This window comes from Frankia sp. EI5c (genome assembly GCF_001636565.1).
Classification (GTDB): Bacteria; Actinomycetota; Actinomycetes; order Frankiales; family Frankiaceae; genus Parafrankia.
This window is the reverse complement of the sequence record NZ_LRTK01000016.1, coordinates 114674-170978: the sequence shown is the minus strand read 5'-3', so window position 1 is coordinate 170978 and position 56305 is coordinate 114674. Positions and strand designations below refer to the sequence as shown.

The 56305-nt window shown below is 71.3% G+C and carries 39 protein-coding genes, 4 tRNA genes and 40 pseudogenes (1 of these 83 only partly in view); 14 read left to right on the top strand and 69 right to left on the bottom strand.

The window, feature by feature from the left end:
- Window positions 1-867 precede the first annotated feature (867 nt).
- The 11 genes and pseudogenes from rplL to UG55_RS10275 form a co-directional block, all read right to left on the bottom strand.
- A complete protein-coding gene (gene rplL, locus UG55_RS10305) occupies window positions 868-1260 on the bottom strand; it encodes a 50S ribosomal protein L7/L12 (protein ID WP_066066319.1) in 393 nt (130 codons plus the stop codon).
- 97 nt (window positions 1261-1357) lie between these two features.
- Window positions 1358-1933 carry a 50S ribosomal protein L10 gene (gene rplJ, locus UG55_RS10300; protein WP_066066316.1) on the bottom strand — a complete coding sequence of 192 codons (576 nt, stop codon included), beginning with the start codon at window positions 1931-1933 and terminating at the stop codon, window positions 1358-1360.
- A 519-nt stretch (window positions 1934-2452) separates the two neighbouring features.
- Window positions 2453-2678: pseudogene (locus UG55_RS35045) on the bottom strand (50S ribosomal protein L1); the annotation flags it as partial.
- 1 nt (window position 2679) lies between these two features.
- Window positions 2680-3166 (bottom strand): 50S ribosomal protein L1 (rplA, locus tag UG55_RS10295; protein WP_242424108.1); only part of this gene is annotated, 487 nt, incomplete at its 3' end.
- A gap of 161 nt (window positions 3167-3327) precedes the next feature.
- Window positions 3328-3534, bottom strand: a pseudogene (locus UG55_RS35040) (50S ribosomal protein L11); the annotation flags it as partial.
- A gap of 1 nt (window position 3535) precedes the next feature.
- Window positions 3536-3695: pseudogene (locus UG55_RS35035) on the bottom strand (50S ribosomal protein L11); the annotation flags it as partial.
- A gap of 1 nt (window position 3696) precedes the next feature.
- Window positions 3697-3762: pseudogene (locus UG55_RS35030) on the bottom strand (50S ribosomal protein L11); the annotation flags it as partial.
- Window positions 3763-3797: 35 nt separating this feature from the next.
- Window positions 3798-4298: pseudogene (nusG, locus tag UG55_RS35025) on the bottom strand (transcription termination/antitermination protein NusG); the annotation flags it as partial.
- Between the two features lies 1 nt (window position 4299).
- Window positions 4300-4577 (bottom strand): annotated as a pseudogene (locus tag UG55_RS35020) (transcription termination/antitermination factor NusG); the annotation flags it as partial.
- A 221-nt stretch (window positions 4578-4798) separates the two neighbouring features.
- Window positions 4799-5062, bottom strand: coding sequence for a preprotein translocase subunit SecE (gene secE / locus UG55_RS10280; protein WP_066066306.1), 264 nt, complete (start codon window positions 5060-5062; stop codon window positions 4799-4801).
- 32 nt (window positions 5063-5094) lie between these two features.
- Window positions 5095-5167: transfer RNA gene (locus UG55_RS10275), tRNA-Trp, on the bottom strand.
- Between the two features lie 361 nt (window positions 5168-5528).
- On the opposite strand from UG55_RS10275, the gene UG55_RS10270 reads away from it, so the two are divergent.
- Window positions 5529-6642, top strand: a 1114-nt coding sequence (locus UG55_RS10270) for a pyridoxal phosphate-dependent aminotransferase (RefSeq protein ID WP_242424107.1), incomplete at its 5' end; no start/stop codon positions are given.
- A gap of 189 nt (window positions 6643-6831) precedes the next feature.
- Here UG55_RS10270 and UG55_RS10265 read toward each other — a convergent pair.
- From UG55_RS10265 to UG55_RS10245, 5 genes and pseudogenes are all read right to left on the bottom strand, one after another.
- Entirely contained in the window at window positions 6832-7260 is a 429-nt protein-coding gene (locus UG55_RS10265) for a MaoC/PaaZ C-terminal domain-containing protein (RefSeq protein WP_066066300.1), read from the bottom strand.
- Between the two features lie 20 nt (window positions 7261-7280).
- A pseudogene (locus tag UG55_RS10260) lies at window positions 7281-7713 on the bottom strand (MaoC family dehydratase N-terminal domain-containing protein); the annotation flags it as partial.
- A 303-nt stretch (window positions 7714-8016) separates the two neighbouring features.
- Window positions 8017-8181: a 50S ribosomal protein L33 gene (gene rpmG / locus UG55_RS10255; protein ID WP_006539112.1), complete on the bottom strand. Its 165-nt coding sequence runs from the start codon at window positions 8179-8181 to the stop codon at window positions 8017-8019.
- A 92-nt stretch (window positions 8182-8273) separates the two neighbouring features.
- A tRNA-Met gene (locus UG55_RS10250) sits at window positions 8274-8350 on the bottom strand.
- Window positions 8351-8444: 94 nt separating this feature from the next.
- Window positions 8445-8517, bottom strand: a tRNA-Thr gene (locus UG55_RS10245).
- A 736-nt stretch (window positions 8518-9253) separates the two neighbouring features.
- Here UG55_RS10245 and UG55_RS46940 point away from each other — a divergent pair.
- The 3 genes and pseudogenes from UG55_RS46940 to UG55_RS35005 all read left to right on the top strand — a co-directional run.
- Window positions 9254-10049 (top strand): annotated as a pseudogene (locus UG55_RS46940) (glycoside hydrolase family 25 protein); the annotation flags it as partial.
- A 1-nt stretch (window position 10050) separates the two neighbouring features.
- Window positions 10051-10804, top strand: a 754-nt coding sequence (locus UG55_RS35010; RefSeq protein ID WP_304440397.1) for a GH25 family lysozyme, incomplete at its 5' end; no start/stop codon positions are given.
- A gap of 178 nt (window positions 10805-10982) precedes the next feature.
- Window positions 10983-11789 carry a hypothetical protein gene (locus UG55_RS35005; protein WP_066066294.1) on the top strand — a complete coding sequence of 269 codons (807 nt, stop codon included), beginning with the start codon at window positions 10983-10985 and terminating at the stop codon, window positions 11787-11789.
- Between the two features lie 31 nt (window positions 11790-11820).
- Here UG55_RS35005 and UG55_RS10230 read toward each other — a convergent pair whose 3' ends face one another.
- The gene (locus tag UG55_RS10230) at window positions 11821-12330 is read right to left on the bottom strand and encodes a gamma-glutamylcyclotransferase family protein (protein WP_083986627.1); all 510 of its coding nucleotides are present in this window, start codon (window positions 12328-12330) and stop codon (window positions 11821-11823) included.
- Entirely contained in the window at window positions 12314-12841 is a 528-nt protein-coding gene (gene pyrE / locus UG55_RS10225) for an orotate phosphoribosyltransferase (RefSeq protein ID WP_066066291.1), read from the bottom strand. Before pyrE ends, UG55_RS10230 begins: the two co-directional genes overlap by 17 nt.
- Before the next feature lie 157 nt (window positions 12842-12998).
- On the opposite strand from pyrE, the gene UG55_RS10220 reads away from it, so the two are divergent.
- The 3 genes from UG55_RS10220 to UG55_RS10210 all read left to right on the top strand — a co-directional run bounded on the left by UG55_RS10220 (window position 12999) and on the right by UG55_RS10210 (window position 14537).
- Window positions 12999-13367, top strand: coding sequence for a hypothetical protein (locus UG55_RS10220; RefSeq protein ID WP_242424106.1), 369 nt, complete (start codon window positions 12999-13001; stop codon window positions 13365-13367).
- Between the two features lie 555 nt (window positions 13368-13922).
- On the top strand, window positions 13923-14123 hold the full coding sequence (locus UG55_RS10215) for a hypothetical protein (RefSeq protein WP_066066284.1): 201 nt from the start codon (window positions 13923-13925) through the stop codon (window positions 14121-14123).
- Between the two features lie 9 nt (window positions 14124-14132).
- Window positions 14133-14537 (top strand): type II toxin-antitoxin system VapC family toxin, encoded by a 405-nt coding sequence (locus tag UG55_RS10210; protein ID WP_066066282.1) that lies wholly within the window; start codon window positions 14133-14135, stop codon window positions 14535-14537.
- A gap of 478 nt (window positions 14538-15015) precedes the next feature.
- On the opposite strand, the gene UG55_RS10205 is transcribed toward UG55_RS10210, so the two are convergent.
- Both UG55_RS10205 and UG55_RS10195 read right to left on the bottom strand, forming a co-directional pair.
- Window positions 15016-15318 carry a UTRA domain-containing protein gene (locus UG55_RS10205; protein WP_242424105.1) on the bottom strand — a complete coding sequence of 101 codons (303 nt, stop codon included), beginning with the start codon at window positions 15316-15318 and terminating at the stop codon, window positions 15016-15018.
- Window positions 15319-16273: 955 nt separating this feature from the next.
- A tRNA-Tyr gene (locus UG55_RS10195) sits at window positions 16274-16358 on the bottom strand.
- 133 nt (window positions 16359-16491) lie between these two features.
- Between UG55_RS10195 and UG55_RS10190 the strand changes: the two are divergent.
- A pseudogene (locus UG55_RS10190) lies at window positions 16492-16946 on the top strand (YajQ family cyclic di-GMP-binding protein); the annotation flags it as partial.
- 483 nt (window positions 16947-17429) lie between these two features.
- Here the strand turns inward: UG55_RS10190 and htpX are convergent.
- The 3 genes from htpX to UG55_RS34995 form a co-directional block, all read right to left on the bottom strand.
- Window positions 17430-18302, bottom strand: a complete 873-nt coding sequence (htpX, locus tag UG55_RS10185) for a zinc metalloprotease HtpX (protein ID WP_066066271.1) — start codon at window positions 18300-18302, stop codon at window positions 17430-17432.
- 153 nt (window positions 18303-18455) lie between these two features.
- Window positions 18456-18968, bottom strand: a complete 513-nt coding sequence (locus tag UG55_RS35000) for a DUF2520 domain-containing protein (RefSeq protein WP_242424121.1) — start codon at window positions 18966-18968, stop codon at window positions 18456-18458.
- Between the two features lie 19 nt (window positions 18969-18987).
- A partial coding sequence (locus tag UG55_RS34995; RefSeq protein WP_255360458.1) for an NAD(P)-binding domain-containing protein occupies window positions 18988-19352 on the bottom strand: 365 nt, incomplete at its 3' end.
- 1062 nt (window positions 19353-20414) lie between these two features.
- Between UG55_RS34995 and UG55_RS34990 the strand changes: the two are divergent.
- The 3 genes and pseudogenes from UG55_RS34990 to UG55_RS10170 all read left to right on the top strand — a co-directional run.
- Window positions 20415-21231, top strand: a pseudogene (locus UG55_RS34990) (2-oxoacid:acceptor oxidoreductase family protein); the annotation flags it as partial.
- A gap of 1 nt (window position 21232) precedes the next feature.
- A pseudogene (locus UG55_RS34985) lies at window positions 21233-22301 on the top strand (2-oxoglutarate ferredoxin oxidoreductase subunit alpha); the annotation flags it as partial.
- Complete coding sequence (locus tag UG55_RS10170) at window positions 22298-23359, top strand: 2-oxoacid:ferredoxin oxidoreductase subunit beta (RefSeq protein ID WP_066066262.1); 1062 nt, start codon at window positions 22298-22300, stop codon at window positions 23357-23359. The pseudogene UG55_RS34985 and the gene UG55_RS10170, both read left to right, overlap by 4 nt.
- A 561-nt stretch (window positions 23360-23920) precedes the next feature.
- Here the strand turns inward: UG55_RS10170 and UG55_RS10165 are convergent.
- From UG55_RS10165 to UG55_RS10080, 33 genes and pseudogenes are all read right to left on the bottom strand, one after another.
- A complete protein-coding gene (locus tag UG55_RS10165; RefSeq protein ID WP_066066259.1) occupies window positions 23921-24742 on the bottom strand; it encodes a hypothetical protein in 822 nt (273 codons plus the stop codon).
- Window positions 24743-25054: 312 nt separating this feature from the next.
- On the bottom strand, window positions 25055-25243 hold a 189-nt coding region (locus UG55_RS29895), incomplete at its 3' end, for a hypothetical protein (protein WP_206779355.1).
- Window positions 25244-25370: 127 nt separating this feature from the next.
- A pseudogene (locus UG55_RS34980) lies at window positions 25371-25747 on the bottom strand (polyprenyl synthetase family protein); the annotation flags it as partial.
- Window position 25748: 1 nt separating this feature from the next.
- A pseudogene (locus UG55_RS34975) lies at window positions 25749-26171 on the bottom strand (polyprenyl synthetase family protein); the annotation flags it as partial.
- Between the two features lies 1 nt (window position 26172).
- A pseudogene (locus UG55_RS34970) lies at window positions 26173-26387 on the bottom strand (polyprenyl synthetase family protein); the annotation flags it as partial.
- A gap of 7 nt (window positions 26388-26394) precedes the next feature.
- A pseudogene (gene nuoN, locus UG55_RS10150) lies at window positions 26395-27586 on the bottom strand (NADH-quinone oxidoreductase subunit NuoN); the annotation flags it as partial.
- Window position 27587: 1 nt separating this feature from the next.
- A pseudogene (locus tag UG55_RS34965) lies at window positions 27588-27972 on the bottom strand (NADH-quinone oxidoreductase subunit N); the annotation flags it as partial.
- Window positions 27969-28102 (bottom strand): annotated as a pseudogene (locus tag UG55_RS34960) (hypothetical protein); the annotation flags it as partial. The pseudogenes UG55_RS34965 and UG55_RS34960, both read right to left, overlap by 4 nt.
- Before the next feature lies 1 nt (window position 28103).
- Window positions 28104-29038: pseudogene (locus tag UG55_RS34955) on the bottom strand (NADH-quinone oxidoreductase subunit M); the annotation flags it as partial.
- 1 nt (window position 29039) lies between these two features.
- Window positions 29040-29528, bottom strand: a pseudogene (locus tag UG55_RS34950) (NADH-quinone oxidoreductase subunit M); the annotation flags it as partial.
- 1 nt (window position 29529) lies between these two features.
- Window positions 29530-31515, bottom strand: coding sequence for an NADH-quinone oxidoreductase subunit L (gene nuoL / locus UG55_RS10140; protein ID WP_066066245.1), 1986 nt, complete (start codon window positions 31513-31515; stop codon window positions 29530-29532).
- A 189-nt stretch (window positions 31516-31704) separates the two neighbouring features.
- On the bottom strand, window positions 31705-32004 hold the full coding sequence (gene nuoK / locus UG55_RS10135) for an NADH-quinone oxidoreductase subunit NuoK (protein ID WP_066066242.1): 300 nt from the start codon (window positions 32002-32004) through the stop codon (window positions 31705-31707).
- A pseudogene (locus tag UG55_RS10130) lies at window positions 32001-32940 on the bottom strand (NADH-quinone oxidoreductase subunit J); the annotation flags it as partial. The pseudogene UG55_RS10130 and the gene nuoK, both read right to left, overlap by 4 nt.
- A gap of 1 nt (window position 32941) precedes the next feature.
- Window positions 32942-32999 (bottom strand): hypothetical protein (locus UG55_RS45275; protein ID WP_255360461.1); only part of this gene is annotated, 58 nt, incomplete at its 3' end.
- A pseudogene (locus UG55_RS34945) lies at window positions 32996-33339 on the bottom strand (NADH-quinone oxidoreductase subunit I); the annotation flags it as partial. The pseudogene UG55_RS34945 and the gene UG55_RS45275, both read right to left, overlap by 4 nt.
- A gap of 1 nt (window position 33340) precedes the next feature.
- On the bottom strand, window positions 33341-33643 hold a 303-nt coding region (gene nuoI, locus UG55_RS34940), incomplete at its 3' end, for an NADH-quinone oxidoreductase subunit NuoI (protein WP_242424104.1).
- A gap of 3 nt (window positions 33644-33646) precedes the next feature.
- Complete coding sequence (gene nuoH / locus UG55_RS10120; protein WP_066066234.1) at window positions 33647-34981, bottom strand: NADH-quinone oxidoreductase subunit NuoH; 1335 nt, start codon at window positions 34979-34981, stop codon at window positions 33647-33649.
- Window positions 34978-37563, bottom strand: coding sequence for an NADH-quinone oxidoreductase subunit G (locus UG55_RS10115; protein WP_066066383.1), 2586 nt, complete (start codon window positions 37561-37563; stop codon window positions 34978-34980). Before UG55_RS10115 ends, nuoH begins: the two co-directional genes overlap by 4 nt.
- A gap of 4 nt (window positions 37564-37567) precedes the next feature.
- Window positions 37568-37874: pseudogene (locus tag UG55_RS34935) on the bottom strand (NADH-ubiquinone oxidoreductase-F iron-sulfur binding region domain-containing protein); the annotation flags it as partial.
- Between the two features lies 1 nt (window position 37875).
- Window positions 37876-38911: NADH-quinone oxidoreductase subunit NuoF (gene nuoF / locus UG55_RS10110; RefSeq protein ID WP_242424103.1), on the bottom strand; the 1036-nt coding region annotated here is incomplete at its 3' end.
- 2 nt (window positions 38912-38913) lie between these two features.
- Window positions 38914-39344, bottom strand: a pseudogene (locus tag UG55_RS34930) (NAD(P)H-dependent oxidoreductase subunit E); the annotation flags it as partial.
- A 1-nt stretch (window position 39345) separates the two neighbouring features.
- Window positions 39346-39699 (bottom strand): NAD(P)H-dependent oxidoreductase subunit E (locus tag UG55_RS34925; protein ID WP_242424102.1); only part of this gene is annotated, 354 nt, incomplete at its 3' end.
- Window positions 39699-39913 (bottom strand): annotated as a pseudogene (locus UG55_RS34920) (NADH dehydrogenase subunit D); the annotation flags it as partial. The gene UG55_RS34925 and the pseudogene UG55_RS34920, both read right to left, overlap by 1 nt.
- Before the next feature lies 1 nt (window position 39914).
- Window positions 39915-40467 (bottom strand): annotated as a pseudogene (locus tag UG55_RS34915) (NADH dehydrogenase subunit D); the annotation flags it as partial.
- A gap of 1 nt (window position 40468) precedes the next feature.
- Window positions 40469-40565 (bottom strand): annotated as a pseudogene (locus UG55_RS34910) (hypothetical protein); the annotation flags it as partial.
- Window position 40566: 1 nt separating this feature from the next.
- Window positions 40567-40660 (bottom strand): annotated as a pseudogene (locus tag UG55_RS34905) (hypothetical protein); the annotation flags it as partial.
- Window position 40661: 1 nt separating this feature from the next.
- Window positions 40662-40704: pseudogene (locus tag UG55_RS34900) on the bottom strand (hypothetical protein); the annotation flags it as partial.
- 1 nt (window position 40705) lies between these two features.
- A pseudogene (locus tag UG55_RS34895) lies at window positions 40706-41096 on the bottom strand (NADH dehydrogenase subunit D); the annotation flags it as partial.
- A 103-nt stretch (window positions 41097-41199) separates the two neighbouring features.
- Window positions 41200-41889 carry an NADH-quinone oxidoreductase subunit C gene (locus UG55_RS10095; RefSeq protein WP_066066220.1) on the bottom strand — a complete coding sequence of 230 codons (690 nt, stop codon included), beginning with the start codon at window positions 41887-41889 and terminating at the stop codon, window positions 41200-41202.
- Window positions 41882-42676, bottom strand: a complete 795-nt coding sequence (locus tag UG55_RS46935) for an NADH-quinone oxidoreductase subunit B family protein (protein ID WP_066066217.1) — start codon at window positions 42674-42676, stop codon at window positions 41882-41884. Before UG55_RS46935 ends, UG55_RS10095 begins: the two co-directional genes overlap by 8 nt.
- Window positions 42667-42888 (bottom strand): annotated as a pseudogene (gene ndhC, locus UG55_RS34885) (NADH-quinone oxidoreductase subunit A); the annotation flags it as partial. The pseudogene ndhC and the gene UG55_RS46935, both read right to left, overlap by 10 nt.
- A 1-nt stretch (window position 42889) precedes the next feature.
- A pseudogene (locus UG55_RS34880) lies at window positions 42890-43026 on the bottom strand (NADH-quinone oxidoreductase subunit A); the annotation flags it as partial.
- A 225-nt stretch (window positions 43027-43251) separates the two neighbouring features.
- Complete coding sequence (locus UG55_RS10080) at window positions 43252-44562, bottom strand: geranylgeranyl reductase family protein (protein ID WP_066066211.1); 1311 nt, start codon at window positions 44560-44562, stop codon at window positions 43252-43254.
- 394 nt (window positions 44563-44956) lie between these two features.
- Between UG55_RS10080 and UG55_RS10075 the strand changes: the two genes are divergently transcribed.
- The gene (locus UG55_RS10075; protein ID WP_066066209.1) at window positions 44957-45676 is read left to right on the top strand and encodes a dienelactone hydrolase family protein; all 720 of its coding nucleotides are present in this window, start codon (window positions 44957-44959) and stop codon (window positions 45674-45676) included.
- Window positions 45677-45751: 75 nt separating this feature from the next.
- Here UG55_RS10075 and UG55_RS10070 read toward each other — a convergent pair whose 3' ends face one another.
- From UG55_RS10070 to UG55_RS34865, 7 genes and pseudogenes are all read right to left on the bottom strand, one after another.
- Entirely contained in the window at window positions 45752-46540 is a 789-nt protein-coding gene (locus UG55_RS10070; protein ID WP_066066206.1) for a demethylmenaquinone methyltransferase, read from the bottom strand.
- Between the two features lie 4 nt (window positions 46541-46544).
- Window positions 46545-47248, bottom strand: a pseudogene (locus UG55_RS34875) (adenosine deaminase); the annotation flags it as partial.
- 1 nt (window position 47249) lies between these two features.
- Window positions 47250-47579 (bottom strand): annotated as a pseudogene (locus tag UG55_RS34870) (adenosine deaminase); the annotation flags it as partial.
- Window positions 47580-47671: 92 nt separating this feature from the next.
- Complete coding sequence (gene mqnC, locus UG55_RS10060; RefSeq protein WP_083986626.1) at window positions 47672-48877, bottom strand: cyclic dehypoxanthinyl futalosine synthase; 1206 nt, start codon at window positions 48875-48877, stop codon at window positions 47672-47674.
- A gap of 222 nt (window positions 48878-49099) precedes the next feature.
- Entirely contained in the window at window positions 49100-49402 is a 303-nt protein-coding gene (locus UG55_RS10055) for a hypothetical protein (RefSeq protein WP_066066203.1), read from the bottom strand.
- Window positions 49403-49472: 70 nt separating this feature from the next.
- Window positions 49473-51063 (bottom strand): annotated as a pseudogene (locus tag UG55_RS10050) (serine/threonine-protein kinase); the annotation flags it as partial.
- Window position 51064: 1 nt separating this feature from the next.
- Window positions 51065-51251, bottom strand: a pseudogene (locus UG55_RS34865) (serine/threonine protein kinase); the annotation flags it as partial.
- A 432-nt stretch (window positions 51252-51683) separates the two neighbouring features.
- On the opposite strand from UG55_RS34865, the pseudogene UG55_RS34860 reads away from it, so the two are divergent.
- Both UG55_RS34860 and UG55_RS34855 read left to right on the top strand, forming a co-directional pair.
- A pseudogene (locus UG55_RS34860) lies at window positions 51684-51987 on the top strand (sirohydrochlorin chelatase); the annotation flags it as partial.
- A gap of 1 nt (window position 51988) precedes the next feature.
- Window positions 51989-52178 (top strand): annotated as a pseudogene (locus UG55_RS34855) (cobalamin biosynthesis protein CbiX); the annotation flags it as partial.
- Here UG55_RS34855 and cobA read toward each other — a convergent pair.
- The 6 genes and pseudogenes from cobA to UG55_RS34845 all read right to left on the bottom strand — a co-directional run.
- Window positions 52118-53941 carry a uroporphyrinogen-III C-methyltransferase gene (cobA, locus tag UG55_RS10040; protein WP_066066191.1) on the bottom strand — a complete coding sequence of 608 codons (1824 nt, stop codon included), beginning with the start codon at window positions 53939-53941 and terminating at the stop codon, window positions 52118-52120. The pseudogene UG55_RS34855 and the gene cobA overlap by 61 nt on opposite strands.
- Window positions 53942-53983: 42 nt before the next feature.
- Window positions 53984-54056: pseudogene (locus UG55_RS45270) on the bottom strand (phosphoadenylyl-sulfate reductase); the annotation flags it as partial.
- Between the two features lies 1 nt (window position 54057).
- The coding region (locus tag UG55_RS10035) for a phosphoadenylyl-sulfate reductase (protein WP_242424101.1) at window positions 54058-54655 on the bottom strand (598 nt) is incomplete at its 3' end.
- Entirely contained in the window at window positions 54655-54936 is a 282-nt protein-coding gene (locus UG55_RS10030; RefSeq protein WP_066066186.1) for a hypothetical protein, read from the bottom strand. The genes UG55_RS10030 and UG55_RS10035, both read right to left, overlap by 1 nt.
- Window positions 54933-55965 (bottom strand): annotated as a pseudogene (locus tag UG55_RS34850) (nitrite/sulfite reductase); the annotation flags it as partial. The gene UG55_RS10030 and the pseudogene UG55_RS34850, both read right to left, overlap by 4 nt.
- A 1-nt stretch (window position 55966) precedes the next feature.
- Window positions 55967-56305: pseudogene (locus tag UG55_RS34845) on the bottom strand (nitrite/sulfite reductase); its annotated part runs 66 nt beyond the window's last position; the annotation flags it as partial.

Here is a 56305-nt window from a genome sequence, read left to right as displayed (position 1 = left end):
TCGGGTACGAGACACGGCCACGCCGCTCCCGCGTCACCCCGAACCCACGAAGGCGGCAGGTGCCCGGCCGGTTGGCCTGGGGACCGCGGACCGCCCCGCGGCGCGAACCCGATCACCCCGAAGGGCCGGATTCCGATGTCGAACGTGTGACCGACGAGCCCGATGTAACGAGAAAGACAGCGCAAACTAGCAGTGTAGCCGAAGGCTTCACTGCTGGCAAGGACGAGACCGTGGGACGTCTCGCGCCGCTTCCCGACCAAGGTTCGCGAAATGATGGAACTCCGTTGCCGGGGAGCTCGTCAAGGTCCCAAAGGCAACACCGTCACGAGCGCGGGCCCGTGGCTACGGGCAGTCCCGGCCGCGCGCGGCCCTGACGGGGCCGCGCAGCCACGCTCCCCGGCCGGCCGGCCAACCCCGAACATGCGCCGCGAAAAGGCCATTCATGCATGAGACGGGCGATAAGGTCACCCGAATCGGACCGGCCGGCGGCCGCCGACGAGCCGCTGGTGGCCCAGGGGCTCGTCACCCGGCGCAGCGTACCCGCCGGGCCGCCGCCACCTAGGTCTTACCACCCATGGCGCTCCGTGCCGAGCGGAGCAAAGCCCGCCCGGCGACGGGGCCTCCCGGCCACCACCGCAATACCGGGTAGCCGCCCGGTGTCCCCTGCCCCGGCGCCGCCAGCCGGCGCCGCCCGCCGGCGCCGCCAGCCGAGGCCGCCGCGCCCGTGCCGTCGCGCCCGTGCCGTCGCGCCCGTGCGGACGTGCCCCTGCCATCGTGCCCGGGTGCGTCGTGCCGGTACCGCGTGGCCGGCGGGGGACGACGAAGCCCCCGCCCGAGAAGATCCGGGCGGGGGCTTCGAGGCGTGAACTACTTGACGGTCACCGTCGCGCCGGCGCCCTCGAGGGCCGCCTTGGCCTTGTCGGCGGCCTCCTTGGCAACCTTCTCCAGGACGGGCTTGGGTGCCCCGTCGACGAGGTCCTTGGCCTCCTTCAGGCCCAGGCTCGTCAGCGCGCGGACCTCCTTGATGACCTGGATCTTCTTGTCACCGACGGACTCCAGGATCACGTCGAACTCGTCCTGCTCCTCGGCGGCGGCAGCCTCGCCGCCGGCGCCACCGGCAGCCGGCGCGGCCGCGACGGCCACCGGAGCGGCGGCGGTCACGCCGAAGGTGTCCTCGAACTCCTTCACGAACTCGGAGAGCTCCAGGAGAGTCATCTCCTTGAAAGCGTCGAGAAGCTCGGTGGTCGAAAGCTTCGCCATGGTGGCGGTTCCTTCCTGGTAATGCCGATCAGATGATCCGGCACCCGGTCAGACCGGGCATTCGTCAGATGTGTGATCCGTGGTGAGCGGGAATCGCTCAGGCGTCGGCGGTAACCGCCTCGGCCGCGGCCGGCTCGGCGGTGGCCTCGGCGCCGGCGGTGGCCTCGCGCTGTGCGCGCAGGGCCTCCGTGAGCCGGGCCACCTGCGACAGCGGAGCCGCGAACAGGCCGACGGCCTTCGCCAGCGAGCCGTTCATCGCCCCGGCCATCTTGGCGAGCAGAACCTCGCGGGACTCCAGATCGGCGAGCCTGCGGATCTCGTCCGCGGTCATCGCCTTGCCCTCGACGAACCCGCCCTTGACCACCAGGGCCGGGTTGGCGCGGGCGAAGTCCCGCAGCCCCTTCGCCGCCTCGACCGGGTCGCCGCCGACGAAGGCGACGGCGGTCGGGCCGACAAGCAGCTCGTCGATTCCGGAGACCCCGGCCTGCGCCGCCGCGATCTTGGTAAGCGTGTTCTTGACCACCGAGTAGCGGGTGGTCTCGCCGAGGGTGCGACGCAGCTCGGTGAGCTGGCTCACCGTGAGGCCGCGATACTCGGTCAGCACCGCGGCGGACGAACCACGGAACTCCTCGGCGATCTCCGCCACGGCGGCGGTCTTCTCCGAGTTCGCCATCGGGCTCCTTCAGGGGTCGGCCGGCCATGCCGACAGGCCCTGGAAACGACGAACGCCCCGGCGCAGAGGCGCGGGGCGTCACAAGAACCGATTATGTTCTGACGGCTGGCGGCCATCCTGGATGGCCGGCAACGATCTCGACAGTCTCCGGAGCAACTTCCCGTCCGCCACCTGCACGGGCCGCTCGGGAAACCCGAGCCTTCGGCCTCCAGTGCCTGGACCCCGTAACACCCGGAGCCCTGACGGCTGGAGAACGACCAGCGGTCTTCGGTGTGGAACTGTTCATGATATTAGCAGGTCGCGGCGAACCCGGCCGCGGCGGCCCGCCGCGGCGTCACCGGCCTCCGCGGCGAGGCCCGCCGCTTCGCTCCGGGGCCGGAACCGGCGCGGCGGACGCGGTGAGGGGCACGCCCGCGAACGGTGCGTGCCCCTCATACGTCTGCTGGCCTGCGGCCGTACGTGCTGGTACCGGCTGACCCACCGAGCAGGGCGACCAGGCGGTCGGTGTGCGGCGACCGGTCAGGCCGACGCTTCCTCCAGCAGGTTGCGGGTCCGGTTCGGGTCGACCGGGATGCCGGGGCCCATCGTGGTGGCGAAGGTGATCTTCTTGAGGTAGCGCCCCTTCGCCGCGGACGGCTTGACCCGGACGATCTCGTCGAGCGCGACGCCGTAGTTCTCGATGAGCTGGGTCTCGGTGAAGCTGACCTTGCCGATGACGATGTGCAGGTTCCCCTGCTTGTCGACCNGGAAGTTGATCTTACCACCCTTGATGTCCCCGACGACCTTCGCGACGTCGAGCGTGACCGTGCCGGTCTTCGGGTTGGGCATCAGGCCGCGGGGGCCGAGGATGCGGGCGATCCGACCGACCTTCGCCATCTGGTCCGGCGTGGCGACGGTGGCGTCGAAGTCCAGGAAGCCCTCCTGGATGCGCGCGACGAGGTCGTCGCTGCCGACGATGTCCGCGCCGGCGGCAGTCGCCTCGGCGGCCTTCTCACCGGCGGCGAAGACGGCGACCCGCGGCGACTTGCCGGTGCCGTGCGGCAGGTTCACCGTGCCGCGCACCATCTGGTCGGCCTTGCGGGGGTCCACACCGAGGCGGATCGCGACCTCGACGGTGGCGTCGTACTTCGTGGACGACGTCTCACGGGCCAGCCGGGCGGCGTCCAGCGGACTGTAAAGAGCGGCCGGATCGATCTTCTCGGCGGCCGCGCGGTACGCCTTGCTGCGCTTCATGTGCTCTCCCTGTGGTGTTGGCGGGTCCTGGTCCGACGCCGGCTCCGGGGTCCCCCGGCCCGGGCCCGGTGACAGGCCCTCCCACATACCTGGCCGCGGCTGTCTCGCCGCGGCCACCATGCCCACGGTGTGCCGTGGGCGGCCTTGATCCTTGGACGGACCTACTCGCCGACGGTGATACCCATCGACCGGGCCGTGCCCGCGATGATCTTCTCCGCGGCCTCGATGCTGTTCGCGTTGAGGTCCGGGAGCTTCGTCTGAGCGATCTCGCGCACCTGCGCCTGGGTCAGCTTCGCCACCTTGATGCGGTGCGGGGTGCCGCTGCCCTTGTCGACCCCGGCGGCCTTGAGGATCAGCCGCGCGGCCGGNGGTGTCTTGGTGACGAAGGTGAACGAGCGGTCGTCGTACACCGTGATCTCGACCGGCACGACGTTGCCGGCCTGCGACTCGGTGGCCGCGTTGTACTGCTTGCAGAACTCCATGATGTTCACGCCGTGCTGGCCCAGCGCGGGGCCGACCGGCGGCGCCGNGGTCGCCTTACCGGCGTTGATCTGGAGCTTGATCAGCGCAGTGATCTTCTTCTTCTTGGGAGGCATCTGCTCGTCTTCCTACCGGGGTTCTACGGAGCGGATCAGATCTTCGCGACCTGGTTGAACTGGAGCTCGACCGGGGTCTCCCGACCGAAGATGGAGACCAGCACCTTCAGGCGCTGCGCGTCGAGGTTGATCTCGCTGATGGTGGCCGGCAGCGTGGCGAACGGGCCGTCCATCACGGTGACGGACTCCCCGACCTCGAACTCCTGGGCCTTGACCGTCTCGACCTTCTTCTCCTTCGGCGCGGCCGGCGCGAGGATGGCGACCACCTCTTCGCGGCGCAGCGGCGACGGGCGGTTCGTGAGGCCGACGAACCCGGTCACTCCCGGCGTGTTCCGGACTGCCGACCAGGACTGGTCCGTGAGGTCCATCCGGACGTAGATGTAGCCGGGATACTTCTTCTGCTGGACGAGCTGGCGCTTGCCGTTCTTGACGACCGGGACCTCCTCGGTGGGCACCTCGATCTGGAAGATGTAGTCCTCCATGTTGAGGCTGGAGATCCGGGTCTCGAGGTTGGCCTTCACCTTGTTCTCGTAACCNGCGTAGGAGTGCACGACGTACCACTCGCCGGGGGCCTCCTCCAACGCGCGGAGCAGGTCGTCCGCGTCGTCGTCCGCCTCCGGCTCGGCGGCCGCGGGCGGCTCGGCCGGCGGCGGCGTGGCGGCGTCCGCCTGGTTCACGGACTCGGCGTCGTCGAGCTCAGGTGCTGCCGCGGCATCCGTGCTCGCGACCTCGTCACGCTCGAACGCCGCGACGGGGTCGAGACGGCCGAGGGCCTCCCCCTGCTCGGAAGAGGCGTGATCGGGAGACTGGGACACGCGGCCGAACCTTCTCTCGTGGAGGTGCACTGTGGGTGGTTTTCTCGCTGGCGGCCGTCGCCCGCCGAGCGGGCCCGCGGGTAACCGGACCCACCCGCGGCTCGCGCCCCTGGGAGGCATCGTCCCGCGCGCGGGACGACCGGACGAACCGGGACCCGGACCAGGCGCCTGACCGCGCCGACAGTCAGCCGGCTCGGCCTCAGCCCGCGGCGGCTCCGGCGTCAGCCGAAGACCGCGATGACCGCTTTCGTCAGGCCGAAGTCGAGGGTAGCCACGAAGGCCGTCATCACCGTGACGAAGACGAGCACGACGATCACGTAGGTGATCAGCTCGCTCCTGCCCGGGTAGACGACCTTGCGAAGCTCCGCGATGACCTCGCGGACGAACTGACGAATCCTGCGGACAATCGAGAACGGCGACCGACGGCGATCGGCCCGGGCGGACCGGCCGGCCCGCGGTGCCGCGTCACGCGTATCGGTCGCCACTCAGCTCCACCCNCTCGTTCGTCGGTCCAACGCAGGGGCGACAGGACTCGAACCTGCAACCGCCGGTTTTGGAGACCGGTGCTCTACCAATTGAGCCACGCCCCTTAGACGTACTCGGACTTCCGACAGAATCCGCCGCCGAGATTCCCTCCGGGCCGACTCCCCCCGGAGGTCTCCGCGCGTCCTGCGCGTCGATCCTCTCAGAAGGCTCGTTTCCCTGGAGGTAGGCCGGCAAGCGGGGCCGACAGACCGAGCGGATCGAGCATACCCCTTCATCGCCGGGAAGCTGGCCGCACGGTGCTCCCCGACGTCCGCAGGTCGCCCCAGGAGGGGCCGGACNGGCCAGCCCGAGACCGCGCTCCCGTGGCAGCATGGCTGCCATGAGCAGGATCTCCCACCGCATCGCGGGCATCGCGCCATCCGCGACTCTAGCCGTCGACGCGACCGCCAAGGCGATGCGCGCCGNGGGCAGGGACGTGATCGGCTTCGGTGCAGGCGAGCCCGATTTCCCCACGCCCGAGCACATCGTCGCCGCCGCGGAGAAGGCGTGCCGCGAGCCGAGCATGCACCGCTACACCCCGGCCGCGGGCCTGCCGGACCTGCGGGAGGCCGTCGCGGAGAAGACGAGGCGGGACTCCGGCCTGGTCGTCGAACCGAGCCAGGTCCTCATCACCAACGGCGGCAAGCAGGCCGTCTACCAGGCGTTCGCGACCCTGCTCGACCCGGGCGACGAGGTTCTGCTGCCGGCGCCGTACTGGACGACCTACCCCGAGGCGATCCGCCTCGCCGGCGGCGTTCCCGTCGACGTCGTCACCGGGCCCGAGGCCGGATACCGCGTGACCGTCGAGCAGCTCGAGGCCGCCCGGACCCCCCGTACCAAGGTTCTCCTCTTCTGCTCCCCCTCCAACCCGACCGGCGCGGTGCACACCCCGGACGAGGTGCGCGCCATCGGCCGCTGGGCCGCCGAGGCCGGCGTCTGGGTCATCAGCGACGAGATCTACGAGCACCTGGTCTACGGCGACGCCCGGTTCTCCTCGATGCCCGTCGAGGCCCCGGAGCTGGCCGACCGGTGGATCGTCGTCAACGGCGTGGCGAAGACCTACGCCATGACGGGCTGGCGGGTCGGCTGGCTGATCGCCCCGCTCGATGTCATCAAGGCGGCCACCAACCTGCAGTCCCACGCGACCTCGAACGTCTGCAACGTGGCCCAGGCCGCGGCGCTCGCGGCCGTCGCGGGCCCGCTCGACGCCGTCTACGAGATGCGCTCCGCCTTCGACCGCCGGCGCAGGACCATGCACGAGATGCTCGTCCAGATCCCCGGGGTGCAGTGCCCGCTGCCGGACGGCGCCTTCTACGCCTACCCATCGCTCGAGGGCGTGATCGGTCGCACCCTGCGCGGACGCACGCCCGCCACATCCGCTGACCTCTGCCAGCTGATCCTGGAGGAGGCCGGGGTCGCGATCGTCCCCGGCGAGGCGTTCGGGACCCCGCGGTTCGCACGCCTGTCGTACGCGCTCGGCGACACCGACCTCGTCGAGGGCGTCCGCCGGCTCGCCGCCCTGCTGGCCGAAGCCGCCTGAGAACCGAAGCCGCCTGAGAACCCAGGCTGCACGAGAACCCAGGTTGCACGAGTAACAGCACCTGCTAACCACCACGTCTAACCACCACGTCGACCCGGGCCCCGCGGCCGTCCGCCGCGGGGCCCGTCCGCGTTCGTGGGACCCGCGGGACCGGCGGTCAGGCGACCGGCGGTCAGGCGGGCGCCGGCCTCAGGCGAGCTGCACGGTCGCGCGGGCGGCCATGAGTGCCTTCGCTCCCTCATGGCGCACCGTGAGGTTCACCACGACCCGGCCGCCGTCCAGCTTCTTCTCCACCACGCCGCGGACGGAGACTTCGGCACCTTCGTCCCCATCGGGCACCACAACCGGTGAGGAAAACTTCACACCGTATTCGAGGACCGCGGCCGGGTCACCGACCCAGTCGGTCACCAGGCGCCCGGCCGTCGCCATCGTGAGCATGCCGTGCGCGAGCACGCCGGGCAGCTCCGCCTCACGCGCGGCCCGCTCGCTCCAGTGGATCGGATTGAAATCGCCGGACGCGCCGGCATAACGCACCAGATCGGCCCGCCGCAGGGTGAAGACCCGGTCGCCGATCTCGGTGCCTACCTCGACCTCGTCGTAGGTGACGGCAGGGGGCATCTACAGCTCCGATCAGTCGGTCACCGGGGCGGCGCAGTGCCGCGGGACACCAGACTGCACGTGCCCTCGGCCACCAGCTCGCCACTCGTCGTCGTGAACTCGTAGGTCGTCACCAGCACCTCGTTGCGCCCGACGGAGCGGATGGAGGCCAGCGTCGACCGCACGACCAGCTCGTCGCCCGCCACGACCGGGCGGTGCAGGGTGAACCGCTGCTCGCCGTGGACGACGAGCGCGTAGTCCAGCCCCAGGGCCGGATCGTCCGTCGGCAGCCCAAGTTCACCCGGGATCGCCGTGACGAGGAAGGTCGGCGGTGCGAGCAGGTCCGGGTAGCCCGCGGCCTTCGCCGCCTCCTGGTCGAGATACAGGGGATTGCCGTCGCCGATCGCGCGCGCGAACTGGCGGATGTGCTCTCTGCCCACCTGGAACGGCGTGTCGGAGACGTAGCTACGTCCGNCGAAGTCCTGGTTCAGCGGCAACGCACGCTCCGATCTCGACAGGGTCCGATCTCGACGGCCTCGGATCCGGCTCCGCGGCCGGATCGGACCGGTTCAGGACCCTACCGGGATCGCGGTGGCGGTGGCCCGGTCTGCCCGATCAGATGATCGAAGAAACAACGAAACCGGGCGGGTCCGAGTGATTTCGGACCCGCCCGGCATACGTCGATCACCCCCTGGCCGGCGACGGCACCGCCCACCCGGACTGGAACAGCCCTGGGCAGCGTGCCTGCCTCCGCCGCGAGGAGGAGGGAACCGGAGCTCAGCGGGTCTCGCGGTGCTCCGTGTGCGTGCGGCAGTTCGGGCAGAACTTGCGCAGCTCAAGACGGTCGGGGTCGTTCCGCCGGTTCTTGCGCGTGATGTAGTTGCGGTGCTTGCACACCTGACACGCCATTGTGATCTTCGGACGAACGTCGGTGGCAGCCACGGCGAGATGCCTCTTCCTGTCTCGAATGCTTACAAGCCAAGGGGCCGCGACTCACCAGACCCCTGAGGGTGAAACGGTGCGCCACGACCCGATGGTAGCGGTGGCCGGACTTGAACCGGCGACACAGCGATTATGAGCCGCTTGCTCTGCCAGACNGAGCTACACCGCCATGACGGATCACCGGCGAGCGAGGATCCGAAGACAGTATAAGCGGACGTACCACCCACTGCCGATCACGATCCCGCCCGGCACCGGACCGCCTGAGCCCCTTTACGGAATCGAACCGTAGACCTTCTCCTTACCATGGAGACGCTCTGCCGACTGAGCTAAAGGGGCGCGTTCGCGGTGCTCACCATACACGACTCCGGCCACTCCGTGACGGGCACCCTCCATCAATTTGTCGTGTGACGCCGGCCGCCCCGCCTCCCCGGCGAGCCCCCCGCCGACGGCCGCGCGCCCCGGGGCCCGCCGNGGACAGATCGGTACGCGAGGTACCGCTGTCACCACGACGGACCAGACCGGATCGAAACTCACGAGACGGTTACGGACCCGGGCGCCCGCGACAGCGAACCCGACACGCCTCCCGCGTCGATAGCTGTAAGTAATCGCATGAGTGCCTAGCGTGTGGCGCGGCTCACCGGATGCGCGCCCTTAAGGACGCCACTGCAGCCGCCGCCGCGCCGCCCAGCATCGAGGTCTGCTCATGCCGCTCACCCACAGTCACTCCCGAGACCCTCTACCCACGGATGCGGCGTCCATCGTTGCCCGTGGACCGCGGCTGGGCCAGCCAGCGGCCCCGCAACCGCCCTCGCCGAACGGACTACCCGTCCCAGCCGGCACGTCGCTCCCGCCGGGAACCTCCTTCGCCACGCTGCTCGCGGCCTTCCAGAACGGCCCGGAGCACCGGGACCAGGCCGCGGGGACCCGGCCCCCGCAGGCCGCCCCTGACGGGGCATGCCTGCCGTACCGCCAGCAGGCGGAGGTCGACCGGACCGGGAGCGAACGGGCCGAGAAGCCCCCGACGGACATCGACCGGACGAACCTCGACCCGAGCGAGATCGACCCGAGCGAGATCGAGCGCTCGGGGGCGGCCTGGCGGCGGCGCAACGCAACCCGCTTCTCGACCCGCGTACTCGGAGCGGCGACAGTCGCCGTGACCGCGGTCGCCCTGTCCGCGACGACTGCGCAGGCTGTGCCCCTGCCAGCGGCGACGACCCTGCCCGCACCAACCGCCCCCGCGGTACCGACGGACTCGGCCGCGGCCACCCAACCGGCCGCGGCCTCCGGCGCTTCCGCGCAGCCTGCTCCGTCCGACCAGGCCACCCCGTCCGACCAGGCCACCCCGCCCGCGCTGGCCGACCCGGGGGCGCCGATCGCGGTGGTCGTCCCTCCCCCGGCCGCGGATGCCGGTGCGGCACCGGACTCCGGCCAGCCAGCGGAACCGGCGCCGGCACCCGTCCCGATGGCGCAGCCGTCCCCCGCCTGGCCGAAGGGCATCGACATCGCCTCCTGGCAACATCCGGGATCGGCCCCGATCGACTGGAACGCGGTCAAGGCCTCGGGGGTGAGTTTCGCGATCGTGAAGGCCACCGAGGGCACCAACTACACGAACCCGCATTTCGTCGCTGACCGCGACGCCGCCCAGAAGGCCGGCCTCACCGTGGGGGCCTACCACTACGCGCGCCCGGCGGCCCCGATCTCCACCGCTGTCGACCAGGCCCGGCACTTCCTCGCCGTCAGCGGCCTGACCCGCACGGCAGGGCATCTCGCGCCCGTCCTCGATCTCGAGACGACCGGCGGCCTCGACCCGGTGGCCCTCGCGGCCTGGGCCCGGGCGTTCCTGGAGGAGGTCGAGACCCAGACGGGCCNGGCGCCCATCCTTTACACCTACCGCTCCTTCTGGACGAACCAGATGGCGGACACGAAAGCCTTCGCCCGCTACCCCTTCTGGTTCGCGATCTACAACAAGGAGGCCACACCCGGCTGGCTGCCGGGCGGCTGGCCCGGCTGGGCGCTGTGGCAGTACACCTCGACGGGCGTGGTACCCGGCATCATCGGGAGCGTCGACATGAACGTCGTGTGCTGCTCGGCGTCCGCCCTCGTCGGCCTCGGCGACGGGTTGCAGTCCGAGATCGACAAGCGGTTCGCCACCGCCGGCCTCATGCAGCTCGCGCTGGGAACCCCGACCGGCCTGGAGGTCGCGGCCGGTGGCGGCGGGCGCTGGCGGCCGTTCAGCAACGGCCTGCTCTTCTGGTCCGTCGAGACCGGATCACGTGCGCTGCACGGTGAGGTGGCCAGGAAGTACCTGGCGCTGGGTGGCAGCAACAGCTTCCTGAAGCGGCCGCTGAGCGACGTGGAGTGGGCCTCGGCGCCCGGGGCCCATCAGGCGATGTTCCAGGGGGGCTGGATCTACTGGCACCCGACGACCGGCGCGCACGAGGTGCACGGCCAGATCCTGCGCCGATACCTGGAGCTGGGCGGTTCCGCGTCGCCCCTGGGGCTGCCCCTGACGGACGAGTACTCGGTGCCGGGCGGCCGGGAGAGCACCTTCCAGTTCGGCAGACTGCGCTGGACCGCGGCGACCAACTCCGTCGAGCAGCTTCCCCCGGCCCTGGTTCCCTGAGCCGGCGGGAACCGCCTCCCGGCCGCCGGCGCCGGGTGCCAGCGGCGGCGCGGCGCCGGCGGACAGCGCGGCTTCAGAAGACGGGAGTGACGAGCCCTGACGCTGGGTATCTGACCCCGAGTGCGGCGGAGTGTGTCCGCTTGGATACAGGCAGCAGCGCCGCAGCCGGGAGGATCAGATGGCAGACCTGCGGCAGGCACGCACCAGAAGCACCCCGGACGGCTGGCTGATCTTCGCGGCCGTCATCATGTTCATAGTCGGTTTCCACAACCTCATCTACGGCATCGCGGCCCTCCGCGACTACGTCGTGGTCGTCAACAACCTCACCACCACCACCAGCGGCGATGCGGTGATCTACGCCAACACCACCTTCTGGGGCTGGCTCTGGATCGCGGTCGGCATCATCGAGATGGGCATCGCGTTCGGGATCGCGGCCGGAAACGAACTGGCCCGGTGGGTCGGTATCGTCGTCGCCGCGCTGAACGCGATCGGCCAGCTGGCCTTCCTCGCGGCCTTCCCCGTCTGGTCCGTGATCATCATCGCGATCGACATCCTGGTGATCTACGCGCTGGCCACCTATCCGACCAGGGTCCGGGCGAGTGCCGGCGTCGAGCCCTACCCGAGCGACCGCCCCGGCGCGGCGCGTCCGGCCTCGGCCCGCGCCCGCACCGGCGCCCTCGCCGGCGGCGGCACCCGCGGCGGTGCGGATGCCGGCGGCCCCGACTTCTTCGAACCCACCGCGGGCTCGGGTTCGGCGGGCCAGGCACGCCAGACCGGCGCCGAAGGCGGGTACCGGGGCGACTCCGGCTACCGGGCCGGAGCGGACCGCGGTGGCGACCCCGGCTACCAGGAGAGCGGCCCCGGGGACGCCGGCTACCGGGACAGCGGCTACCGGGACAGCGCTCCGCCGAGCGCCGGCTACCGGGATCCCGGCGGGGACACCGGTTACCCGGGCGGCGAGGGCACTGCACCAACAGGACGATGACCCCATGACCGCCGGGGCCGCCGCGGACCTGTCACCGCGGCGGCCCCGGCACGACCTGAGCGCGCCATTCCCGGCATTGCCGAACGAAGTCGGCGAGATGCTCGGCCGCGAAGCGGGCCGGGTCCCAGTCCGCCGGGAGCACCTGCGGATCAGGGAGCCCTCGCCACAGGTAGGCGACCGCGTGACCGCCACCCACCAGTGGGATCTCCCGCGCCTCGTAGTGTGCGCCCTCGAACAGGTCGAGCAGCTCCCGTTCGGCCCCGGTGAGGTCGTGCAGGCAGCTACCCGCGCAGGCGACGTCACGCTGGGCGGGGACCAGCCCCGGGTAGCTGCGGCCCCGTAGGGCGGCCGCCCGCCAACCGGCGACCGCCGCCGAGGTCGTGGCCGGGCGCCGCGAGAGCAGGGTCTCCACAACCTCGGGGAACCGCAGGGTTCCGTAGACGAACAGCGGCGGCGCGCCCGCCCCACCGGCCCGGGATCCGCAGCCGGTGCCAGTGCCGGTGCCGGGTTCCCGGCCGGCCCCGTCAGCCCGCCGTGTCAAGGTCGGCCCGGGTGAGTACCGGACGCAGCGTCAGACCCAGCTCGGCCAGCCGCTCCCGGCCACCCTCCTGCCGATCGATCACGCACAGGACGTCCTCGACGACCGCACCCTGCGCGCGCAGGACCCGAGTCGCGTCCAGCACGGCGCCGCCGCTGGTCACGACGTCCTCGACCAGCACGATCCGCCGGCCCGCCACCTCCCCGCCCTCGGCCACGCGCCGGGTGCCGTACTCCTTGGCCTTCTTCCGGACGAATCGGGCCGGAAGCCCGGTGCGCGCGGAGAGCAGGGTCGCCAGCGGAACGCCGCCCAGCTCCAGCCCGGCGAGAAGGTCGGTGCCGGCGGGGAGCTGCTCGGCCATCGCGGCGACTATGTCGGCGAGCAGGGCGGGCTCCGCCTCGAACAGGTACTTGTCGAAGTACTCCGTACTCGTACGGCCCGACCGCAGGACGAAAGTACCGGTCAGATGGGACGCCGCCCGGACCCGGACGGCGAGTGCGTCGATGTCGGCCACATCGGCGACTCTACGGACCGCCCGAACGGGCCGGTGGCGGGTCGCGGCACCAGGAAGGCAGGCGGGTCCGCCCCGCGGACATGACGCAGGCCCCGGAGATCACTCCGGGGCCTGCGTCGCAGCATGTTCCCCGGCTTCGCCGGGGTGGTGGCAGGTGATGGATTCGAACCGCCATCATGGCGGCATGCACTTTTTTCACGTGACCTCGACTGCCAATCGCAAGTCGGTGTCGACGCACGGGCTTGATTGGTCGCGGATGGGCAGTGCCCGCGGCATCGCCGGCAGTCGCGGGCCAGAGGTTGCCGGGGTATTCCTCTGCCGGGACGAGTTTGAGGCGGACTGGTTCGTCCGCCTCAATAACACCGGTGGCCCTGTCGATGTGTGGGAGGTCGACGGCACCTCCTTCGACGATCTGGAAGAGTCGCCGAACGGATATGTCTACCTTCCCCATCCAATTCCGGCAGGCCGTCTGACGCTGACCCGGCGCGATCTCCTGCCCGGGACGCATCCCGAGACTCTGGGCTGAGCTGGTCTCCTCCGTCGGTCGGGCAGGCCCCGCCCCACCTCGGGTTCTCTCGGTCATGCAAGGGCATCGCTACCGAACAGATGTTCCCCACTCCTCCAGAGAGAGGGCCGGGGTCCGGGGCGTAGCTCTTCACACGAACGGCCGGTGTCTGCGAGAGGTGCCGGCCGTTTCGCGTTGCTGGCGCGGCCCGCAGGTTCGGCGACCAGTTCCGCCAGTAGCNCATCAAGAGCCTCGTCGGAGGCGCAGATCACCCACCGGCCAGCGGCGGCATCGGCCATGGCCTCGTCGAAGGCGCGTGCCGTCTCGGCGTCGGGGCGTCTGCCCACTCGTGCGGTTCCGGTACCGGATACGGGAGGTCAGCGGGATGCGTCATGGCCCGCCACCGTCCCTTGAACGTCGTTCTGCACGCAGGAGCGTCCGGCGGACGCAAACGCAGGGTTGTCCGACGGACGCCGGAACATGCCAGCAAGTGCCTGGGGATACGGGACGGCCCGGCGAGGCCATCGTTCGTCCGTACTCTGGACTCCAGCATCGCCCCTGCCTCGGGAGGTCTTCATGAGCGGCCCCTCCACCCCGGACCACGCCCCTTACCTGCTACCAAGGCCTCACCTGTCGGTCGAGGTGCTGCTTGCAGCGAAAAACACTCAGCCGATCCGCTCCCTGGATGACCTGGCTGCCGACACCTTCGAATCGGATGAGGAGCTGGAGGAGTTCCTGGCCTTCACTCGCGCCGAGCGGCACCGTGACGTCGCCTGAGTCGCCATCATGCAGCCCGTCATCCTCGACACCGATGTCGCCTCACTCTCCCACAAGCGCAGGCTTCCGGGGCCGCTGGCCACCCGGCTCATCGGCCGCCGGCCACTGATCACTTTCGTGACCTATGGCGAGTTGGCCAAGTGGACCGAGATCCGCCACTGGGGCACCCGCAGCCGCCAGGAACTCGCCGACTGGCTCTCCGGCATCGCAGTGCTGCCCGGTGATGAGGTCGTCGCCGGAACCTGGGGACGCCTGTCGGCTGCGGGTGTCCAGCGCGGGCGCCCGCGGCCGATCAACGACATGTGGATCGCGGCCTGCGCCCTCACCTACGATCTCCCGCTGGCCACCCTCAACATCAAGGACTACGAGGACTTCCAGGCTCACCATGGCCTTCGCCTCCTTGGTATCGATTAACTCTCCCGCGCTCTGCGGATGGTCGCGTGAACCAGTTTTGGTGCGACTCCACACGACGGGGAGTTCCACATATAGCCAGATAGTCACACCCTCATTTTCCTCGCTAGGGGTTGTAGCCCAGCCCTTTGGCAATTCCTTCAAGGTCTTCGATATTTGTCAAGCTTGATGCAATCGAAAGCATACTTAGAGCCAATCCATGCAGTATCTTGCCCCGATCATCGAGATTGGAGCCCTGCACACTTTCGAGTACCTTATGCGCGTCGTTCGCCAGAGTTTTTGCGCTAGGCCCGATGGTGCCAGCGTGGAAAAATATTTCATCTTGAAATCCCATGGCAGGAATTATGTGCTCGAAGACGCGCCCTCGTCTGCNAGTCCGGCCAGGCTGGCGCGACCGCGACACGAAATGACCCGCTTCGTCCCGGAATTTTTCGAGTGTCAGGGTGCGCGACAGGTCGGGGTTGCCAGCCCGACCGCTGGTTCACGTCACGGCTAGCCGGTAGCTAAGAACAGACCGGTGACCCGCCATGACGATGTCGGCAGGCTCCACTGGCTTTTCCTTCACCCGGTAGGTGCGTTTCATCGTCAGAACCGAGACGCCCGGCGGCAGTTCCAGTACGCCCACCTCCTCCACCGTCGGGGGACGGGACTCAATTTCTTCCTCGACCGAGTCGATGCGTTGACCAATCAGGTCGAAGCGGGCGACAACCCCTACCGCGGCGCCGCCCGCCGGCAACTCGATTGGCGTTCCCGCAGTGAGTGCTGCCGGTTCCCGCCGCGCCAACCACGGACCGGCGCAGCGCTGCCGAATGGCACCGACAGCCGAACCCAAGAGCACGCACCTGGCGGGGGTCCTCGCCTGGCTGGAGGGCCACACACGGCCGGTATCCGACCTGGCGGACGCTCAGGTCGCCCGCGCCGCTCTGGACCGTCTCACCAGGAAGCTGGATGGCAAGCCGGCCGACGCGAACACGATCGCGCGGAAGCGGGCTGTGTTCTTCGGCGCCCTGGACTACGCGGTTGAGCGCAGGGACCTGGAGGCCAACCCGCTCATAGGGCTGAAGTGGACTCCCCCGAAGCAGGTGGAGCAGGTCGACCGGCGGGTGGTGTGCAAACACGGGCAGGCACGCGCCCTACTCGCCGCGGTTCGCCGTCGGGGNGAGACGGGCCGGCGCCTGGTGGCCTACTACGCCACGGCCTACTACGCGGGGTTGCGGCCTGGCGAGAGCAACGCACTCGGTGAGGACACGGTGGAGCTCCCCGCGCCGGACGCTGTCGATCAGTGGGGGTGCTCCGCCTGGGGACATCGCGGCCGTTCACCAGCTCCGGTTGGCTCGACGCCCCGGCGGGCGGCACCGAGTCACTCCCGCCCGCCAGCTCAAGCATCGGGCCCTGGGCGACACGCGGCCGGTTCCTGCCTGTCCTCTTCTGGTCACGATCCTTCGGGAGCACATCGAAGAGTTCGGGTTCGCTCCTGACGGAGGTCGCGGAGTGGGCTGGTCACAGTGTCGCGGTGCTGCTGCGCGTCTACGCGAAGTGCGTCGATGGTGACGATGTGGCGGCCCGCAAGCGGATCGATGCCGCTCTCGCGGCCGATGGGGGCCGGTGAGCGTGTCCACGCATTGTCCACGATCAGCCGGGGACGACCACGATCAGGCGGGAGTGGCCGGGAACATGGAACAGGCCCCGGAGCTCTCTCCAGGGCCTGCGTCGCAGCATGTTCCCCGGCTTCGCCGGGGTGGTGGCAGGTGATGGATTCGAACCATCGTAGGCTGAGCCGACGGTTTTACAGACCGCTCCCTTTGGCCGCTCGGGCAACCTGCCGTACTCGGCAAGCATACCGGTTGCTGGAAGCAGGCTGACAGGAGGGTCCCCCAGACATCCGGGCCGGCGGCCCTCCCCTGTCGCACCGGCCCGCCGCCCGCATCCAACGACTCGATCCAGGAGGTCCNCACCCGTGGCAGATCCGTCCTTCGACATCGTCAGCAAGGTCGACACCCAGGAGATCGACAACGCCGTCAACCAGACGGCGAAGGAGATCAAGACCCGGTTCGACTTCCGCGACACCGGCGCGTCCGCGGCGCTGTCCGGGGAGGCGATCCTGCTGCAGGCCAACAGCGAGGAGCGGGTCAAGGCTGTCCTGGACGTGCTCCAGGAGAAGTGTGTGAAGCGCGGCATCTCGCTCAAGTCGTTGGAGTACGACGAGCCGCGGCAGTCGGGCAAGGAGTTCCGGCTGACCGTCACCGTGCAGCAGGGCATCGCGGACGACAAGGCCAAGGCGATCGCGAAGAAGATCCGCGCGGACGGGCCCAAGGGGGTCCAGGCGCAGATCCAGGGTGACCAGCTCCGGGTGACCGGCAAGAAGCGGGACGACCTGCAGCGTGTCATCCAGCTCCTCAAGGCCGAGGACTTNGAGGTTCCGCTGCAGTTCGTCAACTACCGCTGACCGCCGGATCCGCGGGCCCGCCCGGGGTCCGGGGATCGGGTCCGGGGACGCACGTTCACCTCGGGCAGGGTGGGATTGTTTCCCCGGCAACTTTCCGCTCCGGACGGCCAGCCCGGGCGATGTCCATTTCACCCGCACCTGCACGATAAGAGGCACGTGCACGGATTCAGCCGACGAACGATCCAGACAGACCTTCGGAGACACCCCGAAAAGGTGCACCCCGCCCGATGGGGGGTTTCGGGCGGGGTGCGGGCGGCGGAACCTGGGGGGTACGCTCCGCCGCTGTCTGGGAGCTTTGAGCGTACCTGCATTCGAGCGCTCTGGCGTGCCTTCCACGGGTCCTGAATTTGACGGCGGTGACATCCGCGCGTCCGACCCGCGACACTTTCAGGCCAGCGACGGGTTCGGGCCCGGTCACGGCGGCGGGCCCGAGCCCGCCAGGCGCGCCACTACCGATACGGGTTCATCCGGGCCCGCTGCTCCAGCCGGGCGATTCGCTCGGCAATCGGTGGGTGCGTCGAGAACAGCCGACCGACGCCACCTGCCCGGAACGGATTCGCGATCATCAGCGCGGCCGCGGGGCCAAGGCGGGAGTTCGCGGGCAGCGGCCGGGCCGCCGTCCCCTGCTCCAGCTTGCGCAGCGCGCTGGCCAGGCCCAGCGGGTCGCCGGTGAGCGTGGCCCCGGAGTCATCGGCCTGGTATTCGCGGGCCCGGCCGATCGCCAGCTGGATGATGGTGGCGGCTACCGGCCCGACGATGATCAGGGCAAGCATCTCCACAATGCCCGGACCGTCTTCGTCCCGACCACCCCCAAAGAACGCGAAGAACTGCATCATGTTCGCTATGTAAACGATGATCCCGGCCAGCGCACCCGCGACCGACGCGATCAAAATGTCCCGGTTGTAGACATGGCTCAGCTCGTGGCCCAGCACCCCGCGCAGTTCACGGTCGTCCATGATCTGCAGAATTCCCTCGGTGCAGCACACGGCGGCGTTACGTGGGTTCCGACCGGTGGCGAAGGCGTTCGGCGAGGACGTGGGGCTCAGATAGAGCCTCGGCATCGGCATCCGCGCCCTGGTCGCGAGCTCCTGGACGATTGCGTAGAGCCGGGGCTGCTGTACCTGGCTGACCGGGTAGGCGCGCATCGCCCGCAGGGCTATGCGGTCCGAGTAGAAGTAGGAGAAGCCGTTCATCGCGAGGGCGACAACGACCGCGATCACCAGCCCGCCCCTGCCGAACAGCGAACCGGCCCACACGATCACAGCGGAGAGCACGCCGAGTAGAAGGGCCGTCTTCAGCCCGTTGAGACTGCGATGAGGCATGGCTGTCGCGCATCCGTCCTGTCGACCCGTTGCGACTGCATCAACGAAGGAGCTGACACTCCCTGTTCCCCGCGGTGTTCCCGGTGGTGACCCGGCCACGCCGCACCCGACGGGCAGCCGGGCTCCCGGTACCCGGCCCGGGTGGCACCCGGTTCACCGGCGGGCGACGGCCGAACGCAGGGCGGCAGCGACGTCCGGAGCAAGCAGCCCGGCGCTCTGGAGGCTGTCGGCGGTGAGGACGGCCAGCGTGGCGTACACGTCGGCGAGGTCGGCGTCCAACCGCGACAGCTCCGCCGACTGGGCCCTGACGGTGCCGACGTCGCCGCGCCGGACCGGACCGGTCATCGCGTGCTCGCCGTGCGCCAGCGCGTTCTCCAGTGACGCGCGCAGGAGCGGGCCGAGAGCGCCCGCCGGATCCGGCACCCCCGCGGTGGCGGCGAGCCGCCCGGCCGCCGTCGCGAGGGTCGCGAGGAAGTTGCCCCCGAGCACCAGCGAGGCGTGGTAGATCACCCGCATCTCCTCCGGGATGATCGCGACCCGGCCGCCGAGGTCGGCGACGAGGCCGCGCGCCGCTTCCTCCGCGGCGGAGTCGCCCGGCGCGGTGGTCACCCCGAAGGTCGTCCCGGCCAGCCGGCCGGCGTCACCCGGCCCACCCGTCAGGGTCATGATCGGATGCAGCGCGACNGGGTGGGCGCCCACGGCCGCCACCGGCCCGAGGGGCCCGATCCCGTGCCGCCCGCTCAGATGCGCGACGAGTGGTGCGGGCACTCGGGCGACGCCGCGCGCGATCCGCGCCGCCACCTCTTCTATGCGGTCGTCCGGCACGGCGAGCAGGATCACGTCGGCCAGCGCGGCGGCCTCGGCCGGAGTGGCTCCCGCGACCGCCGCCGGGAAGAACGCGGCTGCTCGGTCTCGGCCGGCTGGCGACCTCGCGTGGAACGACCGCACCGGGTGGCCGGCGGACTCCAGTGCCCGACCCAGCGCCATACCGGCCCGACCCGGCCCGATGATCGACACCGAGCTGCCCGCAGGCTGCCGCTCCGCGCCCATGTGTAGTCCTCCCACCGCTGTGCGTCGACGCACCGGCTGCACGCCGACACACCACTGTGACCGTGCCGACCACGGCCACCGCCGGCAATCCAATCGGCCGAGTGGCAAAGGCGACAGTCGAGTTCCCACGGGCGACCGATCGGCGCGTGCGGAGCCGACCGCCACCCGCTCTTCTCGCGCCGTGATTCACGTTGCGCCCTGTCGAACCGCAACCACCCCGGCGTAGTCGGCCATCTCCCCGTGGTCGGGTCATCTCCGCGCGGCGCCGTTACGGCGTTCCGTGCACGGCTGGTACCCAGGGGATGCATCCCGACGGTGCCACCCCCTGTCGTTCCACCCGAATTGGTGGGTACCCGTCACGACCCGGCCCCAGCTAAAGCCGTCCGCGGATGCCGGAAGTCCGCGCACGTATCCGGCGCACTCCTGGAATACAGTCGGGTGGGCGGTGGACGCGCGGCTGGGAGGGCCGGCGCGATACCACCACCGGGCCGCGTGGTCGTTTCCGCGACAACGCCGGTATGCCGATCGCGGAGCGGAGGTCAGCTGAATACTTCCTCCGCTGGGCATACCTGCCCCGGCCAGGGTGGCGGCCGTCGGCGGGCCGCTGCCCCGCGCCCGCCGTTGTCCGGCCGTCCGGCAAGGCACGAGGCAGACCCGCTACCGGCCCGGGTGTCCGACTGCGGACACCCGTCGGGGGTCCCGCGAGCGGGTGACGTCGGACGTTGCTCACCATGCGGGTGGAGAAGAGCGCCGCCGCGCCCGTCGGCCACGGAGGTCACGCGTTCGGTGTCCAGCGTGTTGCGGCCCGGAGTCCACGCCTGTCGGAGCATGATCGACCACGCCTCGCCGGGGGTTCGACAGACCAGTTCCACGGCGCCGCGACCGATACCAGAAAACGCATACCGCAACCAGTCACGCACGGCCAGCAAGGGGAACCTGGTCGGGATAATCCGGCCGCAAGCCACGACGCGACGCCCTTCCCGCCGTCGCAAGGCGGCACGATCCTCGTGCCGTATTGAGCCGCCCGGTACGCTGGGGTGGTACCTGAGGAGGTTACTTAAGGTGTCTGAGCAGGTCAGGGAGAGGGAGACCCGCCGGCTCGACCGGGTCGTCGTGCGGTTCGCCGGCGACTCCGGCGACGGTATGCAGCTCACCGGAGAACAGTTCACGAGCGAGACGGCGGCATTCGGCAACGATCTTTCCACGCTTCCGGACTTTCCCGCGGAAATCCGGGCGCCAGCCGGCACACCGGCCGGAGTTTCTGGCTTCCAGCTACATTTCTCCGATCACGATATTCTTACCCCCGGCGACGCGCCGGACGTGCTGGTGGCGATGAACCCGGCCGCGTTGAAGGCGAATCTCAAGGATCTGCCACCCGGCGCCGACCTGATCGTCAACACCGACGCGTTCACCGGTGGCAACCTCAAGAAGGCCGGCTACGCCACCGACCCGCTCACGGACGGCACGCTCGACAGCTACACCGTCCACCGCGTCCCGCTGACGTCCATGACGATCAACGCGGTCCACGCGGCCGAGGGCGTCGGCGGCTCGGTCAACAAGAAGGAGGCCGAGCGGGCGAAGAACATGTTCGCGCTCGGCCTGATGAGCTGGCTGTACCACCGGCCCACCGCCGGCACCGAGGGCTTCCTCAAGAAGAAGTTCGCGAAGCGGCCGGAGATCGCGGAAGCCAACATCGCCGCCTTCCGCGCCGGCTTCAACTACGGCGAGACCACCGAGTCGTTCTCGGTCACCTACGAGGTCGCCCCGGCCCGCATGCGGCAGGGGACCTACCGGCGGATCACCGGCAACATCGCGTTGTCCTACGGACTGATCGCGGCCGGCGAGCTCACGAAGCTGCCACTGTTCCTCGGTACCTACCNGATCACCCCGGCGTCGGACATCCTGCATGAGCTGAGCAAGCACAAGCAGTTCGGCATCCGGACCTTCCAGGCCGAGGACGAGATCGCCGGCATCGGCGCCGCGCTCGGCGCGGCCTTCGGTGGCGCGCTGGGTGTGACGACCACCTCGGGCCCGGGTGTCGCGCTCAAGAGCGAGACGATCGGCCTCGCGGTCAGCCTGGAGCTGCCGCTGCTGATCGTGGACATCCAGCGCGGCGGCCCGTCGACCGGACTGCCGACCAAGACGGAGCAGGCCGACCTGCTGCAGGCGATGTTCGGGCGCAACGGTGAGGCGCCGGTGCCGATCGTGGCGCCGCGATCGCCGGCGGACTGCTTCGACGCCGCCATCGAGGCCGCCCGGATCGCCACCAAGTACCGCACGCCGGTCTTCCTGCTCTCCGACGGCTACCTCGCGAACGGCTCCGAGCCGTGGCTGCTGCCGACCGGCGAGGACCTGCCGGATCTCACGGTGACCTTCACTACCGAGCCGAACCACACCGGTCCCAAGGGTCCCGAGTTCTGGCCCTACCAGCGCGACCCCGAGACGCTCGCGCGGCCGTGGGCCGTTCCGGGCACCCCGGGCCTCGAGCACCGGATCGGCGGTCTGGAGAAGGCCGACGGGTCGGGCAACATCTCCTACGACCCGGCGAACCATGACCGCATGGTGCGACTGCGGCAGGCGAAGGTCGACGGCATCGCCCGCGACATCGCGCCGCTGGAGGTCGACGACCCGTCCGGCATGGCGGACGTGCTCGTGCTCGGCTGGGGCTCGACCTTCGGACCGATCGCCGCGGGCTGCCGGCGGGTCCGCGCGAAGGGCCTGCACGTGGCCCAGGCCCACCTGCGCCACCTCAACCCGTTCCCGGCCAACACCGCCGAGGTCCTGCGTTCCTACGACAAGGTGCTGATCCCCGAGATGAACCTCGGCCAGCTCCGCACCTTGATCAGGTCGCAGTTCCTGGTGGACGCGATCGGGTACAACCAGGTCCGCGGACTGCCGTTCAAGGCCGCGGAACTCGCGGGCGTCTTGGAGGACGTGATCAACCAGTGACCGTGACAACGAACGGCAACGGGATTACCAACCGGCTCCTGGACCTGGTACCCGCCACGCCGACCCAGCTCACCCGTAAGGACTTCACCTCCGACCAGGAGGTCCGGTGGTGCCCGGGATGCGGTGACTACGCCATCCTGGCCACCGTCCAGGGCTTCCTGCCGGAGCTGGGCATCGCCCGGGAGAACATCGCGTTCATCTCGGGCATCGGCTGCTCCTCCCGCTTCCCGTACTACCTGCAGACCTACGGGATGCACTCCATCCACGGGCGCGCACCGGCGATCGCGACCGGCCTGGCCACCTCCCGGCCGGACCTGTCGGTGTGGGTGGTCACCGGGGACGGCGACGCCCTGTCCATCGGCGGGAACCACCTGCTCCACGCGATGCGCCGCAACGTCAACATCAAGATTCTGATGTTCAACAACAGGATCTACGGCCTGACCAAGGGGCAGTACTCGCCGACCTCCGAGGTCGGGAAGATCACGAAGTCGACCCCGTTCGGCTCGCTGGACCGTCCGTACAACCCGGCGTCGCTGGCACTGGGTGCGGAGGCGACCTTCGTCGCCCGGTCGATCGACTCGGACCGCGCCCACCTGACGTCGGTGCTGCGCGCCGCGGCGGAGCACCCGGGCACCGCGTTCGTCGAGATCTTCCAGAACTGCAACATCTTCAACGACGGCGCCTTCGAGCCGCTGAAGGACCGGACCACCCGCGACGACGTCACGCTGAAGCTGGTGGACGGCGAGCCGTTGCTCTTCGGGGCCGAGCGGGACAAGGGGATCCGGCGGTCGGCCTCCGGCGGCCTGGAGGTCTGCGCGGCGACGGACGAGGGCGTGCTCGTGCACGACGCGGCGAACCTGGACCCGAGCCAGGCGTTCGCGCTGTCCCGGCTGACCGGCGACTCGCACGGGGTCACCCCCATCGGCGTTTTCCGCAACGTCGACATGCCCACCTACGACGAGGCGCTCAACCAGCAGGTGGAGCAGGCCCGCACCAAGCAGGGCAAGGGCGACCTGCTCGGACTGATCTCCGGCAGCGACACCTGGACGATCAACTGACAGATCCGCGGCGCGGATGAGGAGGGCCGGGGTGACGGACTGTCACCCCGGCCTTCTCCGTCAGGTCCCGTAGGTCCCGTAGGTCCCGCGACGGGCACCGGCGGGATCATCCACCCCCAATTGCCCCATTAGGGGGTTAAACGCAGTAGTTGCGGCTTTCTGATCAGCATGCGGTATGGTGAACGCCGGTGGGGGTGCCGTGTGGCCCGGGGGGGCTCACAACACCGAAGCAGCGGAGGCGTAGTGCGGGGTTACGCAGCGCGGGGTCACCGAGCCGGTCACCGAGGCTCGTCGTCAGCCGGCAACGCCCGACGGCAGGTTCTGGCAGCCGCCGGCGGTCAGCATGGGTAGCCATTCCGCGGGGCGGCACAGCCGGGGAGCCGGCGGCGCCCGCGGTCGAGACGTTCCCGGCAGGGCTCCGCTTCCCCGGCAGGTGCCGGCCCCCGAACGCTCCTCGTTCGCCGAGCCCGCCCCGTTCGCCGAGCGCCCCCCGCTCCCGACCCGCGGCCAGCTGCCGAACCGGGCCCGGATCCCGATGCGCGATCAGACTCCGATGCGGGGTCAGATCCCGATGCGGGGGCAGGTCCCGGCCCGTGGCCACGCGCCGGAGCCCCGGCCGGGTCCCGCCCGGCCGGACACCCACGCTCCGCTGCCACGCGTGTCCCGAACCCGGGCACCGCAGCCCTCCGGTGAGGCACCCCGCTCAGGCTGGGTGAGCAGTGAGTGGAGCAGTGCTCCCTCCGCGAGCACCACCCCGATGCCGCGGCGCTTCCCGCCACCCCGGCCCTCCGTGCTCCCGCCCGGGGAGATCGACACGGTGACCGGCCCGCTGTCGATGAGCTCCTCGGCCGGAAGGTCATCCAGGCGAGACGGCTCGGGTTCCGCTGGCTTCGGTCGGGACTCAGCCCTCGGTCGGGACCGCGGCGATGCCGCCGGCAGCACGCGCTTCTCCGTGTTCGAGCCGGTCCGCCCGGTGGGCACGCTCCCGGGCGAGCCGGGCAGCGCCGACCGCGGGGCGGCCCGCGCCGACGGCACCCGCACCATCGCGGGCGGGCGCTCGGCCTCGGCCTCGCGGCAGGCCGGCACCAGATCACCCTCGTCGACGGGCCGGGGCGCGCACCGTGCCCCCGCCGCGCGCCGCACCCCGGGTCGGACCAGGATGGTCGTGGCGGGTACCGCATCCCTCGCGGGGCTCTCCGCGATCGTGACCGGGGTGGCCCTCACCGGCGAGACACCGGTGACCACCGCCGGGCCGACGACGGGCGCGACCCCGCTCATCCAGGTGGACGAGGCGCGCAACGCCTTCGGCTCGGAGGTCACGCCCGCCTCCCGGGGCAGTCGGGCGGAGCTGCCGCCCACCCTGGAGCCCTCGACCACATCCACTTCCGGCTCCGGCTCCGGCTCAGGTCGGGGCGCCGGCGGCACGGGATACGCCTACTCGGAGCCCCCCGCCCACTCGTCGGCCTACGTTCCGCAGGGCGCTGGGGCCCCGTTGCCGCAGGAGACGAGCGACGATCTCGCCGGCTACGAGATCCCCTTCGTACCGCTGAGTCCGCAGACCACGGCCACGCCTTCCCCGACCGGTGGGACGACCAGCACACCGGGTGGGAGCACCAGCACACCGGGTGGGCCCAGTTCGACCCCGAGCAGCCAGGCGGCGACCCCCGGCACGTCGACGACCAGGCCGGCCAGCCNCACGCAGACGGGGAGCACCACCTCGCCCACGTCGAAGCCGAGCTCGAAGCCGTCGACCGCCCGCCCGACCACGTCGGCGAGCCCGACGCCCAGGGCGACCGAGACCGCCGAGGATGACGGCTCGCTGCCGTTCAATCCGGAGCCGGTGGAGGTGACACCGATCTGGGATCTCGTCCTTCCGTCGGCCACCCTCTCCCCCGGCGGCGCCGCGAGCGACTAGCACCGGTGCGGCCCGACGCCGGGCGACTTTGACGGACTGAGGCCCGGGCCTCAGTCCGTCAAGCCCGGTTCCTCGGGCCTCAGCTGCTTGTCGGGCTCAGCTCGTGCGGTCGACGACGAAGTCAGCGAGGGATTCCAGCGCCACCTTCGCGGACCCGTCGGGCAGCGGCGCGAGGCAGTCGCGGGCCGCGGTCGACCAGCGGACCAGCTCGGCGCGCGCCCGGTCCATACCGGGATGTTCCCGCAGTACCTCCAGCGCCTCCGCCACCGCCGGCTCCGCCACACCGGACTTGGACCACGGGTTCGCGCCGAGCAGGTCGCGCAGCCGCCGGGCCCCGGCGTCCTCGCCCTGGAGCGCGTAGAGGACCGGCAGCGTCGGAATCCCCTCCCGCAGATCGGTTCCCGGGGTCTTCCCCGAGGTCTCCGTGGGCGATGAGAGGTCGATGAGGTCGTCCGAGAGCTGGAAGGCCACCCNGAAGCGCTCCCCGAAGGCGGCCAGGATGTCCGCGGTCGCCGGGTCGGCGCCGCTGAGCATGGCGCCGAGACGACCGGAGGTGGCGATCAGCGAGGCCGTCTTGTCGGTGATGACCCGCAGGTAGTGCTCGATGGGGTCCTGCCCGGGGCCGGGACCGACGGTCTCCCTGATCTGCCCCTCGCACAGGGTGGCGATGGTGCGCGCGAGGATGCGGGTCGCGGCCGGCCCCAGATCAGCCGTGATCTCGGAGGCGCGGGCGAACAGGAAGTCGCCGGTGAGGATCGCGACCGTGTTCGTCCAGCGGGCGTTCGCGGACGCCGCCCCCCGCCGCAGCGGCGCCTCGTCCATCACGTCGTCGTGGTACAGCGTCGAGAGGTGCGTCAGTTCGATCGCGACGGCGGCCGGCACCACACCGGCCGCGTCNGGGTCGGCGAACTGCGCCGCGAGCAGCACGACCATGGGCCGGAACCGCTTGCCGCCCGCGTCCACGAGATGCCGGGAGGCCTCGGTGACGAAGGAGAACTCGCTGTGGACGGAAACCCGCAGCATCTCCTCGACCGCCGCGAGGCCCATCCGGACAGCCTTCTCCAGATCAGGGTCGGCCCTGATCCCCATCACGTCCAGCCCGATAGCGCTCATACCGCCATCAGCGTACGAAGCCGGAAGTCGCGGCGGTGGTCGCGAGGTCGAGAAGTGGCTGTGGGACTACTCCCAGCAGAAGCGTCATAAGCGCTCCTATACCCACCGTCGCGAAGGTCAACGTCGGCCGGGTGACGACGACGGGACCTTCCGCCGGCGGCTCGGAGAAGAACATCACCACGATCACCCGGACGTAGAAGAAGGCCGCGATGGCGCTGCATACGAGCGCCACGACCACCAGCGGGGTCGCGTCACCGGCGATCGCAGCCTGGAAGACGGCGAACTTTCCGGTGAAACCGCTGGTCAGCGGGATCCCGGCGAGCGCGAGCAGCAGGAAGGCGAAGGTGCCGGCGAGCACCGGTGAGGTGCGGCCCACCCCCTGCCACTGGGACAGGTCACTGGCTTCACCGTCTCCGGTCCGGACCAGGGACACCACGGCGAACGCGGCGATGGTGGTGAAGCCGTAGGTCACCAGGTAGAACATCGCGCCGCGCAGGCCGTCGGTGTTCGAGCCGGCCATGCCGACCAGCAGGAAGCCGGCGTGCGCGACCGCCGAGTAGGCGAGCATCCGCTTGATGTCGCGCTGGGTGAGCGCGAGCACCGCGCCGACCACCATGGTGAGGATCGCCACCGCCCAGATCACCGGGCGCCAGTCCCACCGCATGCCACCGAAGGCCACGTAGAAGACCCGCAGCAGCGCGCCGAAGGCCGCGACCTTGGTGCCGGCGGCCATGAAGGCCGTGATCGGCGTCGGCGAGCCCTGGTAGACGTCCGGCGTCCAGGAGTGGAACGGAGCGGCACCGATCTTGAAGAACAGGCCGACGCCGATCAGAGCCAGCGAGAGGTAGAGGTAGGTGTCGTTCTGGCCGACCGTCCCGACGGCGTCCGCGACCCGGCCGAGCTCGACGCTGCCGGCGTAGCCGTAGGCGAACGCGACCCCGTACAGGAAGAAGGCTGAGGAGAAGGCACCGAGCAGGAAGTACTTCATCGCGGCTTCCTGCGACAGCAGCCGCCGGCGACGCGCGAGCCCGGCCAGCAGGTACAGCGGCAGCGACAGGATCTCCAGCGCCACGAACATCACCAGCAGGTTGTTCGAGGCGACGAAGAGCAGCATCCCGGTGACCGAGAAGACCATCAACGGGTACGCCTCGGTCTGCACCTCCGGGGAGGTGCGCTGCGCCGTGGAGCCCTTCGAGCCGNGGACGACGGCCGCCGAGGCGACCAGCGCACCGCCGGAGGAGTCCAGGGAACGCTCCGCCACCAGCAGCACGGCCAGCGCGGCGAACACCAGGATGGTGCCCTGCATGAACAGGGTCGGCCCGTCGATGGCGACCGCGCCGGCGGCCAGGATCTCCCGCCGGGAGTGCAGGAGTGCCACCGCGACGAACGCGCCGACGAAGCCGGCACCGGCGAGCAGGGGCTGGATCACCCGCCGCGCCTTCGGCGGCGCGAAGGCGTCCACGAGGACACCGAGCAGCGCGACACCGAAGAGGATGAGCATCGGGCTGAGCGCCGAGTACTCGATAGACGGTGGTGTGATCTTCTGTGTGACGCCCTGTGCCACCACAGTCGATACGGCGCTCACGAATGGCCTCCGGATTCCGGCGCGGCCACCGGGGCCGTCGGCGCCGGGTCAGACTTCCCGATGTCCGCGAAGGTCGCGGTCACCGTGGGCGTGATGATGTCGAGCAGCGGCTTCGGGTACACGCCGAGCCNGATGATGAGAGCCACCATCGGCGCGACCACCACCCGCTCCCGCACGCTGAGATCCTTGATCAGGCGAAGCTTCTCGTCCTTCACCGGACCGGTCATCGTGCGCTGGTACAGATACAGGATGTAGATCGCGGCCAGCACGATGCCGCAGGTCGCGACGATCGCCAGCGCCTTGTACTCGGTGAACGTGCCGACCAGCACCAGGAACTCGCTGACGAAGCTGTTCGTCCCCGGCAGGGCCAGTGACGAGAGCCCCGCGATCAGGAAGACCCCGGCGAGGATCGGCGTCACCTGGGCCAGGCCGCCGTAGGAACCGACGTCCCGGCTGCCGCGGCGGGCGACGAGGAAGCCGACGATCACGAACAGCAGGCCCGTCGACAGGCCGTGGTTGACCATGTAGAGCACCGCACCGGTGCCGGCCTGCGAGGTGAAGGCGAACGTTCCCAGGGCGATGAAGCCGAAGTGGGCCAGCGAGGTGTAGGCGACCAGGCGCTTCATATCCCGCTGGCCGATCGCCAGCAGGGCACCGTAGAAGATCCCGATCACCGCCAGGGCCAGCACCAGGGGTGCGAAGTACTCGGAGGCGTCGGGGAACAGCGGGATGCAGTAGCGGATCAGGCCGAAGGTGCCGACCTTGTCCAGCACCCCGACGAGCAGGACGGCCCCGCCGGTCGGCGACTGCGCACCCGCGTCGGGCAGCCAGGTGTGGAACGGGAACAGCGGCGCCTTGATGGCGAAGGCGATGAAGAAGCCGAGGAAGAGCAGCTTCTGCACGCCGGGGGTGATCTCCAGCTGGCGCAGGGTGGCGAAGTCGAACGTGCCCGTCCCGAGCTGGTCGGCGGAGACCACGTACAGGCCGATCACCGCGGCCAGCATCAGCAGCCCGCCGAAGAGGCTGTAGAGCAGGAACTTGACCGCCGCGTAGGACCGCTGCGCCTNCTCCTCGACCGGCCCGTAGCTCCCGATCAGGAAGTACATCGGGATGAGCATGGCCTCGAAGAAGACGTAGAAGAGGAACACGTCGGTGGCCGCGAAGACACCGATCATCCCCGTCTCCAGCGCCAGCAGCAGCGCGAAGAACGCGGGGACGGACCGGTTGACCTCGTCCACCTCGTCCCAGGAGGCCAGGACGACGACGGGCACCAGCAGTGCGGCGAGCAGCATCAGCACCAGCGAGATGCCGTCGGCGCCCACCGAGTAGGAGACGCCGAACTGCTTGATCCAGTCATAGGACTGGCCGAACTGGAAACCGGCCTTGTCCGGGTCGTAGGCGGCGGTGGCCAGGATGGCCAGCACCAGCACCGCGAGCGAGACGGCGAGCGTGAGCTGCTTGGCGAGCAGGCCGAGCCGGCGGGGCAGCGTCGCGACCACGAACGAACCGGCCGCGGGGACGATCAGCATGATCGTCAGCCAGGGTGCCGTTCCCATGTCAGCCTGCCCTGGTCAGCAGCAGAGCACCGACCACGAGGACGGTACCTCCCAACATCGACAGTGCGTAGGACCGGACGAAGCCGGTCTGGGTGCGTCGCAGCCGGCCGGACAGCCCGCCGACGGCCGCGGCGCTTCCGCGCACGAAGCCGTCGATCCCGACGTTGTCCGCCCAGACCAGGAAGCGGGTCAGGTACTGCCCCGGTCGCATGGCGACGGTCTCGTTGATCGTGTTCGCGTAGAGGTCGTGGCGGGCGGCCACGGTCACCACGCTGACCTCCGCGTCCGGCCGGGCCACGGCCTCGACCGGGCGAAGCTGGTAGCGCAGGTAGGCGCCGGCGAAACCACCGGCGGAGACGACCAGCACCAGCGCGGTGACGACCGCGGGCGAGATGTCGTGATGCGCCTCGCCGTGCTCACCGACCACCGGCGCGAGCCAGTTCTGCATCGAGTCGCCGAGGACGAACAGCCCACCGGCGAAGACCGAACCCAACGCCAGCAGCACCATCGGCGCGGTCATCGAGGTCGGCGACTCGTGCGGGTGCTTCGCCTTCGGGCCCTCGTGCTCCCAGCGCGCCTTGCCGTGGAAGGTCATGAGGAACAGTCGCGTCATGTAGAAGGCGGTGATCCCGGCGCCCAGCAGGGCCACTCCCCCGAGGACGTAGCCGCTGGTACCGCCCTTGGCCAGGGCCGTCTCGATGATCCGGTCCTTGGTGAAGAAGCCGGACAGCCCCGGGAAACCGATGATCGCCAGATAGCCGAGCCCGAACGTGACCCAGGTGATCGGCATGTACCGCCACAGGCCGCCGTACCGGCGCATGTCCTGCTCGTCCTCCATCGCGTGGATGACGGAGCCGGAACCGAGGAAGAGGCCGGCCTTGAAGAAGCCGTGCGCCAGCAGGTGCATGATGCCCAGCGCGTAGCCGGCGGGGCCGAGGCCCACCGCCAGGAACATGTAGCCGATCTGGCTGACGGTCGAGTAGGCCAGCACCTTCTTGATGTCGTCGTAGGCGCAGCCGATGACGCACCCGATCAGGATGGTGACGGCCCCGATGATCAGGACCACGGTACGCGCGGCCTGCGTCTCGTCGAAGATCGGCGCCGAGCGGACGATCAGGTAGACACCGGCGGTGACCATGGTGGCCGCGTGGATCAGGGCCGAGATCGGGGTCGGGCCCTCCATCGCGTCCGGAAGCCAGGCCTGCAGCGGGAACTGACCGGACTTGCCGCAGGCACCCAGCAGGAGCAGCAGGGCCATCGCGCTGATCGTGCCGTAACCGATCACGTCCGCGGCGGCCGCGCCGAACACCTCGTCGTAGTTGGTGCTGCCCACGGTGGCGAACATGAACATGATCGCGAGCGCCAGGCCGACGTCACCGACGCGGTTCATGTAGAACGCCTTGTTCGCGGCGGTGGCCGCGGCGGGCTTGAACTCCCAGAACTTGATGAGCAGGTAGGACGAGAGACCGACCAGCTCCCAGCCGCCGTAGAGGACCAGGAAGTTGTTGCCCAGCACCAGCAGCAGCATGGAGGCCAGGAACAGGTTCATGTAGGCGAAGAAGCGCCGCCGCCCCGCGTCGTGCTTCATGTAGCCGATCGAGTAGACGTGGATCAGCGTGCCCACACCGGTGATCAGCAGCACGAACAGGACGGAGAGCTGGTCGACCAGCAGGCCGACATCCACCTGGAAGCCGTTGACCGGCACCCAGCTGAACAGGTGCTGGGAGACCGCGCGGTCGTCGCCGTCCCGGTCGAGGAGCCCGAAGAACAGCACCAGGCCGACGACGAACGACGCCGCGGCGGTGAGCGTTCCGAGCAGATGGCCCCACCGGTCGGTACGCCGCCCGCCGAGCAGGAGAACAGCCGCCCCGGCCAGCGGAAGCGCGATGAGCAGCCAGGTCAGCGAGAAAGCCCCGGAAGCCGCGGCGTAGTGCACGGCGCCACCGCCGTGCTCCTCGGCCGCGAGCAGGGCGTCTGACGCGCTCATCGCGGTCCGGTTCCGGGCACGTGCGCCAGCGCCAGGGCCACCGGAGGTGGTCCGGGCTGCGCCGCCCCTGTTGCGCAAAGCGTCACTGCAGTGTCGTCCGTTCTTCCGTGACCGGAGGTCGTCCCGGTCGCGACCGCGTCACGGCGGCCGGGGAAAGGCCTCGGGAGGCCCGAGTTCGTGGAGATCGGTTCAGTACTTGAGGAGGTTCACGTCGTCGACCGACGCGGATCTGCGCGTCCGGAAGATCGCCAGAATGATCGCAAGACCCACGACGACCTCGGCGGCGGCCACCACCATGACGAAGAACGCCATGATCTGGCCCTCCAGCGTCCCGTGGATGCGGGAGAAGGTGACCAGCGTCAGGTTCACCGAGTTGAGCATCAGCTCGATCGACATGAACACGACGATCGCGTTGCGCCGGACGAGCACGCCGGTCGCCCCGATGGTGAACAGCAGACCCGACAGGATCAGATAGTTCGCCGGGTTCACCGACCACTCCCCCTGCCCGCGCCCACCGGCGCCGACTCGCCGACGACGGACCCGTCGCCGGCGTCCTCCGCTGTGCCGTTCACGCCCGCACCGTTCGCGCCCGGGCCGCGCACGCTCTGACCGTCTCCCGAGCCGTCACCGCCGAGCCCCGCGCCCCCGGGACCGGAGCCACCGGAGCCACCGGATCCGCCTCCGCCGGGACCGCCGGACCCGCCCGGTCCCGCGTCACCCGGCCCCCCGCTGGACGGTCCGGCGCCACCGGCACCACGGCCGTCGTCGCCGGGGGGAGTCGCACCGACCGCCACCGGCTCGCCAGTGCCCCGCACGGCCTGCTCCAGATCCGGGTTGATGGCGAAGACCTTCGGCCCGGGCCGGGGAGTGATCGGGCCACCCGCGGTGAAGCGGCGGCGCATCTGCTCCTTCTGGCTCAGCTTCTCGCCCGCGTGTTCGCGGTGGCCGAGCACCATCGTCCCGATGGCCGCGACGACGAGCAGCGCCGAGATCGCCTCGAAGACGAACACGTACTCGGTGAACAGCAGACGTCCGATCGCGTGGACGTTGCCGCCGGTGTTCGCCGCCTCCAGGCCCGCGGCCGTCTGGCCGTCGATCGCGCCACCGATCGGGAACACCAGCAGGCCCGCGAAGCCGAGGCCGAGGATGACCGCGGCGATCCGCTGGCCGCGCAGCGTCTCGACGAGCGAGTCGGACGAGTCGACACCGACCAGCATCAGCACGAACAGGAACAGAACCATGATCGCGCCGGTGTAGACGATGATCTGGACGAAGCCGAGGAACGGCGCGTCCTGGATCAGGTAGAACACCGCCACGCAGAACAGGTTCACCACCAGCAGCAGCGCCGAGTGCACCGCGCTGCGCATCAGGACCATGCCGAGCGCGGCGATGAGTGCCACCGGCGCGAGCAGCCAGAAGGTCCAGNCCTCGCCGTTCGACGTACTGGTGATCTCAGCCGCCTGGGCGAGAATCTGCGGATTCATCGTGGCCGCTCCGAACCCGCGCCGTGGGCGGGCACCTCGTCGGCCCGGGAGTGCTCGCCGGCGGTGCGGCGGTCGATGACGCTCTCCGCCGTGGCCGCCGCGTCGCCGGCCGCCGGCGAGCCACCCGTCTGCCAGGGCAGCGGGGCGTCAGGATCCCGGGTGTAGTAGTCGGTCTCGCTCTCGCCCAGCCGCATCGGGTGCGGGGGCGATTCCATCCCCTCCCGCAGCGGGGCGAGGAGCTGCTCCTTGGTGAAGATCAGGTCCTGGCGGCTGTCGTCGGCGAGCTCGTAGTCGTTCGACATCGTCAGCGCGCGCGTGGGGCACGCCTCGATGCACAGCCNGCACAGGATGCACCGCAGGTAGTTGATCTGGTAGACGCGGCCGTACCGCTCACCTGGCGAGAAACGCTGCTCGTCGGTGTTGTCCGCGCCCTCGACGTAGATCGCGTCCGCCGGGCAGGCCCAGGCGCACAGCTCGCACCCGACGCACTTCTCCAGGCCGTCCGGATGCCGGTTGAGCTGGTGCCGGCCGTGGAAGCGCGGCGCCGTCTCCTTCTTGTACTCCGGGTACTGCTCGGTCGTCGGCTTCTTGAACATCGTCGAGAAGGTGACGCCGAAACCCTTGTAGGGGTCGAGGATCCCCATGGTTCAGCTCTCCTGACGCGGGCCGGAGCCCGCGGGGATGACGGTGGTGGTTCCCTGGTCACGCCCGGCCAGCGCGGCCACCGGAGCACCGGACGGCGGCGGCCACGGAATGCTGTCCAGGCTCGGAGCCGACTCGGCCCGTTCCCGCTCGGCCTCCTCCTGCTCCCGCCGGGCCTTGGCCGCGCCGGGATCGATGATCGCAACGATGAGCAGAACGCCCACCACGACCCCGAAGCCGATCAGCCACGGTGTCCGGTCGGAGACATGCTCCTGGTAGGCGCGGAAGGTGGCGACCGCCAGCACCCACACCAGACCGACCGGGATCAGGACCTTCCAGCCGAAGGCCATGAACTGGTCGTAACGCAGCCGCGGCAGCGTGCCCCGCAGCCAGATGAACACGAAGATGAACAGCAGCAGCTTGATGACGAACCAGATCAGCGGGTACCAGCCGTGGTCCAGCCCGGACAGCCCCGGGATCGGCGGCGGCTGCCACCCGCCCAGGAACAGCGTGGTCGCGATCGCCGAGACGGTGACCATGTTGATGTACTCGGCGAGGAAGAAGAACGCGAACTTGATCGAGCTGTACTCGGTGTGGAAGCCGCCGACCAGCTCACCCTCGGCCTCGGGGAGGTCGAAGGGCGTCCGGTTGGTCTCACCGACCATCGCGATGACGTACAGGATGAACGACGGCAGCAGCGCCACGTACCACCAGTCGTGCTGGCTCTGCACGATTCCGGCGGTGCTCAGCGTCCCGGCGTAGATGAAGACCGCGACGAACGCGAGGCCCATCGCGACCTCGTAGGAGATGATCTGCGCCGCCGAGCGCAGCGAGCCCAGCAGCGGGTAGGTCGACCCGCTGGACCAGCCGGCGAGGATCAGCCCGTAAACCCCCAGCGACGCCGCCGCCAGCAGGTACAGCACGCTGACGGGCAGGTCGGCGAGCTGCAGCAGCGTGCGCTCACCGAAGATCGACACCTCGGGCCCGAACGGGATGCACGCGAACGCCAGGAACGCGGGGACCGCGGAGATGACCGGCGCCAGGATGAAGATCGGCTTGTCGGCCAGCGCCGGGATGATGTCTTCCTTGAGCATGAGCTTCACGCCGTCGGCGAGGCTCTGCAGCCAGCCGCGCGGGCCGTGCCGGTTGGGCCCGACCCGCTGCTGCATCTTCGCGACGACCTTGCGCTCGAAGACGATCGAGAACAGCGTCATCACCAGCAGGAACGCGAAGACCGCGACCGCTTTGATCAGAATGAGCCAGAACGGGTCGTCGGTGAGGACGGACGTGTCCGGGTCGCCGAGGTTCGCGGCGAGCAGGACTGTCGAGGTCCCGGTCATGCCCGGCCTCCGGTGGTGTCGTTCCGTCCGACGGGGGCCACTGCCACGGCGGTGTCCCGGGCCTCGGCGAGCTGGGAGCCCAGCGCCGTCCCGCCCGTCCCGTCGACCGGGAAGGTGTCGACGCCGCCGCCGGGCGCCGTCTCGGTCGGCAGCAGGCCACCGGCGGTGAGCCGGACCAGCACCCCGGCGTGCTCGGCCAGCGAGCGGCGCACATGGGAGCCGGGGGAATGCGTCGGCACCCAGACCACCCGGTCCGGCATCTCGGTGATCTCCAGGGGCAGCGTCACCGAGCCGCGGGCGGTGCTCGCGGTGACCGGCTGGCCGGCGACCGCGCCGATCTCGGCGGCGGTCGCCGCGGAGAGCAGCAGGCGCGGCGGGCGCGCGGTACCGGCGAGGTAGGGCTCACCGGCCTGCAGGGCGCCGTCGTCGAGGTTCAGGTGCCAGGTGGCGAGCAGGGCCTCGCCCGGGCCGGCGGTCACCGGCGCGGCCGGGGCCTCGGCCGGAGCAGGGCCGCGGTTGGTCTCGTCGCCGGCCCGGCCGAGCTCGCTCAGCTCGCGCGCCGCCGCGCCCGCGTCCGGGATCCGCAGGTCGAGCCCCATCTCCGCGGCCAGCAGGTGCAGCACCCGCAGGTCGGGCAGCGCCGGGGTGTCGAGTGCGCGCTGGAAGGGACGCAGCCGGCCCTCCCAGTTCACGAACGTGCCGGCCTTCTCCGCGACCGGTGCGACCGGGAAGACCACGTCGGCCACCTCGGCGATCGCGGAGCGGCGGATCTCCAGCGACACGCAGAAGGGCACCCGGGCCAGCGTGGCCAGGGCCCCCGCCGGGTCGGGCAGGTCCTCGGCGTCCACACCGGCGACGACGACCGCGTCGAGCCGGCCCGCCTCGGCCGCGGCCAGGATGCCGGCGGTGTCCCGGCCGGGTGCGCCGAGCAGGCGCGCTCCCCAGAAGGACTCCACCTCGGCGCGGGCCCCGATGTCCGCCACCGGGCGCCCGCCCGGGAGCAGCGAGGGAAGCAGTCCGGCGGAGACCGCGCCACGCTCACCGGCGCGGCGGGGCACCCAGGCGAGGGCGGCGCCGGTCGCCTCGGCCAGCCGCAGGGCGGCCGACAGCGTGCCCGGTGACTCGGCGGCCCGGGAGCCGACCAGGATCACCGCGCCGGGCGCGCGCAGCGCCTCGGTGGTGGCGGAGGCACCCGCGGAAGCACCGCCGGCCAGTTCGTCGAGGGCAGCGGCCTCGGCGCCGGGCACGACCGGGATCAGTGTCCCGGACAGCTTCCGCAGACCGCGGGTGGCCAGCGGCGCGAGCGCGTACACCGCGGTACCGCGCTTGCTGGCCGCCTTGCGCAGCCGCAGGAAGACGACGCCGGCCTCCTCCTCGGGCTCGAACGCGACGAGCAGGACGGCGGGCGCCGCCTCCAGGTCGGCGTAGGTGACCCCGATGCCGGTACCCGCGACCGCGCTGGCGAGGAAGGCCTCCTCCTCGGCGGAGTGCGGGCGGGCCCGGAAGTCGACGTCGTTCGTGCCGAGCGCGAGGCGGGCGAACTTGGCGTAGGCGTAGGCGTCCTCGCGGGTCAGCCGGCCGCCGGCGAGCACGCCGACTCCGTGCCTGTCCCGGCACTCGGCCAGGCCGCGGGCGGCGTACTCCAGCGCCTCCGACCAGCTGGCCTCGACCAGCTCACCGGTGCTGTCGTCGCGGATCAGCGGCGTGGTCAGCCGGTCGGCCTGGCGCGCGTAGGTGAACGCGAAGCGGCCCTTGTCGCAGTTCCACTCCTCGTTCACCGCCGGGTCCTCGGCGGCGAGGCGCCGGGTCACCTTGCCGCGCCGGTGGTCGGTGCGCAGCGAGCAGCCGGCCGCGCAGTGCTCGCAGGACGTCGGCGTCGACACCAGGTCGAACGGCCGGGCCCGGAACCGGTAGGCCGCGGAGGTGAGCGCGCCGACCGGGCAGATCTGCACCGTGTTGCCGGAGAAGTAGGAGGAGAACGGCTGGCCGTCGCTGACGGCGACCTGCTCGGCCGCGCCGCGCTCGAACAGCTCGATGAACGGGTCACCGGCGATCTGCGCGGAGAAGCGGGTGCACCGCGCGCACAGCACGCAGCGCTCGCGGTCCAGCAGGATCTGGCTGGAGATGGCCAGCGGCTTGGGGTAGGCGCGCTTGGTCTCCTTGAAGCGGGAGGTGGCCGCGCCGTTCGCCATCGACTGGTTCTGCAGCGGGCACTCGCCGCCCTTGTCGCAGATCGGGCAGTCGAGCGGATGGTTGAGGAGAAGGAACTCCAGCGTCCCCGCCTGGGCCTTCTTGGCCACCGGCGAGGAGACCTGGGTCTTCACCACCATGTCCGCGGCCACCGTCGTGGTGCAGGACGCGACCGGCTTGCGCTGGCCCTCGACCTCGACGATGCACTGCCGGCAGGCCCCGACCGGGTCCAGCAGCGGGTGGTCGCAGAAGCGCGGGATCTCGATGCCCAGCTGCTCCGCGGCCCGGATGATGAGGGTGCCCTTCGGCACGCTCACCGGCAGGCCGTCGATGGTGAGCGTGACGTGGTCGGGGGCGGCCGGCACGGCCGGCTTCTCTGGGGCGACAGTCATGATCTCAGTGCGCTCCCGCGTAGGCGCCCGGCGTGCCCGCGGCCGCGCCACCCGCGGCCGCGCCGTTCGCCGAGCCGGCAACCGACGTGGTGGAACCCGACGGGCCCACCGGGGTGATCGGGAGGAATTCGTTCCGGAAGTACTTGATCCCGGAGACGATCGGCGAGGTGGCGCCGTCCGCGAGCGCGCAGAAGGCGCGTCCGAAGATGTTGTCGCAGGCGTCGACGAGGGTGTCGACGTCGTCCGGGTCGCCCTGGCCGCGCTCCATGCGGGAGAGGATCTGCACCATCCAGGTGGTGCCCTCCCGGCAGNGGGTGCACTTGCCGCACGACTCGTGCGCGTAGAACTGGGTGAGGCGGCGGACGATCGGGAGCATGTCCACGGTGTCGTCCATGATCATGAGCGCGGCGGTGCCGAGCAGCGACCCGGCCTCCTGCACACCCTCGAAGTCCAGCGGGACGTCGAGGTGGTCGCCGGTGAGCAGCGGGGTGGACGAGCCGCCCGGGGTCCAGGCCTTCAGCTTGCGGCCGCCGAGCACACCGCCCGCCATGTCGAGCAGCTCACGCAGCGTCGTGCCCATCGGGGCCTCGTACTGGCCGGGCCGGGTCACGTGGCCGGACAGGCTGTAGATCTTCGGGCCCGGGGAGCGTTCGCGGCCCATCGAGCGGAACCAGTCGACGCCATAGTTCACGATGAACGGCACCGTCGCGATGGTCTCGACGTTGTTCACGACCGTGGGGGACGCGTACAGCCCGTGGGTCGCCGGGAACGGCGGCCGCAGCCGGGGCTGGCCGCGGCGGCCCTCCAGCGAGTCGAGCAGCGCCGTCTCCTCGCCGCAGATGTAGGCGCCGGCGCCGGAGTGCACCACCAGGTCGAGGTCGAAGCCGCTCCCGAGGATGTCCCGCCCCAGGTAGCCGGCCTGGTAGGCCTCGGCCGTGGCGGCGCGCAGCCGGCGGGCGGCGTGGATCAGCTCGCCGCGCAGGTAGATGAAGGCCCGGCTCGCCCGCACCGCGTAGGCGGCGATGACGATGCCCTCGATCAGCGAGTGCGGGTCCGCCTTCATCAGCGGGGCGTCCTTGCAGGTGCCCGGCTCACCCTCGTCGGCGTTGATGACGAGGTAGTGCGGCTTGCCGTCACCCTGCGGGATGAAGCCCCACTTCATACCGGTGGGGAAACCCGCGCCGCCGCGGCCGCGCAGGCCGGAGTCCTTGATGAGCTTGATGATGTCGTCGGGGCCCTGGGCGAGCGCCCGGCGCAGGCCCTGGTAGCCGTCGAGGCGCTCGTACGTCGCCAGCGTCCACGACTCGGGCGCGTTCCAGCGCCGGGTGAGGACCGGGGTGACAGGCATGGTCAGTTCACCTTCGTCTGCGTGGCGCCGGTCGCCGGGGCAGGCGGCGGTGCCTGGTCCGCCGCGCCCGCCGCGCCCTCGGGGGCGGACGGCGGCGCGGTCGACGGGAGCGGCGTCAGCGGCGGAGCACCGGCGACGCCGTCCTCCGGCTTCCAGCCGCCGGCCTCGGCGATCAGCACACCGGCCAGCGACGGATCGCCCACACCCGGCCCCGCGATGCCCGCCGGCCGAGGGTCAGCGAACCCGGCGAGCTGGAACGATGCCTCGCCGAAGGTACACAGCGGACCACCCCGGGTCGGCGCCGGGCGTTCCCCGCGCCGCAGCGCGTCGACGATTTCCGCGGCGGAGTCGGGCGTGACCTGGTCGTAGAACTCGTAGTTCACCGTCATGACCGGCGCGTAGTCACAGGCCGCCAGGCACTCGGCGTGCTCGANGGTGATCGTGCCGTCCTCGGTGGTCTGGTCGTGCCCGACCCCGAGGTCGCCGGAAAGCCGCTTGTAGACGTCCTCGCCACCGCGGAGCAGGCAGGAGAGGTTCGTGCAGACCGACACGAGCCAGTCACCGACCGGGCGACGCTTGTACATCGTGTAGAAGGTCGCCACCGCGCCGACCTCGGCGTGGGTGATGCCGAGCTGCTCCGCGCAGAAGGCCACCCCCTCCTCGGTGACAGCCCCCTCCTCCGACTGCACCAGGTGCAGCATCGGCAGCAGCGCGGAGCGGGAACGCCCCTCCGGGTAGCGCGCGATGATCTCGCGGGCGGCGGCCCGGGTCTGTTCGGTCAGTGCCATCAGCGGTCAACTCCCCCGAGCACCGGGTCCACGGAGGCTACTCCGACGATCACGTCCGCGACCTGCCCGCCCTCCGTCATCGCGGGCACCGCCTGCAGGTTGACGAAGCTTGGGTCGCGGACGTGGACGCGGAACGGCCTGGTGCCGCCATCGCTGACCACGTGGTAGCCGAGCTCGCCGCGCGGCGACTCGATCTGCGTGTAGACCTGGCCGGNCGGCACCCGGAAGCCCTCGGTGACGAGCTTGAAGTGGTGGATCAGGGCCTCCATCGAGGTCCCCATGATCTTGCGGATGTGATCGAGCGAGTTGCCCATGCCGTCGGAGCCGATCGCGAGCTGCGAGGGCCAGGCGATCTTCTTGTCGGCCACCATGACCGGGCCGGGCCGCAGCCGGTCCAGGCACTGCTCAATGATCTTGAGAGATTCGCCCATCTCCTCCAGCCGCACCAGGTACCGGGCGTAGGAGTCGCCCTCCAGCGCGGTGGGGACGTCGAACTCGTAGGTCTCGTAGCCGCAGTACGGCATGGTCTTGCGCAGGTCCCACGGCAGCCCCGCGGCGCGCAGCACCGGACCGGTCGTCCCGAGGGCGATGCAGGCGGCCGCGTCGAGGAAGTTGACGTCGACCATCCGCGCCTTCCAGATGGGCTGGCCGGTCAGCAGCGCGTGGTACTCGCGGATCCGCTTCGGCATGTCCACGAGGAACTCGCGGATCCTGGGCACCGCCTCGTCCGGGAGGTCCTGCGCGAGGCCGCCGGGCCGGATGTAGGCGNGGTTCATCCGCAGGCCGGTGATCAGTTCGAGCAGGTCGAGGATCTTCTCCCGCTCGCGGAACCCGAAGATCATGCCGGTGGTGGCGCCGAGCTCCATNCCGCCGGTGGCCAGCCAGACCAGGTGCGAGGCGATCCGCTGCAGCTCCATGACCAGCACCCGGATCACGGTCGCCCGCTCGGGCACCTCGTCGGNGATGCCGAGCAGCTTCTCGACCGACAGGCAGTAGGCCGCCTCGNTGTACAGCGGGGAGAGGTAGTCCGCCCGGGTCAGGAAGGTGACCGCCTGCGTCCAGGTGCGGTACTCACAGCTCTTCTCGATGCCGGTGTGCAGGTAGCCGATGACGAGGCGGGTCTCGGTGACCGTCTCGCCCTCGATCTCCAGCACGAGCCGCAGCACCCCGTGTGTCGACGGGTGCTGCGGGCCCATGTTGACGACGATGCGTTCACCGTCGTCCTCACCGGAGCCGAGAACCTGCTCCCAGTCACCGCCGGTGACGGTGTAGACCCGGCCGGCCGAGGACTCGGTGAAACCGGCCTCGTAGGGCTGGGCCCCGGTGATGGTCTCGGCCGGACCACCGGCGGCCGAACCGCCGGCCGCGCCGACGGTCGTCTCGGTGTGCGTGCTCATAGCGAACCTCGGAAGTCGGCTCGGGTGTGCCTGGTGGACGCGCGTTCCGCGGCCCCCACCCGGCGCGGTGTGCCAACCGGACGGTGCGTGGCGGCAGGCCCGGTCACGAGTAGCTCCGGCGGGTCTCGGGCGGCGGGATCTGGGCGCCCTTGTACTCGACGGCGATGCCGCCCAGCGGGTAGTCCTTCCGCTGCGGGTGACCCACCCAGTCGTCCGGCATCATGATCCGCGCCAGGCCGGGGTGGCCCTCGTAGACGATGCCGAACAGGTCGTAGGCCTCCCGCTCGTGCCAGTCCGCGGTCGGCCAGACCGGGGTCAGGCTCGGCAGGTGCGGGTCCTCGTCCGGCACGGAGACCTCGACGCGCAGCCGCCGGCGGTGCGTCATGGAGGTCAGGTGCACCACCGAGTGCAGGCGCCGGCCCGTCAGGTCGTCGGGGTAGTCCGCCCCGGACAGCGAGGACAGCAGCTCGAAGCGCAGCCCCGGCTCGTCGCGCAGCTTCCACGCTACTTCCAGGAGCTTCTCGCGGCGGATGTGCAGCGTCAGCTCGCCGAAGGCGAACACGACCCGCTCGACGGCGTCACCGAGCTCCGGGTAGACCCGCTCCAGGGTGTCGTACACCGTGTCCGCCGCGTCGTCGCCGAACGGGCGGGAACTCGACGCCAGGCTCGGCACCGGCGGGACCAGCCCGCCGAAACCGGAGGTGTCGCCGCTGCCGCGGGCCCCGAACGCGTCCCGGGGCCGACCTCCTGGGCCGCCCGGAACGCCGGCGTTACCCGGTACCAGCTCAGTCATCGGTCAGGGTCTCCGTGCTCGGTCCGGGTCCGCCGGCCCGGGACTCGTCGGTCGGCTTGGCGTCGACGGGCACCCGCTTGCCGCGGCCGAAGACCGACGGCGGCGCGATCGCGGCCGGGCGCCGGGTGTCCAGGGACGGCTCGACGGCACCGCGGCCCGCCGGCACGGGGGCGTCCTCGGGGAGGCTGAAGCGCTTCCGGTCGTTGACCGACAGGGTGCGGGTGTCGACCGCCCCGGCCGGCAGCCCGGCCCACGCCGTGGCGACCTCGATCGGCTTCGGGTACGGCGACGTGCCGACCTCGGTGTGCTCGACCTTGCCCGACACCGACCCCGCGAGGATCTTCTCGTGCAGCTTGACGATCGCGTCCATCAGCATCTCGGGGCGCGGCGGGCAGCCGGGCAGGTACATGTCGACCGGCACGATGTGGTCGACGCCCTGCACGATCGCGTAGTTGTTGAACATGCCGCCGCTGCTCGCGCAGACACCCATCGACAGCACCCACTTGGGCTCGGGCATCTGGTCGTAGATCTGGCGCAGCACGGGGGCCATCTTCTGGCTCACCCGGCCCGCCACGATCATGAGGTCGGCCTGGCGCGGGCTGGCGCGGAAGACCTCCATCCCGAAGCGGGAGAGGTCGTAGCGGCCGGCGCCGGTCGACATCATCTCGATGGCGCAGCAGGCCAGACCGAACGTGGCCGGCCACAGCGAGGACCTGCGCGACCAGTTCGCGAGCTTCTCGACGGTGGTCAGCAGCACACCGCCGGGCAGCTTCTCCTCTAGTCCCATTCCAGACCCCCCCGACGCCACTCGTAGGCGTAGGCGACGAAGATCGTCGCCATGAACAACGCCATCGCACCGAGACCGAAGACCGCGAGGCTGTCGAACGCGACGGCCCACGGGAACAGGAAGATGATCTCGATGTCGAAGACGATGAAGAGCATCGCGGTGTTGTAGTACTTCACCGGGAAGCGGTGCGGCCCGGCCGGTACCGGCTCGGGNTCGATACCGCACTCGTAGATGTCGACCTTGGCACGGTTGAACCGTTTCGGGCCGACCAGCGCGCTCACCGCCACGGAACCGACCGCGAACAGCATCGCGATCGCGAGCAGAACGAGGATCGGCACATAACTGTCCAGCATGCCGAACTCCTCTCCTTCGAATGTTTGGTGCGGACGTCTTGGTGGCGGTTCGCCGTGGGCGGCCGTAACGCGCCTCACCCGGGCCAACCGGTGTATCACGCTCCCACCGGGCAACGGCGTGAGCGCGGATGCAGCCTACGCGACCTCACTTTTCCCGGTCGCACCGGGATTGTTCTCTCCGCGCCGCCGCCGAGTGCCCCGTGCGCCCGGGCCCACCCAGCGTCAGGTGGCCGGCGCGAGCCGGGTCAGCGCGTTGATCAGGCGGTCGGACGCATCACCTCCCTGCGGGTCGGTCAGATTTGCCATGACCTTCAGGACGAAGCGCATCAGCACCGGCCGAGGCAGTCCGTACCGGGTACCCAGACTCATGACGGTCGGATTCCCGATGAGCTGTACAAACAACCGACCCAGGGTGTAATAGCCCCCATAGGTATCCCGGATGATCTCCGGATAACGGGCCAGTGCCCGCTCCCGCGCCGGCCCGGAGTGCCGGGCGAGCGCAAGCACGATCGTCTCCGCCGCAATCCGGCCCGATTCCATCGCATAGGCGATGCCCTCACCGTTGAACGGGTTCACCATCCCGCCGGAGTCACCGACGAGCAGAACTCCGTCCTGGTAGTGCGGCGTGCGGTTGAACGCCATCGGCAGGGCGCTCCCGCGGACCGGGCCGGTGGCGTTCTCCTCGCCGTATCCCCACTCGGCGGGCAGCGCCGACAGCCAACGGCGCAGCAGATCCCGGTAGTCGGTGTTCTGGAAGGCGGAGGTGGTGTTCAGTATGCCGAGGCCCACATTACTCGTGCCGTCACCCATACCGAAGATCCAGCCGTAGCCGGGAAGGAGCGCGCTCTGGCGCGGCGGGCCTTCCCAGAGCTCCAGGTGCGACTCCAGGAAGTCGTCGTTCGAACGCGGGCTGCGGTAGTAGCGCCGCACCGCGACGCCGAGCGGGCGGTCCTCCCGCCGGCGGATCCCGAGGGCCAGGGCGATCCGCGCGCTGTTCCCGTCCGCGGCGACGACGACCGGTGCGCGGAACTCCACCGGCGCCCGGTCCACCCCGGCGCGGGCGGTCACACCCACCACCTGGCCGGTCCGGTCGTCGCGCACCGGGCCGGTGACCGTCGTCCCCTCCAGCAGCCGCGCACCGGCCTTGACCGCGTGCCGGGCGAGCATCTCGTCGAAGTCCGCCCGGGGCCGGACCAGCCCGTAGTCCGGCCAGCTCGCGAGCTGCGGCCAGGGCAGCTCCAGGCGCACCCCGCCCCCGATGATGCGCAGCCCCTTGTTCCGCAGCCAGCCGGCCTCGGCCGAGGTGTCTATTCCCATCTCGACGAGGCTGCGAACGGCGCGGGGGGTCAGGCCGTCCCCGCAGACCTTCTCCCGCGGGAAGGTGCTCTTCTCCAACAGCAGGACATCGAGCCCGGTACGGGCAAGGTGGTAGGCGGCCGCGGACCCACCCGGCCCGGCTCCCACCACGATGACGTCGGCATCGGGGCGGTCGTCCGTCCGGGCGCCGTCTCGTTCCGTCGTCGCTGTGGTCACGCGCTGCTCCGGATTCCCACGTCTGCCGGCCGCTGGTCGGCCGCTTCCAGTCCCCTGCTTGCGCGCTCGTGAAATTCTTCACGAGCGCCACGCCGAAGTGTAGGCCCTGTCCGGGCCTGAGGCACCAACCAGGACCTCGGCAGGCGAAGATCCGTCAACCCGCCCCCTGACGACGCAACCCAGCGCTACAGCTCGGCAACGGTAGGCACCAACGCGCAAGCCCGATCGGGCCGCCACCCGGCCCGGAGGTGACATCACCCCCCGATCTGGGTAGTTCCCGAGTCAAGCGGGGCGGTGTGCTCACGGCTCGACGCCGCTCAGCTGCCCCCGGAGCCCGCCGATCAGCAGGCGACGCGGATCGGCCGGCTCCACCGACCTCGGAATCGACGCGGCCATGACATCAGAGACAGTCGTCCTCACCACCGCCGACGGCCCCACCCCCGCCGTCATCGCGGAACCCCCGCGCACCGCCCGCGGCGGGGTGCTGGTCGTCCACGAGGTGTTCGGACTCACCGACCACATCACCGACATCTGCGGCCGGTTCGCGGACGCCGGCTGGCGGGCCGTCGCCCCGGACCTGTACCACCGGCTCGGATCACCCGTGTTCGACCACTCCGACGTCGGGGCGGCGCTCGCCCTGCGCGGCCGGCTGGCCGGTGACGACATCCTCGACGATCTCGACTCCGGGCTGATGGTGCTCGCCGAGTCCGGAACACCGATCGACCGCAGCGCGGTCGTCGGTTTCTGCATGGGTGGCGGCATCGCCTTCCATGCCGCGGTCCGGCGCCCGCTCGGCGCCGCGGTCACGTTCTACGGCAGCGGCATCGAGGACGGCCGTTTCGGCGAGCCCTCCCAGCTCGAGGTGGCCGCCAGCCTGCAGACCCCCTGGCTCGGACTCTACGGCGACCTCGACCGGTCCATCCCCGTCGAGCAGGTGGAGGACCTGCGGGCCGTGGCCGCCCTCGCCGAGGTCGACACCCAGGTCGTGCGCTATCCCGGGGCCGGCCACGCCTTCCACGACGACACCCGGCCGGATTCCTACCAGGCCGCCGCCGCGGCGGACGCCTGGGCACGCACCCTCGCCTGGCTGGAGCGCCACGTACCGACCGCCTGACTCGTCCTCCCCGCCGGCGGTCAGGCCTCCGGGCCGGCGGTCAGGCAGGCGGTCAGGCGGGCATCCGGCCGGCGGTCAGGCCTCCGGGCCGGGTCGCACCGCGCGGTGCACGGCGACGATGCCGCCGCTCAGGTTGCGCCAGTTCACCCTGGTCCAGCCGGCCGCACGCACCATCTCGGCCAGCTCCGCCTGCCCCGGCCAGGCCCGGATGGACTCGGCCAGATACACGTAGGACTCCGGGCTGCTGCTGACAGCCCGAGCCACCGCGGGCAGCGCGCGCATCAGGTACTCCATGTACGCGGTGCGGACCGGCCGCCACACCGGCCGGCTGAACTCGCAGATCGCCAGCACGCCCCCCGGCCTGGTCACCCGGCTCAGCTCGCGGAGGCAGACGTCGACGGCGGCGACGTTACGGAGCCCGAAGGAGATCGTCACCCGGTCGAAGGAGTCGTTCGCGAACGGCAGCCGCAGCCCGTCCCCGGCGGTGAGCAGCACCCGGCCAGCCGGCGGATCGCCCGCGGCGGGGGTGCCGGCCTCGGCAGGGGCGCCGCCCGCGGGGGCGGAACCCGGGCCCTCCCGGCTGGCGAGCCGCCGGCGGGCGACCTCCAGCATGCCGAGCGAGAAGTCACAGGCCACGACCTCCGCGCCCGCGGCGGCGAAGGCCCGCGACGAGGTCGCCGTACCCGCCGCGACGTCCAGGACACGCAGCCCGGGAGCCAGATCCAGCGCGCGGGCCGTCGCCGTGCGCCAGGTGCGGTCGAGACCGGCCGACAGCACCGCGTTCGTCACGTCGTAGCGCCGCGCGACCTGGTCGAACATCGCGGCCACCTGGTCGGGTTTCTTGTCCAGTCCCGCTCGGCTCACCGGCTCATCCTTCTGCGCTCATCACTTCCGCGCCGGCCAGTCCCCTCGACGGACCGGCCTGGTCTGCCTGGCCGGCCTGGCCGGCCTGGCCTGCGCCGGCCGTGGCCGCCGCCTGGGCGCCTTCCCAGTCGGCCCGTTCGCCGACCGCCGCCAGCCGGGCCCGGGTCTCCTCGTCACAGAGCGCGCCCAGGAGCCCGGCGGCGAAGACCTCCCGCAGCGACACCCCCAGGCCCGCCGCGACCGCGTACTCCCGTTCCAGATCGGTGCCGAACATCGCCGGGTCGTCCGTCGACAGCGAGCAGCGCAGGCCGGCCGCGACCATCGCGGGCAGCGGATGTCGGGCCAGATCGTCGACGACTCCCGTCCGCAGGTTCGACACCGGGCAGACATCCAGCACGATGTTCCGCTCGACCAGCTCCGCGACCAGGTCCGGGTCCTCCAGCGCACGCACGCCGTGGCGGATCCGCCGGGCACCCAGCGCGTGCAGCGCGCCCCGCACCGACTCGGCGCCCGCCGTCTCCCCCGCGTGCGGGACGGCCGCCAGCCCAGCGTCGGCGGCGGCGGCGAAAACCCGCGCGTACGGCTCCGGCGGATGCCCGACCTCGGGACCACCGAGCCCGATTCCGACGACACCGCGGTCGACGAACCGCGCCGACCAGTCGACGACATCCATCGCGGCCTCGGGCGGGAGCACCCGGTCGATGTCAGNGGTCAGCCGCACCTCGATCCCGAACCGCTCCCGGGCCTCCTGGGCACCGTCTGCGTACCCGGTGAAGACCTCCTGCCAGGGCACGCCCCGATGCACCCGGTACCAGGGCGAGAAGATCCCCTCCAGGTAGACGGCGCCCTGCTCGGCGGCCCGCCGCGCGTAGTCGACGACGACCTCGCGGAAGTCGTCGGCCGTGCGCATCACGTGCGTGGTGAGGACCCACACCTTGATGAAGTGGTCGAAGTCGCGGAACCGGTACAGCTCGGCGATGCCTTCGACCGTGCGGGCGGGCAGCGCCTCGTTGTTGCGCCGGCCCATCGCGAGCAGCATCTCCGGCCGCACCGTCCCCTCCAGGTGGACGTGCAGCTCGATCTTGGGACCGGTCCCGGTCCCGGTCGTGGGCGAGGCGCCTGGCTCGGCGGTCAGGTCGTCACCAGCGGCAGCGCCGTCGACGAGAAGTGCGAGGCCACCCGCTCGTCCACCGGGTCGTCCGCCGGGTCGCGGTGCACCACCAGATGGCGGTAGAGGGTGTCCCGCTGGGCGGGGATCCGGCCGGCCGAGCGGATCAGGTGGATCAGCTCGGTCCGGTTCGTCCGGTGCCGGGCGCCGGCGGAGGAGACGACGTTCTCCTCCAGCATGACCGACCCGAGATCGTCCGCCCCCATGTGCAGGGTGAGCTGGCCGACCTCCTTGCCCGTCGTCAGCCACGAGCCCTGCAGATGCGCCACGTTGTCGAAGAACAGCCGCGCGACGGCCACCAGCCGCAGGTACTCCAACGTCGTGGCCTGCGTCCGGCCGCCCAGGTGGTTGTTCTCCGGTTGGTACGTCCACGGGATGAACGACCGGAAACCCCCGGTGCGGTCCTGGACGTCCCGGATCATGCGCAGGTGCTCGATGCGCTCGGCGTTCGTCTCCCCGGTGCCCATCATGAAGGTCGCCGTGGATTCCAGGCCGAGGCCGTGCGCCACCTCCATCACCGACAGCCAGACGTGGCCGGGCTCCTTGAGCGGCGCGATGGCGTGCCGCGGCCGCTCGGTGAGGATCTCGGCGCCGGCGCCGGCGAAGCTGTCCAGACCGGCGGCCCGCAGGCGGGTGATGACCTCGGCGAAGTCGAGGCCGGACGTCCGCGCGATGTGCACCACCTCGCTGGCACCCAGCGAATGCAGCGCGAGCTGCGGATAGGCCGCCTTGATGGCGGCGAATGTCCGCTCGTACCACTCGATCCCGAAGTCGGGGTTGTGGCCGCCCTGAAGCATGATCTGCGTGGCGCCGAGCTCGACCGCCTCGCCGCACTTCGCGACGATGTCGTCCAGGTCGCGCACCCAGCCCTCGGCATGCTTCGGTGCCCGGTAGAAGGCGCAGAAGCGGCAGGCCGTCACGCAGATGTTCGTGTAGTTGATGTTCCGGTCGATGATGTAGGTGGCTATCCCGTCCGGGAACCGGCGGCGGCGCACCGCGTCGGCGGCCCGCCCGAGCCCGTGCAGGGGCGCGGACGTGTAGAGCAGGAGGGCCTCCTGGGGCGTTATCCGCCCGCCGTCGGCCGCGCGGTCCAGCAACGACCGGATCTCGGCGTCGGCCACACGGGCACCACCCACCGGGGACTCACCGTCGGCATCAACAAGGCTCACCCCACAGATCGTACGACCTCCAGGCAACCGGGCCCCCGGCCCGCGGCCGGCCGCGCGGCCCCGCACGGGCCGGGGGGCGTCCCGCGCAACGCGTCAGAACGACCGATCCGTCCGCCCGAACGCGGTCGTGGCGCGGGCGCGGCGTTCGTCCGATTGCGGTGATGGCGCGTGGTGGCGCCCGCTTGCCGTGGCGCAGGACGGGGCCGCCACCTGCCGGCGGTCTCAGAACGGGCCGTAGTCCGACGGGCCGCGCTCGTCGGCGCCGCGGTCGTTCCCACCGAGGGGAGACGATGCGCCGGAGGAGGTACCGGAAGGCGTGGAGGCACCGGAAGTGGAGGTACCGGAAGTGTGGGTGCCCGGGCCGGCGCCCGCCGGGCCGTGGCCGCGGCCGGTGAACTTGCTGGACAGCTGCCGGACCTTCTCCCGGTTCTCCGGCTTGTTCGCGACCGTCCGCGCCTTGTCGACCATCTCGCGGGCCTTGGGGCTGTGCAGTAGCTCCTGGACCTTGCTGGTGAAGTTCGCCATACCCACGGTGTACCTGGGTCGGGCCCGGTTCATGCCGGCGATCGGCGACGGCCGCGGATCCGGGCCGTGCTCACCCGTTCCCGCCGGGTAGCAGGCCGGTGATTCCGCCCCGCCCGCCCTGGTCGTCCACCGACGGGAGCCGGTCACCCAGATCCGGAACCTGTTCGCGCAGCTGGTCGGTCTCGCCTCGCAGCCGATCGATCTGCTCGTCCACCGAATCGTGGATCGAGGTGACGACCCGGTCCCAGACCTGCTGGCGCTTGTCGTCGACCATCGTGGCGATCTGGTCGGCCGCGGACAGCAGGAGAAGCACCATCAGCACAAAGATGATCGTCCGCTTGAACGGGATCCGCAGCCGCCATCGCCGGCGCGGGCGGCGGGGCCGATAGGGCGCCGGAGCCGGCGGCGCGGGGGCCGGCGGTGGGGCCGGTGGCGCGGCACGGCGAGGATCGCCGCCATACGGGGCCGCCGGCGGCGCGGAACGGCGGGGGTCGCCGGCATAGGGGTATGCGGGCGGCGACGGTGCCGGACGGGCGGCGCGGCGCGGCGCCGGCCCGGGAGCCGGGGCCGGCGGCGCGGCGTAGCCCCACTGGTCCGCTCCGTCACCCGCAGATCGCGCGCCGGCCGGAGCGCCCTGCCCACCCCGCGCGGCGGCCGGTGCCCCGGCGCCGACACCCGCGCCGGCCGCGGCCGCCGCGTTGCGGTCACCCGGCCGCCCCTGGTCGGCCTCGTCCCCGTACTGGACGAACCCACCCTTGCGACGACGGGGCCGGGCCGGCGGCGGGCCACCAGGCGCCGGACCACCAGGCGTCTGAGCACCGGGCACCGCCCCCTGCGGGGCCTCCCACCAGCGGCCGCTCACCTCGCCGGGAGCGGCGACCCGGGTCGGCGCGGGCCGCCCCGCCGCCCCCAGTCCGTAACCGGCAGCGACGGCGGCGGCGGAGCGGCCACGGGGCCAGGTGGTGTCCAGGACCTCGGTCGCCGCGACCCGCGGGTTACCCCCGCCGCCCTGGCTGTCGCCGAGCAGGCGCAGCAGCAGCTGCTCGGCGGACGGCCGGCGGCGCGGGTCACGCCGCAGCGCGGCGGCCACGATGTCGAGCAGCTGCGGCGGGACCTGGCTCAGATCGGCCTCGCTGGTGAGCACCCGCTCGGACATCTCCAGATAGGTGCCGTCACCGTAGGGATGGTCACCCGCCGCCGCATACGCGACGAGCAGACCCCAGGCGAACACGTCGGTCGCGGGCCCCACCGGGGTCGTGCCTTCCATCTGCTCCGGCGCCATCCAGCCGACCGAGCCCAGGACCAGGCCCGACTGGGTGCGCCCGCCCACCGCGTCGAGTGCCCGGGCGATGCCGAAGTCGATCACCCTGGGGCCCGAGTAGGACAGCAGCACGTTGCTCGGCTTGAGATCACGGTGGACGATCCCGGCGCCGTGGATCGCGGTCAGCGCCGAGGCGACCCCGACGGCCACCCCCTGCAGCGTCGACAGCGGCAGCGCCCCCGACTCCTCCACCACCTCGTCGAGCCGGGCGCCGTCGATGAACTCGGTGACCAGGTAGGGGCGGCGCGCGTGCGGATCGGCGTCCAGCACCTGGGCGGTGCAGAACGGGGCGACCCGGCGCGCGGCGGCGACCTCGTCGGCGAAACGCTCCCGGAACTCGNGATCGACGGCGAGATCCGACCGGATCACCTTGATCGCGACCTGCCGGCCCTGCCGGTCCTCGGCGAGGTAGACCCGCCCCATACCGCCCGCGCCGAGCCGGCCGATCACCTCGTACCGCCCGATCGACGTCGGATCGTCCGGATGCAGGGGTTCTCCCCGCGTCCGGCGTGCCGATCGGTCCGCCACGTCTCGCCCGCTCTCCCGCTCGTCGCGGCGGCCGCCGAGAAGTGCCGCCCGGGTTCGCGGGATCCCGCGAACCCAACCATCATCACGCTTCGGCGGCTCTCAGGACAGACCGGGAACCCGGGACAACCGGGAGCGCGAGCCCGGAGAAAGTACCGCCGCAGGTGACGCTAACGCGCCCGGGAAGCGGGAGGAGCGCGTTGTCCGCCTTCCGACGGGTGGACGGGCGGGCCGGGGGCGGATACCGACCTGCGGCCGCCAGCGGGTCAGGGCCGGCGGCAGCAGGTACGCGAACAGCACATCACCGCCGCGACCCTCATGTCGAACGCATGTTCACACCTTCGGGGGTGCGGTCGCCCACCCGGCCGCGGCCACGGCCGCGGCCGCGGGCACCGCGCCCGGCGGTGCTGCCCGGGCGGCGGCAGACTGGGAGGCATGCGCGGTCTACTGGTGATCGGCCACGGCTCACGCCGGGACGAGGCGAATGCCATGGTGCTCGAACTCGCGCACACACTCGAAACAACGGAAACCGCCGGCAGGACAGGCACAACGGGCGCTGGCGAACCGACGGTCGCGGTCGGCAGCGCGCCGACCTGGTGCGCCGTGGAGCCGGCATTCCTCGAACTCGTCCGCCCCGACATCGCCGAGGGCTACGCCGCGCTCGTCCGGGCGGGCTGCTCGGAGATCGTCGCGCACCCGTTCTTCCTGTTCGAGGGCAACCACACCGCCCGCGACATCCNCGAGGCGCTGGCCGCCGCCCAGGCCGGCCACCCCGGCACCCACTGGACGATCACCCGGCCGCTCGGCCTGCACCCGGGTGTCGTCCTGGCCGCGCGGGCCCGCATCCAGGACGCACTGGCCGGCCGCGGTCACCCCCTCGGCGCCGGCCGGGCGGCCACGAGGTCGGCGACCACGGCGGCCAGCGGGTAGATCCCCGGCTCCGGTGGCACGGCGTCGACCCGCAGCCCCATGGCCTCGCAGGCCTGGACGGTGCGCCGCCCCATCGCCGCGACCAGCACGTTCGCGGGCAGCGGGCCGTACAGCTCGGCCAGGCAACGCGCCGCGGTGGACGAGGCGAGCGCGACCGCGTCGATGTCGCCGTGGCGCAGCTCCTCGGCGATCCGCGGGTCCGCCTCGGTGGTGACATCCGCGAGCAGTCGGACCCGGCGCAGCGTGCGTATCCCCGCCGGGGGCGGGGCCTCCCCGCAGATCACCACCCGCAGCCCGGGCACCGGCACCTCGGTCATCACCCGGCCCGCGACCTGGACCTCGGCCGAGGAGCGCACGCACACCAGCCCGAGCCGGTCGAGCGCGCCGGCGGCCGAGTCGGAGGCCGCGACGAGGGTCAGGCCGGCGAGCGCCCGGACATCCGTGCCGGCGGCGCGCAGCAGCGCGACGGTCGCGGCGACCTCTTCCGCGTCGGCCAGGACCAGGCCGTCCGCACCGGGCAGCGCGGCGCGCAGCGGGCTGCCGTCCGTCGCGGGGACAAGGCTGCTGACCACGGTCTCGACCGCGTCCGCACCGAGCTCGCGCAGCCGGCGGGCGAGCAGGCCCTGCCTGGCCCGGGTCCGGGGCACCAGAACGCGGACTCCCGCCAGCGGAGCGTCACCCCGCCCGGTGGGGGCGCGCGCGCCCGAGGAGACCCGGTCGGGAACACCGCCCGCGAGCCCGGCGACTCCCGGCCCGGTCACTCCCCGCCCGGCCACTCCTGGCAGCGGGGCTCCTGGCGCTGTCGCCCCTGCCCTGGTCGCCCCGCGCCCGGGTGCCCCTGGGCTGGTCCTGCCCGGCGCGGTCGTGACCGGCGTGGGTGCCCCCGCGGCCGAGGTCGCGGGGGTCGTAGGGGTCCCGGGGGTCGCAGGGGTCCCGGCCGCGGGGCGGTCGACGGGGGCGTCGCACCTCGCGGCGACCGGGCCGACCACGAGCACCGCGGGCGAACGCAGCCGGAAGGCGACCGCGTCGACGGCGATGGCGTCGAGGGTCGACCGCAGGACCCGCTGCGCGGGTGTCGTGCCACGCTCGACGACGGCCGCGGGCGTGTGGTGCGGGCGCCCGCCGCGCAGCAGCGCGTCGACGATGTCGATCAGCCGGGCGACCCCCATGAGCACGACGATCGTGGCACGGGAGGCTGCCAGCGCACCCCAGTCCACCGTGGACTCGGGATGGTCCGGCGGCAGGTGGCCGGAGACGATCGCGAGGTCCTGCGCGACCCCGCGGTGCGTGACGGGGATCCCCGCATAGGCCGGCGCGGCGATCGCGGAGGTCACGCCGGGGACCACAGTGCAGGGGATACCGGCGGCGGCACAGGCCTCGGCCTCCTCGCCGCCCCGCCCCAGCAGGAACGGGTCGCCCCCCTTGAGCCGCACCACCAGGGCGCCGGCGCGGGCCTGCTCGACCAGGATCTGGTTGACCTCGTCCTGGCTGCGCGACCGGGTAGGGCTCTTGCCGACCTGGATGACGCGCGCGTCGGGCCGGACGGCGTCGAGCAGCACGGCGGCGGCGAGGCGGTCGGTAACCACCACGTCCGCGCTGGCCAGCAGCTCCCGGCCACGGACGGTCAACAGACCGGGGTCACCCGGCCCGGCCCCCACCAGCCACACCTCGCCGGGCCCGCGGCGGGGCGTGGCCGTCGGCGCCGGATCAGAACCAGGCTGGTGGGCACCCGGCCCGGTCGTCGCGAGTACCACGGCGTGCACGGTACATCCTGGTAGCTGACATCGGCCTGGTCGCGGCGGTCGTCAGTGGATACCGCACTCCGTCTTCGTCGTCCCGGCCCAGCGGCCCTCCCGCCCGGCACCGCGCCGGGTGCACNGCCGGCAACCCACCGACTCATAACCGTCGGAAAGCAGCGGGTTCACGATCACGTTGTGCTCCCGCACATACCGCTGGACGTCCTCGTCCGACCAGGCGGCCAGCGGATGCACCTTCACCTTCCCGCGCCGCTGGTCCCAGCCGACGACCGGCAGGCTCCGCCGACCCGCCGACTCGGCGCGCCGGGAGCCGGCCGCCCAGGCCCGGTAGGGCGCGAGCGCGCGGTCCAGCGGAACGATCTTGCGCATCCGGCAGCACAGGTCGGGGTCACGCTCGTACAGCCGCTCGCCGTGCACGGCGTCCTGCCCGGCGACGGTCAGCTGCGGGCTGGCGCTGATGATCGGCAGCGAGTAGGTGTGCGCGACGGCGTCGCGAGTGCCGATGGTCTCGGCGAAGTGGTAGCCGGTGTCGATGAACAGCACCGGGATGTCCGAGCGGATCCGCGACAGCATGTCCACGAGAACCGCCTCGGCCATGGACGCCGCGACAGCAAGCCCGGTGCCGAACTCCTCGACCGCCCAGCCGAGGATCTCCTCGGCCGGCGCCCCTTCGAGCTCGTCGCCGGCCCGCAGTGCCCGGGCCTTCAGCGCGGCATCCATCAGTTCTTCTCCTCCACGTCCGACGGCGCCACGGCGGTGCCGTTCGCCGAACCCGATGTGCTGGCCGTCGTCGTCCTGGCCGTCGTCCCGGCGGCGACCTCCCCGGTGGAGCCCTTGGGGGTCGCCGCCACAAGCGCTGTGAGGCGTAGTTGGAAGGCCCGCCGGCACGCCCGGCAGGCCCAGTGCCCGTGCCCCTCGCCCGCGCCGCCCGGCGCGGGTTCGGGGACGAGCTCCTCCTCGCCGCAGTAAGGGCAGTAGAAGGGGACGGCGCGGGCGCTCACGTCGCGCCGCCCTTGTCCGCGGCCGGCGGCGACCCCGCCGACCCGGCCGACCGCGCCGACCCGGCCGAGGTGAGCAGCGCCTCGTCGGCGTGCTCCGCCCAGTCGGCGAAGGTGTCGCCCTCGGCCCGGTTCTCCTGATAGGTCTCCAGCAGCCCGACGACGTAGTCGACCAGGCCGTCCGCCGTCACCTTGAGCCCACGGGACTTGCGGCCGAGCCGCGAGCGGGTCCCGAGATGCCCGCCGAGGTGAACCTGGAACCCCTCGACCATCTCGCCGTTGTCGTCGGGGACGAGTGAGCCCTTCAGCCCGATGTCCGCCACCTGGAACCGGGCGCAGGCGTTCGGGCAGCCGTTGATGTTGATGCCGATGGGCTCGGTGAAGTCCGGCAGCCGGCGCTCCAGCTCCAGGACGAGATCGCGGGCGTTGCCCTTGGTCTCGACGATCGCGAGCTTGCAGAACTCGATTCCGGTGCAGGCCATCGTGCCCCGGCGGAACACGCTGGGCTTCACCACCAGGTCGAGGGTGGCCAGCTCCGCCTCAAGCGCGTCGAGGTCGCTGCCCGGCACGTCGAGGATCACCAGCTTCTGCATGGTCGTCGCCCGGATCCGCCCCAGCCCGAAGCGGTCGGCGAGGTTCGCGACGGCGGCGAGCGTCGTCCCGGTCATCCGGCCGGCCCGCGGCGCGAAACCGACCGCGAAGCGCCCGTCCCGCTGCTGGTGGACGCCGATGTGGTCCCGCCCCTCGTTGCGCGGCGGGGGCGGCGGCGGGCCGTCCGGCAGCGCCGCGGTGAGGTACTCCTTCTCCAGCGTCGACCGCACCCACTCGACGCCCATGTCCGCGACGAGGAACTTCAGCCGGGCCCGGGTACGCATCCGCCGGTACCCGTAGTCGCGGTAGAGCCGGATGACGCCGTGCCACACCTCGGACACCCGCTCGGGCGGCACGAAGGCGCCGAGGCGCACGCCGAGCTTCGGGTTCGTCGACAGGCCGCCGCCGACCCAGAGGTCGTAACCCGGGCCGAGCTCGGGGNGGACGACGCCGACGAAGGCGATGTCGTTGATCTCGTGCAGGGTGCACTGGTCCGCGCAGCCCGACATCGCGCTCTTGAACTTGCGGGGCAGGTTCGCCAGCTCCGGGTCGCCCACGAAACGCTCGACGACCTCGTCGATCACGCCGGTTGCGTCGATGACCTCGTCGGCGTCCACTCCCGCCAGCGGGCAGCCCAGGATGACCCGCGGCGTGTCCCCGCAGGCCTCGGCGGTGGTCATGCCGTTGGCCTCAAGGGCCTCCCAGATGGCGGGGACGTCCTCGACGCGGATCCAGTGCAGCTGGATGTTCTGCCGGTCGGTCACGTCGGCGACGTCGCGCC

What these genes read in the sequence shown, in the direction of transcription:
- UG55_RS10265 (WP_066066300.1), bottom strand. Translation starts at nt 7,260, where the DNA reads ATGCCCCCTGCCGTCACCTACGACGAGGTCGAGGTAGGCACCGAGATC.
- UG55_RS10115 (WP_066066383.1), bottom strand. Translation starts at nt 37,563, where the DNA reads ATGACTGTCGCCCCAGAGAAGCCGGCCGTGCCGGCCGCCCCCGACCAC.
- rplJ (WP_066066316.1), bottom strand. Translation starts at nt 1,933, where the DNA reads ATGGCGAACTCGGAGAAGACCGCCGCCGTGGCGGAGATCGCCGAGGAG.
- htpX (WP_066066271.1), bottom strand. Translation starts at nt 18,302, where the DNA reads ATGCCTCATCGCAGTCTCAACGGGCTGAAGACGGCCCTTCTACTCGGC.
- nuoH (WP_066066234.1), bottom strand. Translation starts at nt 34,981, where the DNA reads ATGACCGGGACCTCGACAGTCCTGCTCGCCGCGAACCTCGGCGACCCG.
- UG55_RS10215 (WP_066066284.1), top strand. Translation starts at nt 13,923, where the DNA reads ATGAGCGGCCCCTCCACCCCGGACCACGCCCCTTACCTGCTACCAAGG.
- UG55_RS10075 (WP_066066209.1), top strand. Translation starts at nt 44,957, where the DNA reads ATGACATCAGAGACAGTCGTCCTCACCACCGCCGACGGCCCCACCCCC.
- UG55_RS10055 (WP_066066203.1), bottom strand. Translation starts at nt 49,402, where the DNA reads ATGGCGAACTTCACCAGCAAGGTCCAGGAGCTACTGCACAGCCCCAAG.
- nuoL (WP_066066245.1), bottom strand. Translation starts at nt 31,515, where the DNA reads ATGAGCGCGTCAGACGCCCTGCTCGCGGCCGAGGAGCACGGCGGTGGC.
- UG55_RS35005 (WP_066066294.1), top strand. Translation starts at nt 10,983, where the DNA reads ATGGCAGACCTGCGGCAGGCACGCACCAGAAGCACCCCGGACGGCTGG.
- UG55_RS35000 (WP_242424121.1), bottom strand. Translation starts at nt 18,968, where the DNA reads ATGACCCTGACGGGTGGGCCGGGTGACGCCGGCCGGCTGGCCGGGACG.
- UG55_RS10220 (WP_242424106.1), top strand. Translation starts at nt 12,999, where the DNA reads ATGGATTCGAACCGCCATCATGGCGGCATGCACTTTTTTCACGTGACC.
- UG55_RS46935 (WP_066066217.1), bottom strand. Translation starts at nt 42,676, where the DNA reads ATGGGACTAGAGGAGAAGCTGCCCGGCGGTGTGCTGCTGACCACCGTC.
- UG55_RS10095 (WP_066066220.1), bottom strand. Translation starts at nt 41,889, where the DNA reads ATGACTGAGCTGGTACCGGGTAACGCCGGCGTTCCGGGCGGCCCAGGA.
- rplL (WP_066066319.1), bottom strand. Translation starts at nt 1,260, where the DNA reads ATGGCGAAGCTTTCGACCACCGAGCTTCTCGACGCTTTCAAGGAGATG.
- UG55_RS10210 (WP_066066282.1), top strand. Translation starts at nt 14,133, where the DNA reads ATGCAGCCCGTCATCCTCGACACCGATGTCGCCTCACTCTCCCACAAG.